General features: G+C 67.8%; 37 protein-coding genes, 1 tRNA gene and 1 rRNA gene (1 of these 39 only partly in view). 22 read left to right on the top strand and 17 right to left on the bottom strand.

Going from position 1 to position 41,102, the window contains the following annotated elements; all coding sequences use genetic code 11:
• The first annotated feature begins 18 nt into the window (after window positions 1-18).
• Window positions 19-135 (top strand): 5S ribosomal RNA (rrf, locus tag BLP88_RS07335).
• Between the two features lie 109 nt (window positions 136-244).
• On the opposite strand, the gene BLP88_RS07330 is transcribed toward rrf, so the two are convergent.
• Complete coding sequence (locus BLP88_RS07330; protein WP_074588088.1) at window positions 245-1,078, bottom strand: alpha/beta fold hydrolase; 834 nt, start codon at window positions 1,076-1,078, stop codon at window positions 245-247.
• Between the two features lie 62 nt (window positions 1,079-1,140).
• Window positions 1,141-1,995 (bottom strand): alpha/beta fold hydrolase, encoded by an 855-nt coding sequence (locus BLP88_RS07325; protein ID WP_074588087.1) that lies wholly within the window; start codon window positions 1,993-1,995, stop codon window positions 1,141-1,143.
• An 82-nt stretch (window positions 1,996-2,077) separates the two neighbouring features.
• Here BLP88_RS07325 and lysS point away from each other — a divergent pair, with 82 nt between their 5' ends.
• The 9 genes from lysS (at window position 2,078) to dhaM (ending at window position 12,407) form a co-directional block, all read left to right on the top strand.
• Window positions 2,078-3,595 (top strand): lysine--tRNA ligase, encoded by a 1,518-nt coding sequence (gene lysS / locus BLP88_RS07320; protein WP_175453511.1) that lies wholly within the window; start codon window positions 2,078-2,080, stop codon window positions 3,593-3,595.
• Between the two features lie 2 nt (window positions 3,596-3,597).
• Window positions 3,598-3,774, top strand: coding sequence for a hypothetical protein (locus BLP88_RS18940; RefSeq protein ID WP_175453510.1), 177 nt, complete (start codon window positions 3,598-3,600; stop codon window positions 3,772-3,774).
• A 125-nt stretch (window positions 3,775-3,899) separates the two neighbouring features.
• Window positions 3,900-4,226, top strand: a complete 327-nt coding sequence (locus BLP88_RS07315) for a histone-like nucleoid-structuring protein Lsr2 (RefSeq protein ID WP_074588084.1) — start codon at window positions 3,900-3,902, stop codon at window positions 4,224-4,226.
• Window positions 4,227-4,527: 301 nt separating this feature from the next.
• Complete coding sequence (locus BLP88_RS07310; protein ID WP_074588083.1) at window positions 4,528-7,020, top strand: ATP-dependent Clp protease ATP-binding subunit; 2,493 nt, start codon at window positions 4,528-4,530, stop codon at window positions 7,018-7,020.
• A gap of 186 nt (window positions 7,021-7,206) precedes the next feature.
• The gene (locus BLP88_RS07305; protein ID WP_139163321.1) at window positions 7,207-9,327 is read left to right on the top strand and encodes a S9 family peptidase; all 2,121 of its coding nucleotides are present in this window, start codon (window positions 7,207-7,209) and stop codon (window positions 9,325-9,327) included.
• A 131-nt stretch (window positions 9,328-9,458) separates the two neighbouring features.
• Window positions 9,459-9,968, top strand: coding sequence for an amino-acid N-acetyltransferase (locus tag BLP88_RS07300; RefSeq protein WP_074588081.1), 510 nt, complete (start codon window positions 9,459-9,461; stop codon window positions 9,966-9,968).
• 62 nt (window positions 9,969-10,030) lie between these two features.
• Window positions 10,031-11,032: a dihydroxyacetone kinase subunit DhaK gene (gene dhaK / locus BLP88_RS07295; protein ID WP_074588079.1), complete on the top strand. Its 1,002-nt coding sequence runs from the start codon at window positions 10,031-10,033 to the stop codon at window positions 11,030-11,032.
• A 2-nt stretch (window positions 11,033-11,034) separates the two neighbouring features.
• Window positions 11,035-11,685 (top strand): dihydroxyacetone kinase subunit DhaL, encoded by a 651-nt coding sequence (gene dhaL, locus BLP88_RS07290; protein ID WP_074588078.1) that lies wholly within the window; start codon window positions 11,035-11,037, stop codon window positions 11,683-11,685.
• Complete coding sequence (dhaM, locus tag BLP88_RS07285) at window positions 11,682-12,407, top strand: dihydroxyacetone kinase phosphoryl donor subunit DhaM (RefSeq protein ID WP_074588077.1); 726 nt, start codon at window positions 11,682-11,684, stop codon at window positions 12,405-12,407. Before dhaL ends, dhaM begins: the two co-directional genes overlap by 4 nt.
• 18 nt (window positions 12,408-12,425) lie before the next feature.
• Here dhaM and BLP88_RS07280 read toward each other — a convergent pair whose 3' ends face one another.
• The 3 genes from BLP88_RS07280 to BLP88_RS07270 form a co-directional block, all read right to left on the bottom strand.
• Window positions 12,426-12,917, bottom strand: coding sequence for a hypothetical protein (locus tag BLP88_RS07280; protein ID WP_074588075.1), 492 nt, complete (start codon window positions 12,915-12,917; stop codon window positions 12,426-12,428).
• 130 nt (window positions 12,918-13,047) lie between these two features.
• Complete coding sequence (locus BLP88_RS07275) at window positions 13,048-13,479, bottom strand: DUF3592 domain-containing protein (protein WP_074588074.1); 432 nt, start codon at window positions 13,477-13,479, stop codon at window positions 13,048-13,050.
• A 41-nt stretch (window positions 13,480-13,520) separates the two neighbouring features.
• Window positions 13,521-14,600: a Fe-S cluster assembly protein HesB gene (locus tag BLP88_RS07270; protein WP_084110906.1), complete on the bottom strand. Its 1,080-nt coding sequence runs from the start codon at window positions 14,598-14,600 to the stop codon at window positions 13,521-13,523.
• 236 nt (window positions 14,601-14,836) lie between these two features.
• Here BLP88_RS07270 and BLP88_RS07265 point away from each other — a divergent pair, with 236 nt between their 5' ends.
• Window positions 14,837-15,592: a hypothetical protein gene (locus tag BLP88_RS07265; RefSeq protein WP_074588073.1), complete on the top strand. Its 756-nt coding sequence runs from the start codon at window positions 14,837-14,839 to the stop codon at window positions 15,590-15,592.
• 118 nt (window positions 15,593-15,710) lie between these two features.
• Here BLP88_RS07265 and disA read toward each other — a convergent pair whose 3' ends face one another.
• The 4 genes from disA to BLP88_RS07245 all read right to left on the bottom strand — a co-directional run bounded on the left by disA (window position 15,711) and on the right by BLP88_RS07245 (window position 20,317).
• Window positions 15,711-16,787 carry a DNA integrity scanning diadenylate cyclase DisA gene (disA, locus tag BLP88_RS07260; RefSeq protein WP_074588071.1) on the bottom strand — a complete coding sequence of 359 codons (1,077 nt, stop codon included), beginning with the start codon at window positions 16,785-16,787 and terminating at the stop codon, window positions 15,711-15,713.
• 234 nt (window positions 16,788-17,021) lie between these two features.
• Window positions 17,022-17,699, bottom strand: a complete 678-nt coding sequence (locus tag BLP88_RS07255; RefSeq protein ID WP_245679791.1) for a Pr6Pr family membrane protein — start codon at window positions 17,697-17,699, stop codon at window positions 17,022-17,024.
• Between the two features lie 79 nt (window positions 17,700-17,778).
• Window positions 17,779-19,152 carry a DNA repair protein RadA gene (gene radA / locus BLP88_RS07250; protein WP_074588070.1) on the bottom strand — a complete coding sequence of 458 codons (1,374 nt, stop codon included), beginning with the start codon at window positions 19,150-19,152 and terminating at the stop codon, window positions 17,779-17,781.
• Window positions 19,153-19,189: 37 nt separating this feature from the next.
• Entirely contained in the window at window positions 19,190-20,317 is a 1,128-nt protein-coding gene (locus tag BLP88_RS07245; protein WP_074588069.1) for an FUSC family protein, read from the bottom strand.
• A 211-nt stretch (window positions 20,318-20,528) separates the two neighbouring features.
• Between BLP88_RS07245 and pstS the strand changes: the two genes are divergently transcribed.
• From pstS to pstB, 4 genes are all read left to right on the top strand, one after another.
• Window positions 20,529-21,647: a phosphate ABC transporter substrate-binding protein PstS gene (gene pstS, locus BLP88_RS07240; protein ID WP_074588067.1), complete on the top strand. Its 1,119-nt coding sequence runs from the start codon at window positions 20,529-20,531 to the stop codon at window positions 21,645-21,647.
• Between the two features lie 137 nt (window positions 21,648-21,784).
• A complete protein-coding gene (pstC, locus tag BLP88_RS07235; RefSeq protein WP_074588131.1) occupies window positions 21,785-22,717 on the top strand; it encodes a phosphate ABC transporter permease subunit PstC in 933 nt (310 codons plus the stop codon).
• Window positions 22,717-23,826, top strand: a complete 1,110-nt coding sequence (gene pstA, locus BLP88_RS07230; RefSeq protein WP_074588066.1) for a phosphate ABC transporter permease PstA — start codon at window positions 22,717-22,719, stop codon at window positions 23,824-23,826. The genes pstC and pstA overlap by 1 nt, the downstream gene beginning before the upstream one ends.
• A gap of 45 nt (window positions 23,827-23,871) precedes the next feature.
• Complete coding sequence (gene pstB, locus BLP88_RS07225) at window positions 23,872-24,651, top strand: phosphate ABC transporter ATP-binding protein PstB (RefSeq protein ID WP_074588065.1); 780 nt, start codon at window positions 23,872-23,874, stop codon at window positions 24,649-24,651.
• A gap of 149 nt (window positions 24,652-24,800) precedes the next feature.
• On the opposite strand, the gene BLP88_RS07220 is transcribed toward pstB, so the two are convergent.
• Genes BLP88_RS07220 through BLP88_RS07210 form a run of 3 tightly spaced genes read right to left on the bottom strand, consistent with a single transcriptional unit; the run spans window position 24,801 to window position 27,857 of the window.
• Complete coding sequence (locus tag BLP88_RS07220) at window positions 24,801-26,330, bottom strand: tripartite tricarboxylate transporter permease (protein WP_074588064.1); 1,530 nt, start codon at window positions 26,328-26,330, stop codon at window positions 24,801-24,803.
• 1 nt (window position 26,331) lies between these two features.
• Window positions 26,332-26,847 (bottom strand): tripartite tricarboxylate transporter TctB family protein, encoded by a 516-nt coding sequence (locus BLP88_RS07215; protein WP_074588062.1) that lies wholly within the window; start codon window positions 26,845-26,847, stop codon window positions 26,332-26,334.
• The gene (locus tag BLP88_RS07210) at window positions 26,844-27,857 is read right to left on the bottom strand and encodes a Bug family tripartite tricarboxylate transporter substrate binding protein (protein ID WP_074588061.1); all 1,014 of its coding nucleotides are present in this window, start codon (window positions 27,855-27,857) and stop codon (window positions 26,844-26,846) included. The genes BLP88_RS07215 and BLP88_RS07210 overlap by 4 nt, the downstream gene beginning before the upstream one ends.
• Before the next feature lie 225 nt (window positions 27,858-28,082).
• Here BLP88_RS07210 and BLP88_RS07205 point away from each other — a divergent pair, with 225 nt between their 5' ends.
• The 4 genes from BLP88_RS07205 to BLP88_RS07190 all read left to right on the top strand — a co-directional run bounded on the left by BLP88_RS07205 (window position 28,083) and on the right by BLP88_RS07190 (window position 32,024).
• Complete coding sequence (locus tag BLP88_RS07205; RefSeq protein WP_074588129.1) at window positions 28,083-29,714, top strand: sensor histidine kinase; 1,632 nt, start codon at window positions 28,083-28,085, stop codon at window positions 29,712-29,714.
• Window positions 29,711-30,415, top strand: a complete 705-nt coding sequence (locus tag BLP88_RS07200; protein WP_074588059.1) for a response regulator — start codon at window positions 29,711-29,713, stop codon at window positions 30,413-30,415. Before BLP88_RS07205 ends, BLP88_RS07200 begins: the two co-directional genes overlap by 4 nt.
• Window positions 30,416-30,499: 84 nt before the next feature.
• Window positions 30,500-31,123, top strand: a complete 624-nt coding sequence (locus tag BLP88_RS07195; protein WP_074588057.1) for a carboxymuconolactone decarboxylase family protein — start codon at window positions 30,500-30,502, stop codon at window positions 31,121-31,123.
• Window positions 31,124-31,133: 10 nt separating this feature from the next.
• Entirely contained in the window at window positions 31,134-32,024 is an 891-nt protein-coding gene (locus BLP88_RS07190; RefSeq protein ID WP_074588127.1) for an RNA polymerase sigma-70 factor, read from the top strand.
• Here BLP88_RS07190 and BLP88_RS07185 read toward each other — a convergent pair.
• The 3 genes from BLP88_RS07185 to BLP88_RS07175 all read right to left on the bottom strand — a co-directional run bounded on the left by BLP88_RS07185 (window position 32,021) and on the right by BLP88_RS07175 (window position 34,648).
• Window positions 32,021-33,037 (bottom strand): inorganic phosphate transporter, encoded by a 1,017-nt coding sequence (locus tag BLP88_RS07185; protein ID WP_074588055.1) that lies wholly within the window; start codon window positions 33,035-33,037, stop codon window positions 32,021-32,023. The genes BLP88_RS07190 and BLP88_RS07185 overlap by 4 nt on opposite strands.
• Before the next feature lies 1 nt (window position 33,038).
• Entirely contained in the window at window positions 33,039-33,656 is a 618-nt protein-coding gene (locus BLP88_RS07180; protein ID WP_074588053.1) for a DUF47 domain-containing protein, read from the bottom strand.
• Between the two features lie 332 nt (window positions 33,657-33,988).
• On the bottom strand, window positions 33,989-34,648 hold the full coding sequence (locus tag BLP88_RS07175) for a hypothetical protein (protein WP_074588052.1): 660 nt from the start codon (window positions 34,646-34,648) through the stop codon (window positions 33,989-33,991).
• 196 nt (window positions 34,649-34,844) lie between these two features.
• On the opposite strand from BLP88_RS07175, the gene BLP88_RS07170 reads away from it, so the two are divergent.
• A tRNA-Lys gene (locus BLP88_RS07170) sits at window positions 34,845-34,917 on the top strand.
• Between the two features lie 60 nt (window positions 34,918-34,977).
• Window positions 34,978-35,457, top strand: coding sequence for a carboxymuconolactone decarboxylase family protein (locus BLP88_RS07165; protein WP_074588050.1), 480 nt, complete (start codon window positions 34,978-34,980; stop codon window positions 35,455-35,457).
• 13 nt (window positions 35,458-35,470) lie between these two features.
• On the opposite strand, the gene BLP88_RS07160 is transcribed toward BLP88_RS07165, so the two are convergent.
• Both BLP88_RS07160 and BLP88_RS07155 read right to left on the bottom strand, forming a co-directional pair.
• Complete coding sequence (locus tag BLP88_RS07160; RefSeq protein WP_074588048.1) at window positions 35,471-36,067, bottom strand: VOC family protein; 597 nt, start codon at window positions 36,065-36,067, stop codon at window positions 35,471-35,473.
• Window positions 36,068-36,119: 52 nt separating this feature from the next.
• The gene (locus BLP88_RS07155) at window positions 36,120-36,761 is read right to left on the bottom strand and encodes a DNA alkylation repair protein (protein WP_084110920.1); all 642 of its coding nucleotides are present in this window, start codon (window positions 36,759-36,761) and stop codon (window positions 36,120-36,122) included.
• A gap of 378 nt (window positions 36,762-37,139) precedes the next feature.
• Here BLP88_RS07155 and BLP88_RS07150 point away from each other — a divergent pair, with 378 nt between their 5' ends.
• Window positions 37,140-41,102, top strand: the beginning of a protein-coding gene (locus BLP88_RS07150) for a Calx-beta domain-containing protein (protein ID WP_139163320.1). 25,167 nt of this gene lie beyond the right edge of the window; the window shows 3,963 of its 29,130 coding nt (coding positions 1-3,963); the start codon lies at window positions 37,140-37,142; its stop codon lies off the right edge, out of view.

Raw genomic sequence — 41,102 nt, 5'->3', positions numbered from 1 at the left:
CGGAACGGGTAACAAGGTTACGGCGGTCATAGCGTGGGGGAAACGCCCGGTCCCATTCCGAACCCGGAAGCTAAGACCCACAGCGCCGATGGTACTGCACCCGGGAGGGTGTGGGAGAGTAGGACACCGCCGGACAACCATTCACGAAGGGCCCTGACCACGACGGTCAGGGCCCTTCGCATTTAACAACACACGGCAAGACGACCCGCCGGCACAGCCGGCCAGGCGGCGCCCCGCAGACGGACTAGCCGGCGAAGAAGGCGGCCAGCTCCGTGATGAGCCGGTCCGGTGCCCGGTTGGCGCCGTCGTGCCCGTATCCGGGGAGGATGGTGTAGCTGGACCCGGACAGGACGTCGTGGATCTGGCCGCAGGCCACACCGAAGTAGGCGGGGCTCTTTTCGCCGACGACGATCAGGGTTTCAAGGGGGAGCTCCAGGAAGGGCTCGGCGGGCATGTCCGCCGCGATGACGGCCTTGATTTCGCGCACCCCGGCCTGCATCAGTTCACGCATCTGTTTGCCCATGTGCGTCCCGGCGGTCAGCTTGTTCGCGAGCGTGAGCATGGACAGCGGCATCCGCGAAAAGGCGCCCTCGGTCTCCACGCCCTTCACCAGCACGGCGAGCCCGCGGTCGAAGTCTCCCGCCGCCGTCGCGCGCTCATATTCGACTGTCCAGTCGGCCTTGACGCTGTGGTTGACCGACACGGCGGGGTCGTACACGGCCAAGCGCTCCACGGGCAGCGTCCGCGCCGCATGCAGCGCCACGGCGCCGCCGAAGCTGTGCCCGAACACGTCCGTGCTTCCCGTGTGCTTCATGACCGCTGCGAGGTCGCGGATGTCGACGTCGAGCGTGTAGTCCGCAGGCTGCGGCGAGGAGCCGCCACGCCCGCGGCGGTTGAAGGTGTGGACGGGCCGGCTGAGCGCCGCGCTGAGTTTCTGCGCGAACTTCGTGTAGTCCGCGGCGGTCACCATCGAAGCCGGCACGACGACGACGCCGTTGCCTTTGGAACCTGCTTCTCCGCCGGTGGTGAAGACCTCAAGGGTCGCGCCGTCGGGGGTGGTGATCTTCTCGCTCGTCATGGCTTGAGCCTAACGGAGCTACCTGAACGTCGACAGTGCGCAACGCTGCCGGCGGTTCCCGCCTACGCCCGGAAGTAGCAGGCGATGTCCGTGACGAGTTCCTTCACCGCGGCCGGTACCGAACCGTGCTCGCATTTGGGTGAGAGTTTGAGCTCGCTTCCAGGGACCGCTGCGTGCAGGCGTTCGGCCGTGACCTTGTAGTACCCGGGACTCTTCGCGCCGACGAGGAAGCAGGTGCCTGCAGGCAGGCCCGTGAATTCGGCGGCCCTAAGCGGGTCCTCCATGGCGGCTTTCAGTTCGCCGACGGCGGTGGGCATGAGTGCGCGGAACAGCCGGTTGGCTGTGGTCCGGGACGTGATGGCCAGGAGCGCTGCCAGCACGGGTTCCGGGATGCGGTCCAGCGCACTGCCCGGTGAAAGCCCCTTCTTGGCCCGGGCCATGGCCAGGCCGGGACGGCCCGCCTCGAGTGCTTCCTCGAAGCCGGAAAGCCAGGCGGTGTCGATGCTTCCCTCAATGTTCACGGCGGCGTCGTACACGGCAAGTTTGGCAGCCTCGTGCCGGCTGCCCGCGAACTCCGCCGCGGCATTGAGCACCACGGATCCGCCCAGGCTGTGCCCGAAGATGCTGCGGCCACCGGTGTTGTCCAGTACGGTGCGGACGTCGGCGATTTCCGTGGCCATCGAGTAGCCCGGGGGCTGTTCGCTGGACTTTCCGCGGCCGCGCCTGTCGTAGACGTCCACAGCCCAGCCATCTCCCAGGCCGGACGCCAGCGCCATCGCAAACGGACGGTAGATCAAGGCCGTGAGGAAGGCTCCGCCGACAACCAGAACCCGGCGCTGCGGAGGTGCCCCGGCGGTGCCATAACTGTAGAGCGCCAGCCGCCCGCCGTCGTGGGTCTCCAGGGTGCGTTCTTCCATTCGTGCCAGTCTAAATGGCCGCCCGGCTCCCTCCCGCCCGCTCCGCAGGGCGCGGCCCGCGGCTCCGCTAGAATTAAGCCTTGTGACTTCAGAAAACACCCCCTCCACAGAGCCCGCAGACGCAAGCGAACAGATGCGCATCCGCATGGAGAAGCGGAACAAGCTGATCGAGCGCGGCGGCGAAGCCTACCCGGTGGGTGTTGAGCGGACGCATTCGCTCGCGGAGGTCCGCGAAAAGTACGGGCACCTCCAGGCGGACGAAACTACCGGCGACACCGTGGGGATCACCGGACGCGTCGTGTTCGTCCGCAACACCGGCAAGCTCTGCTTTGCCACGCTCCAGGAAGGCGGCGCGGACGGCAAGGGCGTCCGGCTCCAGGCGATGCTGAGCCTGGCCAATATCGGCGAGGAGGGCCTGGCCGACTGGAAGGCCCTGGTGGACCTGGGCGACCACGTCTTCATCAGGGGCGAAGTCATCTCCTCGCGCCGCGGCGAGCTTTCGGTCATGGCCGACTCCTGGTCCATGGCCTCCAAGGCGCTGCGCCCGCTGCCGGTGCTGCACGCCGGGCTGAATGAGGAAACCCGGGTGCGCCAGCGCTACGTGGACCTCATCGTCCGCGACGAAGCCCGCGAGATGGTCTACACCCGTGCCGCCATCACCCGCTCCGTCCGCGACACCCTGGACCGCCACGGCTACGTCGAGGTGGAAACCCCTATCCTCCAGTTGGTCCACGGCGGCGCCACCGCCCGCCCGTTCGAGACCCACATGAACGCCTTCGACCAGAAGATGACCCTGCGCATCGCCACGGAACTCTTCCTCAAGCGCGCCGTGGTGGGCGGCATCGACCGTGTCTACGACATGGGCCGGGTGTTCCGCAACGAAGGCGTCGACTCCACGCACAGCCCGGAATTCACCACGCTGGAATGCTACGAAGCCTGGGCCGACCAGTTCGTCATGGCAGAGCGCATGAAGGAAATCGTCCTCAATGTGGCCGATGTGGTGGGCACCCGCACCATCCAGACCGAAGCAGGCGAGATCAACCTCGACGGCGATTGGGCCTGGTTGGGCGTATACCCGGGCCTTTCCGAGGCGGTCGGTGAGGAGATCACCCCGGACACGCCTCTTGAGCGGCTCCTTGAGATCGGTGACGCGCACGGTGTAAAGACTGACGCATTGTGGACGCAGGAGAAGGCGGTGGTGGAGCTGTTCGGCGAGATCGTCGAACCGACCCTGCTGAACCCGACTTTTGTTTACGACTACCCGCCGTCGGCGCAGCCGCTCGCCCGCCCGCACCGTGAGAACGGGCGCCTTATTGAAGCATGGGACTTGATCATTGGCGGCATGGAGCGCGGTACGGCGTTCTCCGAGCTGATCGACCCCGTCATCCAGCGCGAACGGCTCACCGAACAGTCGCGTCTGGCTGCAGAGGGCGACGACGAGGCCATGCAACTCGACGAAGACTTCCTGCGCGCGCTCGAATACGGCGCACCGCCCATGGGCGGCATCGGCTTGGGCATCGACCGTCTGGTGATGCTGTTCACCGGTGCAGGCATCCGAGAAACCATCCTGTTCCCCCTCCTGAAGCCCGAAGGCCACTGACCATGGAATATATTGCCGTCCTCGCGCCATCCGTTGTGGTGGGACTGCTTTTCTGGTTTGCGATGAAGTCCATCTTCAACGCGGACAAACGGGAACGGCAGGCCGAAGCGCGCGCCCAGCATGAGGCCGGGCTCGGGAATTCCGCGTCGACCGACGGCGGTCCGACTCCCGCTAAATAGCCTTTCGGGGCGGGTTCCACGGAAATTGTTTTATGTCATTGACGACCTGCGGCGCGCTGGGCGATAAGCTGGTAATTAGCAGGACATAAAACTGCATCCCCCATCCCCCGAAGAGAGTCTATTCAATGGCACAGAAAGTCAAAATCATCCTTGTTGACGACCTGGACGAGGGCGAAGCCGACGAAACCGTCCGGTTCGCCCTGGACGGCGTGAGCTATGAGATGGACCTGTCCACGGTAAACGCGTCAAAGCTGCGCGATGCCTTGGAGCCTTTTGTTGCGAAAGCCCGTAAAACCTCCACCGGGCGGGCAACCCGCAGCAGGGCTTCCGCAGGAAGGAACCAGGATTCGGCGCAGATCCGTCAATGGGCACGCGATAACGGATACACGGTAAACAGCCGTGGCCGCATCCAGGCTGAAATTCAGGAAGCGTACCAGAAGGCAAATTCCTAGGGAATCCGCAGGATTCGGGTCGTTCCGGGTCCAAGGTTTCCAAAACAGGGTGAATTGCCGGTTTATCCGCCGCATCGAAAACCATGGGGGAATTCGAATTGCGGGCCGGGTGGCCGGCGGGAGGCGCTCCCGGCGGTGCACGGCACCGCTGCGGCGGCTCCCGGATTCCATCCGGTGTGCAGCGCAGGGCGCAGGGAAAACATTCCCTGCGCCCTCCCTGTTTCCCCTGTGGCGAACACGCCCCAAAATCCTTGCCGTGCCACGTAGCATCAAAGTACGTCGTAGCTAGGAGTGTGGCGAAATGTTTGAGAGATTTACGGACCGTGCCCGTCGCGTTGTTGTGCTTGCCCAGGAAGAGGCACGCATGCTCAACCACAACTACATCGGTACCGAGCACATCCTCTTGGGTCTGATCCACGAGGGTGAAGGCGTTGCCGCCAAAGCGCTTGAGTCCCTGAGCATTTCGCTCGACGGTGTCCGGGAGCAGGTCCAGGAGATCATCGGCCAGGGCCAGCAGGCGCCCTCCGGCCACATCCCCTTCACCCCCCGCGCCAAGAAGGTGCTGGAGCTCTCGCTGCGCGAGGCCCTGCAGCTTGGCCACAACTACATCGGCACGGAGCACATCCTCCTCGGCCTCATCCGCGAAGGCGAAGGCGTCGCCGCCCAGGTACTGGTCAAGCTCGGCGCGGACCTGAACCGCGTCCGCCAGCAGGTCATCCAGCTGCTCTCGGGTTATCAGGGCAAGGAAACGGCCGGCACCGGCTCAGGCCAGGGCCAGCAGGAAGGCACCCCGGCCGGTTCGGTGGTGCTTGACCAGTTCGGCCGCAACCTGACGCAGGCTGCCCGCGAGAACAAGCTCGATCCCGTGATCGGCCGCGAGCAGGAGATGGAACGCGTCATGCAGGTCCTCTCCCGCCGCACCAAGAACAACCCCGTGCTGATCGGCGAACCCGGCGTCGGCAAGACCGCAGTCGTCGAGGGCCTCGCCCAGGCGATCGTGCGCGGCGACGTCCCGGAGACCATCAAGGACAAGCAGCTCTACACGCTGGACCTCGGCTCCCTGGTGGCCGGTTCCCGCTACCGCGGTGACTTCGAAGAGCGCCTGAAGAAGGTCCTCAAGGAAATCCGCACCCGCGGCGACATCATCCTGTTCATCGACGAAATCCACACACTCGTCGGTGCGGGCGCTGCCGAGGGCGCCATCGACGCCGCTTCCATCCTCAAGCCGATGCTGGCCCGCGGTGAACTCCAGACCATTGGTGCTACGACGCTGGACGAATACCGCAAGCACATCGAGAAGGACGCCGCGCTGGAGCGCCGCTTCCAGCCGATCCAGGTCAAGGAGCCCTCGGTGGCGCACGCCATCGAGATCCTCAAGGGCCTGCGCGACCGTTACGAGGCACACCACCGTGTGACCATCACCGACGGCGCCCTCGCCTCGGCCGCCCAGCTCGCCGAGCGCTACATCTCGGACCGCTTCCTGCCGGACAAGGCGATCGACCTGATCGATGAAGCCGGCGCCCGCCTGCGCATCCGCCGCATGACCGCTCCGCCGGAGCTCAAGGCCATGGACGAGCGCATCGCCGAGGTGAAGCTCGAGAAGGAATCGGCGATCGACGCCCAGGACTTCGAAGGCGCCGCGTCGCTGCGCGACAAGGAGCAGAAGCTCATCGCCGAGCGTGCCGAGAAGGAACGCAACTGGAAGTCCGGCGGCATGGACGACGTCTCGGAAGTGGACGAAGACCTCATCGCCGAAGTCCTGGCGAACTCCACCGGCATTCCGGTCTTCAAGCTCACCGAAGAAGAGTCCAGCCGTCTGCTCAAGATGGAAGAGGAACTGCACAAGCGTGTGGTCGGCCAGGACGAGGCCATCAAGGCGCTCTCCCAGGCGATCCGCCGCACCCGTGCCGGGCTGAAGGACCCCAAGCGTCCGGGCGGCTCGTTCATCTTCGCCGGCCCCACCGGCGTCGGCAAGACCGAACTGGCCAAGGCACTTGCGGAATTCCTGTTCGGTGAAGAGGATGCCCTCATCACCCTGGACATGTCCGAGTACTCCGAGAAGCACACGGTTTCGCGGCTCTTCGGTGCCCCTCCGGGCTACGTGGGCTACGAAGAAGGCGGGCAGCTGACCGAGAAGGTCCGCCGCCGTCCGTTCTCCGTGGTGCTCTTCGACGAAGTGGAAAAGGCCCACGCGGACCTCTTCAACTCGCTGCTGCAGATCCTGGAAGACGGCCGCCTGACCGACTCCCAGGGCCGCGTGGTGGACTTCAAGAACACCGTGATCATCATGACCACGAACCTTGGTACCCGCGACATCTCCAAGAGCGTTGCCACGGGCTTCCAGTCCGGCACCGACACCCAGACCGGCTACATCCGGATGCGGGCCCGGGTCACCGAAGAGCTCAAGCAGCACTTCCGCCCCGAATTCCTCAACCGTGTTGACGACGTCGTGGTGTTCCCGCAGCTGACCCAGGAAGAGATCATCGAGATCGTGGACCTGTTCGTGACCCGTCTGGAGACGCGTCTGAAGGACAAGGACATGGGCATCGAGCTGACTCCGGCCGCCAAGGTCCTGCTGGCCACCCGCGGCTACGACCCCGCCATGGGCGCCCGGCCGCTGCGCCGGACCATCCAGCGCGAGATCGAGGATCAGCTCTCCGAGAAGATCCTGTTCGGCGAGCTGCACCCGGGCGACATCGTGGTGGTGGACGTGGAAGGCGAAGGCGACGACGCCAAGTTCACGTTCGCCGGCAACGCCAAGCCGCGCATCCCGGAAATCGCGCCGAGCGCCTAGGCTTCGGACAGCCCGGAGTTCCTAGGCTCCGGGTGCCGGACCGGAAGGACCCCCGTTCCACTGACGGGGGTCCTTTCGCGTCTCGGGTGGCACTGGGGACCGGAGCCATGGCTTTTTCTGAAAGTACTGTTTCACTCTTAGAGAACTCCCCTGTGATCGGGGGCACAATCCGTGTTGAATCAGACCATGGACGCGAATCCCACGGAGACCCCGGCCGCACAGCCCGCCCCGGCCGCACAGCCCGACACCCCGTTCCACGATCTGGAGCACTACCTGGCCATCCCGCGCGTGAGCGGACTGGCCCTCAGCCCGGACGGCAGCCGCCTGGTCACCACCGTAGCCACCCTCAACGGCAAGGGCACCGAATACGTGACCGCCCTGTGGGAGCTTGATCCCGCCGGAAAGAAGCATGCCCGCCGAATCACCCGCAGCGCCAAGGGTGAGGCGGGTGCGGCCTTCGCAGCGAACGGCGACCTCTTCTTCACCTCCGCCCGGCCCGATCCGGACAGCCCCGACGCTGAACCCGTGGACGCCCTGTGGCTGCTGCCGGCGGACGGCGGCGAAGCCCGCGTGGTGCACTCGCGGGCCGGCGGGATCAGCGCCGTACTGACCGCGAAGGATGCGGACGCCACTTTCGTGAAGGCCCCGGTGCTCGCGGGCTCAAGCGATGAAAAGGATGACGAGGAGCGCCGCAAGAGCCGCAAGGACAACAAGGTCTCCGCGATCCTGCACAGCGGCTATCCGGTCCGGCATTGGGACGCCGATCTTGGCCCGTCGCAGCCGCGGATATTCGCCGTCGAAACCGGGGAGGACGAGGCCCGGGGCAAGCCCTCAACGGTGGACGCGGTTCCCGGACTGAAACTCCGCAACCTGACTCCGGAGGCCGGAGGCCGGCTCCGGGAAACCGAAGCGGTCGTCAGCCCGGACGGCAGCACAATCTACACCAGCCTCCAGAAGCCGCTCGCGAAGGCGGATTCCCGCTACGTCCTGGCCGCCGTCGACGTCGCCACAGGCAACCTCAAGGTCATCTTGGACCGTGAAGGAGTCAGTTACTTCCCCGGCCCGGTGAGCCCGGACGGCAGGACGCTCGCCGTCGTCGCCGAAAGCGACAGCACCCCCTTGCAGGCGCCCCGGATCACGCTTCACCTGCTCGACGTCGGAAGCGGCGCCGGTGCCGGACTGGAGCCCCTGGTGCCGGAATGGGACCGCTGGGCGACGCCGGCGGCCTGGCTTCCGGACGGGAAGACCCTTCTGGTCACCGCCGACGAGGATGGCGCCGCGCCGGTCTTCCGGATCGACGTCGCGAACGGCAGAGTCTCCCGGGTGACGCCGGACGCCGCGGCGTACACCGACGTCGTCGCCGCGCCGGACGGGACCACCGCGTATGCGCTGCGCAGCTCTTACGGCTTCCCCGCCGAAGCGGTCCGGATCGACCTGGACGGCGGTGGCGTCGAGCGGCTTCCCGCGCCGGCCGAAAGGCCCGCCATCAAGGGCTCGCTTGAGCGGATCGAAACGACGGCGGCCGACGGCACCCGGGTGCCGGCTTACCTGGCGTTGCCCGAGGGTGCTTCGGCGGACAACCCGGCCCCGCTGCTGCTGTGGATCCACGGCGGACCGCTCGGCTCCTGGAATGCCTGGACCTGGCGCTGGAGCCCGTGGCTGCTGGTGGCGAAGGGCTACGCGGTGCTGCTACCCGATCCCGCCCTCTCCACCGGCTACGGGCAGGAGTACATCCAACGCGGCTGGGGAAATTGGGGCAAGGCGCCGTTCACGGACCTGATGGCGGTCACCGACGCGGCAGCGGCCCGCCCGGACATCGACGAAACCCGCACCGCGGCCATGGGCGGATCCTTCGGCGGCTACATGGCGAACTGGGTGGCCGGCCACACGGACCGCTTCAAGGCGGTCGTGACACATGCGAGTCTCTGGGCGCTGGACCAGTTCGGTCCCACCACCGATGCTTCGCAGTACTGGCTGAAGGAAATGACACCGGAGATGGCGCTGGAGAATTCCCCGCACCTGCACCTCGGGAACATTTCCACGCCCATGCTCGTGATACACGGAGACAAGGACTACCGGGTGCCGATCGGTGAAGGGCTGCGGCTCTGGTACGAACTGTTGTCCGGTTCGCAGTTGCCGGCCGGTGAAGACGGGGAGACGCAGCACCGCTTCCTGTACTTCCCGGACGAAAACCACTGGGTACTTCAGCCGCAGCACGCCAAGATCTGGTACGGAGTGGTGGAGCATTTCCTGGCCAGGCAGGTCCTCGGCGAGGACATTCCGCTGCCGGAGGACCTGGGACTCTAAGCGTGCCCCGGTGGCTGTGGGGACGGCAGCCGGGGCATGGCCGGGCGGGGAGGCCCGGCCGACATGGGGAGCCTGGCCGGCGCGGGAAAGCGCCGGCCAGGCAAGGGGGCGGCTGGACATAGGATGGGGCTGTGACTCCAACGTTCAGCATCCGCCCAGCCCGCACCGGCGACGTCGCCGCGATCAAGAAGCTGGTGGCTCCGCTGGCGGATCAACGGATCCTGATGGCCAAGGAAACGGTGGCCTATTACGAGAGCCTGCAGGAATTCAGGATCGCGGAGTCGGCCGATGGCGAGATCGTCGGCTGCGGCGCCCTGCACGTGATGTGGGAGGATCTGGCCGAAGTCCGTACGCTCGCGGCGGCTGCCGAATGGCGCGGCAAGGGAGTGGGGCACGTGCTGGTGCAGCAGCTCCTGGAGGACGCGAAGACGCTGGGGGTTTCCCGGGTGTTCTGCCTGACCTTCGAAGTGGACTTCTTCAAGCGGCACGGTTTCGAGGTCATGGCTGACCAGTCCGCGGTGGACCCCGAGGTCTACTCCGAGCTCCTGCGCTCCCATGACGAAGGCGTGGCCGAGTTCCTGGATCTGGCCCGGGTGAAGCCCAATACCCTCGGCAACACCCGCATGATCAAGGTCCTCTAGCAGGCCTGCCGGACGGGTAGTAGGGTCAAGGCAAACTACCCGAATCGTTCCAGGAGCAAGCCATGAAGAAGCTCATCAACGATCCCCGCGCGGTGGTGGACGAATCCCTTGAAGGCTTCGGCCTTGCCCATGCCGACCTCCTGGACGTCCACGCCAACCCGGCCTACGTCATCCGCAAGGGCGCCCCGGTGGCCGGCAAGGTGGCGCTCGTCTCGGGCGGCGGAAGCGGCCACGAGCCCTTGCACGCCGGTTTCGTCGGGCACGGCATGCTCGACGCCGCGGTGCCCGGCGCCGTGTTCACCTCCCCCACACCCGAGCAGATCATCCCGGCGACCGAAGCTGTGGACTCAGGTGCCGGCGTCGTGCACATAGTCAAGAACTACACCGGCGACGTCCTGAACTTCGAAACCGCCGCCGAACTCTCACAGGCCGAAGGCATCAGCGTCCGCACCGTCCTGGTTGACGATGACGTCGCCGTGCAGGACTCCCTGTACACGGCCGGGCGGCGCGGCGTGGGCGGGACCGTGCTCGTGGAAAAGATCGCCGGCGCCGCCGCCGTCCGCGGGGACATGCTCGACGCCGTCACGGGCGTCGCCGAATCGGTCGCCCGCAATGTGCGCACCATGGGCGTCGCTCTCTCCGGCTGCACGGTGCCCCACTCCGGCGTGCCAAGCTTCGAACTTGCCGACGACGAAATCGAAATCGGCATCGGCATCCACGGCGAACCCGGCCGGCACCGGATCCCCATGGAGGGCGCGGACGGCATCACCTCCAGGCTGCTGGAGCCCGTGGTGGAGGACCTCGGACTCGGCTCGGGGGAGCGGGCGCTGCTTTTCGTCAACGGCATGGGCGGGACCCCGCTTAGCGAGCTCTACATTGTCTACCGCCGGGCAGCACGGCTGCTGGAGGAAAAGGGAATCACCGTGGAGAGGTCCCTGGTGGGCAACTACGTCACGTCCCTGGAAATGCAGGGCTGCTCCATCTCGGTGCTGCGGCTCGACGACGAGCTCGTCGATCTCTGGGACGCACCGGTGCACACCGCCGCCCTGCGCTGGGGGATGTGACAGTGGGGCTGGGAGTCACCTGGGCCATCGACTGGCTGCAGCTTTCCGCGCGGAAAATGGCCGAACACCGCGTGGAACTCATCGAGCTGGACCGGGCAATCGGCGATTCGGACCACGGCGAAAACATGGACCGCGGCTTCCAGGCCGTCCTGGAAAAGCTCACCGAATCGGCCCCGGACACCCCGGGTGCGGCCTTGAAGCTCGCCGCCATGGCCTTGATGTCCAAGGTGGGCGGGGCCGCCGGCCCGCTCTACGGCACCGCCTACCTGCGGGCATCCACGGCGTTGGGACCCCAGGAGGACATCGACGCCGCGGCGCTCGCCGCTGCCCTGGCCGCCGCACGCGACGGGATCGTGGCGAGGGGCAAGGCCGAACCCGGCGACAAGACCATGGTGGACGCCTGGACCCCGGCGGTGGAGGCAGCCAACGAAGCCGTGGCGCTCGGCGCCGACGCCGTCGCCGTGCTGGCCGCGGCCGCGGAAGCCGCTGAAGTGGGAGCCGTGACCACGGATCCGCTGGTGGCCAGGAAGGGGCGCGCCAGTTATCTGGGCGAACGCAGCGCCGGGCACCGCGATCCGGGAGCCGTTTCCACTGCGCTCCTGCTGCGGGCCGCGGCCACCGCCGCAGGTTTCCCCGACGGGGAGCAGGCGTGACGGTTGCCCTGGTGGTGGTTTCGCACAGCGCCAGGATCGCCGAAGGGGCCGTTGAACTTGCCGGGCAGATGGCACCGGATGTCCAGATTTTCGCCGCGGGCGGCACGGAGGATGGCAGGATCGGCACCAGCTTCGAACTCGTCCTGGCCGCGTTCGAATCGGCCTTGGATTCGGCAGCGGGTGCAGGTGTGGTGGTGCTGACGGACCTCGGTTCGGCCGTGATGACGGCGGAAGCCGCGGTGGAGTTCTGCAGCGCCCCGCAGGACGTGCTGCTCGCGGACGCCCCGCTGGTGGAGGGGCTCGTCGCGGCGGGTGTTGCCGCGCAGGGCGGGGCGGATGCGGCTGCTGTGAAGGGGGCGGCCTCGGCGGTGCGGTTCGGCGATGCCGGCGGCAGCACCGGCGTCGTTGGCCCGGACGGTGCAACTCCCGACGGCGGCGCGCAGCGGAGCGCGGCACCCGCGGCGCCGCGGGAAAGCGGCGAGTTCGTGCTGGTCAATGCGGCGGGGATCCATGCAAGGCCCGCTGCCCGGATCGCGGGCGGCCTGGCCGGCCTGGACGCCGAGGTGACGGTCAACGGCGTCGACGGCACCTCGGTGATGGAACTGATGGCCCTGGCGGTGGGCCAGGGCGGCACGCTGACCGTGGAAGCGCGCGGCAAGGACGCAGCCAAAGCGGTGGCCTATGTACGCCGCCTGGTGGAGGAAGGCTTCGGGGAAAAGTAGGCCGTTATCCGGAAGACTTCAGGCGGCCTGTTTGAGTCCGGAGGCGTCCAGCACCAGGTTGGCAGTGATGACCGTTCCGCACTTCTCGCCGAAGGGCTTGAGGATCTTGGGCGTGAAGTCCAGGGTGCGGACCGGAAGCGGGCGGCCGGTGGACGCGGTGCCGGTGACCTTCGCGCTGATCGGGGACGCCGTGAGGACCCCCATGTCCAGGAGGCCGTACATGGTGCCGTCCGGCTGCATCGTTGCCGAGCAGGCACCGTCCGGGCCCGTGCTGCAGGCCTGCGGAATGGACCTGCTGCCGGGCATCAGCTTCAGGTCGGCTTCCTTGCAGGTGCCGTCCTGGCAGGCCCGCAAATGGACGCCCTGGACCGTTGGCACATAGTCCTCCGCGATGGTCAGGCCCACCACGGGTGCCATGGCGATGGCCGGGCACGGCGCGGACTCCGGCTGGCAGCCGGAGCCGAGCAATGCCGTCGTGCCCAATGCGACGGCCGCCCATAACTTGCGCATGCTTCAGCGTAGGACCGGCACTGGCGTGCCGGAACGGCTTCCGGGGAAGCTTGCCGACATCGTTATGGTGCCGCGCAGCCCGGTAACGCGGTCCTCGGCGCGGTGACGCTCAGCCTCGGTGCGGTAACGCTCAGCTGAACGGGAAGATGCTGATAAACCAGAACGAGGCCAGTGCGAAGACGGCGAAGAATGCGATGGCGCAGCCGATGCCCACCTTCTCCTTGGTGGACTGGTGGAACGACTCGTGCGGGTTGGCCGGGTTCACCGCCACTTCGATGTAGGAGCCTGGGGCCGGGACCTCCGCCGATGGCACGTCCGAGGTGCCGTTGAAGACCTGCCCGCCGGGTCCGCTGAACTGGTAGGTGGGGAAGAAGCGGCGCGACGGATCGGAACCGCCCGCGCTGCCGGACCAGCCCGCGGTGCTGCCCGTCACCACCGCATGGACCCTTGGCCAGTCCGCGGTGCGCCGTTCCTGCCGTTTGGCCTTGCGTGCCGTGTGGATGAGTGCGGTGATCGCGCCGATCTGGAACAGGGCCCAGACAAGGTAAATCACGGTCTTCATTGTTCGTCTCCGTTTCCGTGCGGTCCGGCGCCGCGTGGTGGTCAGGCGGGCAGCCGGTAGTCGCCGTCGTGCAGTTCGGCAAGGCCGTCGCGCACCAGCCCGTCCAGTGCGCGCTCAAGCTGTTCCGGTGCGGAGTTGAGCCGGTGCAGCGCGGCCAGGGGAACCGCGGTTCCTTCCGCGGCAAAGCCGAGGTCGGCAGGCGTCCGCTCGAAAAGTTCCCGCGCCACGGGCGCCTCGGCCACCCGGAGTACCGCCATCACGGCGCCCCGGAGCTGCCGGTCAGTTCCGTGCCAGGCCTGGCCCTTGGGAACGTACGACGGCGGCGGCTCGCCTGCCGCGAGCCAAGCGCACTCGGCGCGGACCGGGCAGTCCATACACCTGGGGGAGCGGGCGGTGCACACCAGCGCGCCGAGTTCCATGACCGAGGCGTTCCAGCGCACGGACAGGGCGGGGTCCTCCGGCATGAGGGCCTCGGCCAGGCGCATCTCGGCGGCGGTGAGCGACGGCGCGGGGAGGGCCGTTCCGGACACCAGACGGGCGTGGACGCGGCGGATATTGGTGTCCACCACCGTTTCGCGCTCGCCGAAGGCGAAGGCGGCAACCGCCGCCGCTGTGTAGTCGCCGACGCCGGGAAGGCCCAGCAGGCCCTCGTACGTACCGGGCACCGTGCCACCGTGCTCTTCAACGATCGCAAGCGCGGCTGCGTGCAACCGCAGCGCCCGCCGGGGATAGCCCAGCCGGCCCCAATGACGCACGGCCTCGCCGGAGGCCTCACGGGCGAGGTCGGCCGGCTCCGGCCAGCGCTCCATCCAGTCCAGCCACACCGGAAGCACCCGCACCACGGGAGTCTGCTGCAGCATGATCTCGCTGACCAGCACGCCCCAGGGGCTGCAGCTTGGCTCGCGCCACGGCAGCTCCCGGGCGTTGGCGGCGAACCAGCGGTCCAGCTCCAGGTGCAGGGCATCGAGCTGCGGTGTTTCAAGGCGGTGGGACGGGGCGTGTTGCCTGCGCGCTGATTCGGAATGCGTGCGGCGTGGCGTCCGGGCCTTGGCTGGGGCGGTTTTTGTGGTGGTGCGGGGGCCTTTTGTGCTTTGTGGTTCCGCGGCTGGTGGCGATGACATGGGACCCTTTGTTGCGGCTGCGTTCTTCGCGGCCGCGCGGCCGCCGATTCCTGCCCTCCACTGTAGCCGAGCCCGCGTTCGGCCGGCCGCGGCGCAGGCGACCGTGACCCGCCTGGGGTTGATCCTGCGGAAGTGCCCGACGAAGCGGACCAACATGAGGCAGCTCATACAGCCGGTCCCAGCGGCGGCGGCGTGGTGCGGCGGCAAGCGGGGCGGGCTTTGCCTAGCCTAGATGTATGGTCACCAAGGGCAAGCAACCGTCAAGCGCGCGCGGAACACGCACGTCCGGCGGCAGCGCCCGAAACACGTCGCAGCGCCCGGCGTCGCAGCGCGCCGCTTCCCAACGGCCGGCCGCCCGCTCCGGCTCCCAGCGCAACGGCCGCCGCAGGCCGAGCGCGGCCGTGTACCGCCGTCGTCGCCTGGTGGTCTTCATTTCCCTGCTGATCGTCCTTGGCTTGGTGACCGCCGGCGCCGTGGCAATCGCCTCGTCCCTCACGGGGAAGGCCGGCCCGGCAACCCAGGCCACCAACAGCCCGCAGCCGCAGGACAGCCAGACGGCGGCGCCCGGCGTCTCGGGCACGGCAAGTCCCTCCGCGAAGGCTACGCCGGTTTGCGACCTGAACCTCGTCACGGTTGCCGCCAGCACCGACGCAGGATCCTATGCCGCGGGCAAGAATCCGGTGCTGGGGATGAAGGTCACCAACGGCGGCTCCACGCCGTGCCAGGTCAACGTGGGAACTTCGCAGATGGAGTTCCAAGTGACCAGCGGTGCGGACCGGATCTTCTCCTCCCGGGACTGCCAGGCCACCAGCGAGGACCTGGTGAAGACCATCCTCCCGGGCAAGAGCGAGACCGCGAATTTCGTCTGGCAGCGCAACCGCACCACGGAAGGCTGCAGCGTGGTGAACGCCAAGCCCGGTGCGGGAACCTACGTGTTCACGGCGTCGCTCGGCAACAAGGTAAGCCCGAAGGCAGTCTTCCAACTCCGCTGATTGCGCCGGAGCTTGGCCGAGGCAGCCGCTGACCTTCGGCTGAGTGCTCAGTTGTGGCTGGGTTTACGCGGAAAAACCCGCCATAAGTGAGCACTCAACGGGCTCCTAAGGCAGCCCTTTACAGGAAGCGGTCCAGGAGGCTCGCCTCGGCCATGCGGCTGAGGCCTTCGCGGACGGTCCGGGCGCGCTGGTCGCCGATCCCGTCGACGGTCATGAGGTCGTCGATGGTGGCGGCCATCAGGTTCTGGAGGCCGCCGAAGTGGTCCACCAGGCGGTCGGCCACGGCCTTGGGAACGGACTTGAGCCCCGCTAGGAGGCGGTACCCCTGCGGCTGTACACCGGCGTCGAGCACATCCATGCCGCCGGCAAAGCCGATGATGCTGGAGATCCTGCCCAGGTCGATCAGCTCGGTGGGGCCGAGGTCCATGAGGGCCTGGACCGCGGCGTCGATGTCCTCGGGGGAGGCGGCGTCGCCGGCGTAGTCCCGGATGATGACATCGCTGCCCGGGCCGCGGCCCATGGTGAGCTCCTCCAGCTGGAGGGAGAGGAGGCGGCCGTCCTCGCCAAGTTCGAGCACGTACTGGGCGATTTCCTCGGCGATCCGGCGCACCATCTCCTGGCGCTGAAGGGTGACGGCGACGTCGCGCACCGTGACCATTGCTTCGATTTCCAAGGCCGAGAGGGAGCTGGTGACCTGGTCCAGGCGGGCGCTGTAGCGTTCGAGGGTGGCCAGGGCCTGGTTGGCGCGGGCCAGCACCTTTTCCGAACCTTCCAGCACGTGCCTCAGGCCGTTCACGTAGAGCGCGATGATCTGCATCGACTGGCTGACCGAGATGACGGGCACGCCGGTCTGGATGGCGACGCGTTCGGCGGTGCGGTGGCGGGTGCCGGATTCCTGCGTTTCGATGCTGGAGTCGGGAACCAGTTGCACCGCGGCGCGGACGATGTTGCTGGCGTCCTTGTCACAGACGATGGCGCCGTCCATCTTGGCCAGCTCGCGGAGCCGGGTGGGAGAGAATTCGATGCCGATTTCGAAGCCGCCCGAACAGATCGAATCGATGGTGCGGTCCGAGCCGAGGACGATCAGCGCGCCGGTGCGCCCGCGCAGGATCCGCTCGAGTCCGTCCCGCAGTGCGGTCCCGGGGGCGACTCTAGCCAGGGTCGCCTTGAGCGATTCCTCGGGGCTCCGGGCCATGCGTGTTCCCTTCCACGGTGGACGCCCGCAACCGGGCCCGCATCAGTGCCGGCGATGTTCAGGAAAAGTGCCCCGGCAGTGGCTAGGACAATGATAGATCCTCCCGGACGGCTTAACCGCACGGACAAGCCTCAAAGTGGCCCGTTTCCGGGCTGCGGGAGCGGTCCGGGAAACGGCCCTCCGGGCATCTTCGGGGAGGGCCGTTTGGGCTGGATCAGCCCGCGCGCGTCGGCGTCAGTAATCCGCCTGTCGCTTCAGCTTGTTGCCGAGCTTGAGCATCGCGAGGCTGACGAGGAGGAAGCCGACGGCGATTCCCACGGCGAAGACGGCAACCCCGCCCCAGCCGCCGGCGCGTGCGGGGTCGATGAACCAGTACGGGTACCAGTCCACGAAGGAGCCGCGGATCAGGCTGTAGGCGAGGTACGCGACCGGGTAGACAAGCCAGTACCAAAGGTGCCGGAGCGTCATCGTGGTGCGCGGGGGCTGGAACAGCCAGTCGGCCACCATCACCACCGGAATCAGGTAGTGCACCACGAAGTTCACCCAAGGAACCATCGAGCCGAGGTCCTGGCCGGTGAGCAGCGCCCCAAAGACAATCCCGACGATGGCCATCGCGATGGTGGCCGTGCCGCGGGTGGTTTCATCCAGTTCCGTGGGCTGTTTGCGGACCAGCAGCCGGTACCCGCTGACCAGCAGCACCACGGCAGCGAAAAGGTTGGACAGGTTGGTGAAGTAGCTGAAGAAGTTCCACACGTCGTAGCGCAGGCTGATGTGCACAGCCAGTTGCGTTCCGACCGCGGCAAGGGTCAAGAGGCCGAAAAAGAAGCGTCCCCCGATAAGCACTGTTCTCTTGGCCAAAGCTGTTCCCTTGTCCCGCGGCATTTCCTTGGCCAGTGCCGTTCTTTTCGTCATGGGACCACTCTTGCGCACAGCATGCAGGGCGGCCGCGCGACACCCCGCGCTGTTACCCTGCCGTGCCCGGGACGCACAGTCAGCTGATCAGCAGTTCCAGCGCCTCGGCCACGTGGGCCACCTCCCGCACAGAGAATCCTTCCGGGACCGGCCCCGGCCCGTTGGGGCTGGCGGGAACCACCGCGTGCGTGAAGCCCAGCCGCTGGGCCTCGTGGATGCGCTGGTTGATGCCCGGCACCGGACGTACCTCGCCCGCCAGGCCCACCTCGCCGAACGCGATGAGCCTTTGCGGCAAGGCCTTGCGGGACTTTGCCGAGGCCACGGCCAGGGCGACGGCAAGGTCCGTGGCGGGTTCGCTGAGCTTCACCCCGCCCACTGTGGCCACGTAGGAGTCGTCCTTGTGCAGCACGCAGCCGGCCCGCTGCTGCAGCACCGCCAGCAGCATCGAAACGCGTGAGCTGTCCAGGCCGCTGGTGGCCCGCCGCGGCTGTGAGTTGGCGCTTTCGGCCAGCAGCGACTGCACCTCTGCCAGCAAGGGCCGGCGGCCCTCCATGGTGACGGTGATGCAGGTGCCGGAGACGGGTTCACGGGTGCGGGAGACGAAAAGCCCGCTGGGATCGGCGAGGCCCTCGATCCCGGCCTCGTTCAGGTCGAAGCAGCCGACGTCGTCCGTGGCGCCGTACCGGTTCTTGACGGCGCGCAGCAGGCGGAGCCGGGAATGGCGCTCGCCTTCGAACTGGCACACCACGTCCACCAGGTGCTCCAGCAGGCGCGGGCCGGCGATGGAGCCGTCCTTGGTCACGTGGCCTACAAGGAGGGTGGTCATGTTGCGGCGCTTGGCGGCGCCGATGATCGATGCGGCCACTTCGCGGACCTGGGAAACGCCGCCGGCGCTGCCTTCCACTTCGGCGCTGCTGAGGGTCTGAACGGAGTCCACGATGAGCAGCTTGGGTTCGAGCTTCTCCACCTGCCCCAGCGCCTGGCCGAGGTCCGTTTCCGCCGACAAATAGAGGGTGTCCGCGAGGGCGCTGATGCGTTCGGCCCGCAGCTTCACCTGCGCGGCGGATTCCTCGCCCGTGACGTACAGGACGTCCTGGCCGGTGCGGGCGAACTTCGCCGCAACATCCAGCAGCAGCGTGGACTTCCCGACGCCGGGCTCCCCGGCCAGCAGGATCACCGCGCCCGGGACCAGGCCTCCGCCGAGCACCCTGTCCAGTTCGTCGACGCCGGTCGGCAGGAACGCCGCCGTCGTGCCGTCCACCTCGGCAATCCGGCGGGCGGGCTCCAAAACTGTTGCCGCCGCCGTCGTGCGCGCTACCGTGGCGCCGGATTCCTCAACGGTTCCCCACGCCTGGCACTCGCCGCAGCGGCCCACCCACTTGACGGTGGTCCAGCCGCATTCGGCGCATTTGAACGCGGGGGCCTTGGAGGGGCGGGAGGTCTTGGTAGCCATGCGTACAAGGCTAATTGAGGGGTGTGACAACAAACGCCTACAGCGGCGGCAGGGCGTCCCGGGCCTCGGCGGGCTCCATTCCGGCCGCCTCGAGCAGGTCCACCATGAGCGGGCGGAAAAGCATCACCACGGTTTCGCCCTCGAGTTTCTCCACGCTCAGCAGCTTGGGGTGCAGCCGGATGGCGATGTCCGCGAGGTCCTGCCGGGCGACGCGCATGTGGGCCCGGCGCGCGCCGTCGTGCACTTCCGCCAGGCCGAGGGACAGTTCGTCCACCGCCGCGGCGGTGTCCCGGAGCACGCCCGAGATGTTGTCCGTCGCCTCGTCCGTCAGGGCGGTGTGGTTGATGGCGCTGGTGAGCCGCCGGGCGAACACCCGGCTGTTGCGCAGGGCGAGGTCGATCGAGTCCAGCGAGGCCTCCATCGCGTTCAGTTCGTCGCGGTGCTTCCGGTACGCCGGCGCCAGCGTGGCCACCTCCCCGGCCGCGCGCAGGGACTGGCGCATCCGGTCCACCAGGGGCTGGCAGCTGCGGCCGCGGACAAGCGCGTGCCAGGCGAGCGTGGAGTCGCTGTCGATCATGGCGTCCGCACATTCACGCAGCACCTCCGCCAACTCGTGCAGCAGTTTCCGAACGTCCTGCCGCGGCTCCAGGCGGGGATCCTTCGGCACCAGCACCGTCACCAGCAGCGCGAAGACGCCCCCGACGACGGCGTCCAGGCTGCGGGTGAACGGGCCTCCCGGCGGCGCCGGGAGCAGGACGACCAGCAGCGACTGCAGGCCGAGCTGGGTGGTGAAGATGGTGCCGCTGTCCAGGAAGCGGGCCAGCAGGATCGAGAAAAGCAGGACGACGGCGGCCTGCCACACCCCCGAGCCGAGCCAGTGCACCAGCAGGTCGCCCACCACGATGCCCAGGGTGCAGCCAAGGCCCACCTCCATCACCCGGCGCAGGCGGGGGTCGCGGGAGAAGCCGAGGGCGATCAGGGAGGACGTGGCTGCGAAGAGCGGGCCGGTGTGGCCGAGGATGTGTTCGGCGAAGGCGTAGGCGCCCACGGCGCAGACCGTCATCTGGACGGCGGGAACCATGGATTTCCTGCTCCGCGTGATGCCGGTACGCAGCCTTGTCCGGAGAAATTTCGAAGTGGCTGAGAGTCCAGGCCGGGCATCCATGCCTCAAGTCTATTCAGGAGCAAAGGCGCAAGGGCGGCGCCGCATATGTAAGCGAATGGTCCGCTTCCGTTCACCCTCCGTTCACCTTGGACCGCCGATCCCGTTACCTGAGGCTCTTACCGTCGATCAAGGTACAAAACGAGTACGAATCTCCCAACAGCCGACCCTCCATCGGCACGCATCTGAGAATCCCTGGAAGGGGTACATCAAAGTGAAGGCAACTCGCTTCGGCCGCAACGCGGCAATCGCGGTCATCGCAGCTGGCGCCCTGGCGCTCACCGCTTGTGGTTCCGACAACCCGGCCGGCGCCAACACCGCCGCCCCGTCTGCCGCCGGCGCCAAGGTCACCGGCACCCTGACCGGCATCGGCGCCTCCTCGCAGGGCGCGGCCATGGATGCCTGGAAGACCAACTTCGCTTCCGCGAACCCGGGCGCCACCGTGCAGTACTCCCCGGACGGCTCCGGCGCGGGCCGCAAGGCCATCATCGACGGCTCGGCACAGTTCGCCGGCTCCGACGCCTACCTCAAGGACGAAGAACTCGCCGCTTCCAAGGCCAAGTGCGGCCCCGACGGCGCCATCGACATCCCGGTCTACATCTCCCCGATCGCCGTGGCCTTCAACCTGCCCGACATCACCGAGCTGAAGCTTGACGCCGCCACCGTGGCCAAGATCTTCCGCGGCCAGATCGCCAAGTGGAACGACCCGGCAATCGCCGCCCTGAACCCGGACGCCAAGCTCCCGGACCTCAAGGTCACCCCGGTGAACCGCTCGGACGACTCGGGCACCACCAAGAATTTCACCGAGTACCTCTCCGCCGCAGCCGCTGACGTCTGGACCGACAAGGCCGACGGCGTGTGGCCGGCTTCCCTGAAGGGCGAGAACGCCAAGGGCACCTCCGGCGTCGTCAAGACCGTCACCGACACCCCCGGTGCCGTGACCTACGCCGACGACTCCGCCGTCTCCGGCAAGCTGGGCACCGCCCAGATCAAGGTCGGCAGCGAGTTCGTGAAGATCTCCGCCGAGGCCGCCGCCAAGGCCGTCGAAATCAGCAAGCAGGCCGACGGCCGCGCCGCCACCGACTTCGCCATCAAGCTGGACCGCAAGACCACCGAGGCCGGCGTCTACCCGGTTGTCCTGGTCTCCTACCACGTCGTCTGCACCACCTACGACAAGAAGGAAACCGCGGACCTCGTGAAGGCCTTCGAGAGCTACGTTGTCTCCGAGGAAGGCCAGAAGGCCGCCGCCGACGCCGCCAAGTCCGCTCCGCTGTCCGCGGCGCTGCAGGAGAAGGCCAAGGCCGCCATCGAGTCCATCAAGGCCAAGTCCTAAGGACCCCTTCGGGCCGGCGGCACCAGCCCGGTGCCGCCGGCCCGGAAACCGCAGTTCCCTGTCCCGCCGCAGACGGCATACCGCCCGAGGCGGGGCAGGGAACTTGGCCATTTTCCGCACAGATGCTGAAGGTAGACGTGACCACCAACTCCTTGACCACTTCCCAGGGCGCCGGCCGCGCCGGGGACAAGGTCTTCTCCGGAGCCGCCCTGACCGCGGGATGCCTCATCCTCGCCGTCCTGTTCGGCGTCGCACTTTTCCTGGTTGTCCAGGCCATCCCGGCCTTCGTGGCCCCGGCGGCCGACATCCAAGGCGGCCAGGGCTTCATCGCCTACATCTGGCCGATCGTCCTGGGCACGCTCATCGCGGCCCTGATCGCCCTGGTGATCGCCACCCCCGTGGCTATCGGGGTGGCCCTGTTCATCTCGCACTATGCCCCGCGCCGCCTCGCCTCCGGCCTGGGCTACGTGATCGACCTCCTCGCCGCCATCCCTTCCGTGGTGTACGGCGCCTGGGGTGCCGCCTTCCTGGCCAAGGAAATCGCCCCGGCCTACGACTGGCTGGCGAACAACCTGGGCTGGTTGCCGATCTTCCAGGGGCCGGCCTCCGCCACCGGCAAGACCATCCTGACCGCCGGCATCGTGCTGTCCGTCATGGTGCTGCCGATCATCACCTCCCTGAGCCGCGAAATCTTCCTGCAGACCCCCAAGCTGCATGAGGAAGCCGCGCTCGCCCTCGGCGCCACCCGCTGGGAAATGATCAAGATGGCCGTGCTGCCGTTCGGCCGGCCCGGCATCATCAGTGCCGTCATGCTCGGCCTGGGCCGCGCCCTCGGCGAAACCATGGCCGTGGCCCTGGTGCTCTCCTCCGGCGTCCTGACCGCCAGCCTCATCCAGAGCGGCAACCAGACCATCGCCGCAGAAATCGCGCTCAACTTCCCGGAGGCCAGCGGCCTGAAGGTCAACACCCTGATCGCAGCCGGCCTGGTGTTGTTCGTCATCACCCTGGGCGTGAATATGGTGGCGCGCTGGATCATCACCAAGCACAAAGAATTCTCGGGAGCGAACTAATGACCCTCACAGCCCCCGTAACCCGCAAACGCTCCGCGCTGACCAAGGGCCAGCTGCCGGGGTACGCACCGTACGTGGTGCTCGCCGTCGCGCTGGTGCTCGGTGCCGCCATCCTCGCCCTCATCGGCTTCAACGTCCTCAGCTGGGGCGTGGTTTCCGCGATCCTCTTCACCGTGGGCCTCGTGTCCTGGAGCGGCGCAGTGGAAGGCGCCCGCAAGGCCAAGGACAAGCTGGCCACCTGCCTGGTGGTCGGGGCGTTCCTGGTGGCGCTGCTGCCGCTGGTTTCGGTGATCTGGACTGTGCTGGTCAACGGCATCCCCGGCATCATCACCCCCGGCTTCCTCGGCACCTCCATGAACGGCATCACCGGCACCCTCGACAACAAGAGCGTCGACGAGGGCACCAGGGTGCTTGGCGGCGTCTACCACGCCCTGCTCGGCACCGTGCAGATCACCCTGCTGGCCACCGTCATCTCGGTACCGGTGGGCCTGCTCACCGCGATCTACCTGGTGGAATACGGCAACGACCGCCCCCTGGCCCGTGCCATCACCTTCTTCGTGGACGTCATGACAGGCATCCCGTCGATCGTGGCCGGCCTGTTCGCCGCGGCGTTCTTCTTCGCCCTCGTCGGGCCGGGCACCAAGACCGGTGCGGTCGCCGCCGTCGCGCTCTCCGTCCTGATGATCCCGGTGGTGGTGCGCTCCAGCGAGGAAATGCTCAAGATCGTCCCGAACGAACTGCGCGAGGCCTCCTACGCGCTGGGCGTGCGGAAGTGGCGGACCATCCTGAAGGTGGTCATCCCGACGGCGATCTCCGGCATCGCGTCCGGCGTCACCCTTGCGATCGCCCGAGTGATCGGTGAAACTGCTCCCATCCTGGTCACCGCCGGTTTCGCCACCAGCATCAACAACAACGTCTTCGGCGGCTGGATGGCCTCGCTGCCTACGTTCATTTATACGCAGATCCTCAACCCCACCTCGCCCTCCAACCCCGGTCCCTCGGACCAGCGGGCGTGGGGCGCGGCTCTGGTGCTGATCATCCTGGTGATGCTGCTGAACCTCGCAGCCCGCTTGATCGCACGGATCTTCGCCCCCAAGGCCGGCCGATGAGCGGCCGCCGCCATATTCTTCCCACCACTGCATTGAAGGAACACCATGTCTAAGCGGATCGACGTCAAGGACCTGAACGTCTACTACGGCAATTTCCTGGCCGTCGAGGGCGTCAACATTAACATCGAGGCCAAGTCGGTGACGGCTTTCATCGGTCCGTCCGGCTGCGGCAAGTCCACCTTCCTGCGTACCCTGAACCGCATGCACGAGGTCCTTCCGGGGGCGCGTGTGGAGGGCGAGGTGCTGCTCGACGGCGACAACCTCTACGGCCCGGGCGTGGACCCGGTGACCGTGCGCACCCAGGTGGGCATGGTCTTCCAGCGGCCCAACCCGTTCCCCACCATGTCCATCCGCGACAACGTGCTGGCCGGCGTGAAGCTGAACAACAAGAAGATCTCCAAGGGCGAGGCCGACGCCCTGGTGGAGAAGTCCCTGCGCGGCGCCAACCTCTGGAACGAGGTCAAGGACCGGCTGGAGAAGCCCGGCTCCGGCCTGTCCGGCGGCCAGCAGCAGCGCCTCTGCATCGCCCGCGCCATCGCCGTGGAGCCGCAGGTCATCCTGATGGACGAGCCCTGCTCCGCGCTGGACCCCATCTCCACCTTGGCCGTCGAGGACCTCATCAACGAGCTCAAGGACCAGTACACCGTGGTGATCGTGACCCACAACATGCAGCAGGCTGCCCGCGTCTCGGACAGGACGGCGTTCTTCAACATCGCCGGCACCGGCAAGCCCGGCAAGCTGATCGAGTTCGCGGATACCACAACGATCTTCAATAACCCTGCCCAGAAAGCCACGGAAGACTACGTCTCCGGCCGCTTCGGGTGACCGCCTCCCATCGATTGCTGCGTAGACGTCGTTCTGGTCCCTGATAACGACATCTGCTCAGCAGTCGATGGGCCCCTTAAAGCCCGACGGCGGGCGGCACCTTGGGGGTGCCGCCCGCCGTCGTTCCTTAACCGGGAGCCGGAGGCCGCTTATGCGTGGATCTGGTCCTCCACGTGCATCGCACCGGGTTTCTGCGGCCTGAACTTCCGCCACAGCCGGATGAAAAGCGGCAGGGCCAGCAGGATGACCACGAGGATGTAGACCACCACGCCGACCGGCTCGTTGAAGAGTCCGGAGACGTCCCCGCCGCTGAGTTGCAGCGACTTGCGCAGCTGGCCCTCGATCCGCGGGCCGAGGATGAGGCCGATGATCAGGGGAAGCACCGGCAGGCCATAGCGGCGCATCGCAAAGCCGAGGGCGCCGAGCACCAGCAGCAGGACCAGGTCGAAGGCCTGCATGTTGACCGAGAAGGCACCCAGGGTAGCGAAGAACAGGATCCCCGCGTAAAGGTACGGGCGCGGGATCTGCAGCAACTTGGCCCAGAGCGGTGCCATGGGCAGGTTGATCAGCAGCAACAGCGTATTGCCGATGAAGAGGCTGGCGATCAGGCCCCACACGAGAACCGGCTCGTTCTCGAACAGCAAGGGGCCGGGCTGGATGCCGAACTGCACCAGCGCCGCCAGCATCACCGCCGCCGTCGCGTTGGTGGGCAGGCCGAGGGCCAGCAGCGGGGTCAGGGTGCCCGCGGCCGAGGCGTTGTTCGCCGCTTCCGGTCCGGCCACGCCTTCGATGGCGCCGTGCCCGAATTCCTCGGGGTGCTTGCTGAGCTTCTTCTCTGTCACGTAGGACAGGAAGGTGGGAACCTCGGCGCCGCCCGCCGGCATGGCGCCAAAGGGGAAACCGAAGGCGGTGCCGCGCAGCCACGGTTTCCAGGAACGGCGCCAGTCCTTCTTGCCCATCCATGGCTGGCCCACCGGGATGGTCTCCATTTTGTTCCGCCGCAGGTGGGCGGCGATCCAGAGGGCCTCGCCGACGGCGAAGATGGCCACGGCCACCACCACAATATCGATGCCGTCAGACAGCAGCGGGATGCCGAACACCAGGCGCTGCTGGCCGGTCACGGGGTCCAGGCCCACGAGCCCGATCGCCAGGCCAAGGCCCAGCGAGGCGAAGCCGCGGATCTTGGACGAACCGAGCACCGCGGTGACCGTCAGCAGGCCCAGCACCATGATGGCCAGGTAACTGGACGGGCCAAGGCTCACCGCGAACTTCACCACGAACGGTGCGCAGACGGCCAATAGCGCCGTGCCGATGGTGCCGGCCACGAAGGAGCCGATGGCCGCCGTCGCGAGGGCCTGCGCGGCCCGGCCGGCTTTGGCCATCTTGTGGCCTTCGATTGCGGTGATGACCGTGGAGGATTCGCCCGGCGTGTTGAGCAGGATGGAGGTGGTGGAGCCGCCGTACATGCCGCCGTAATAGATGCCGGCAAACATGATGAGGGCACTGGTGGGGCCGAGGTTGTACGTCACCGGCAGGAGCAGCGCCACAGCCATCGCGGGTCCGATGCCGGGCAGCACGCCCACGGCGGTGCCCAGGAGCACGCCGATGCAGGCGTACAGCAGGTTCATGGGCGTCAGCGCGGTGCTGAAGCCCTGCATGAGGAGATCGAGGGTATCCATGTCAGAGAACTCCTGCCAGGATTCCGGCGGGAAGCTTGATGCCCAGGCCGAAGTAGAAACCGTAGAAAGTGGCCAGCGCCAGGCCCAATGAGATGAGCCCGTCCCGGATGTAGTGGCGGCTGCCCAGGGCCCAGACGCTTCCCCAGAAAAGCACCGTGCCGGAAATGACCCAGCCGGCGGCGTCGATCAGCAGGATGTTCAGCACGAAGGCCCCCACCAGGGGAAGGACGGTCTTCCAGTCCGAGGGGTGGGTCAGGTCCACATCCTCGCCCTCCTCCGCCTGGCCCCGGCCGCCGCGCAGCACATTGACGGCCAGCGCCGCGGCGGAGACCAGCAGCAGGACTCCAATGACGAGCGGCATGGTGCGCGGACCCACTGGATCGGACTGGGAGTACGGTGCGGCAATGCGGGATGCGTCCACGAGGACGACGGCGCCGGCCGCCCCGAGCAGGGCAGCGATGCCAAGCTCGGAGCGGCCTTTGCTTGCCGGAGTTCCGGCGTCAGTTTTTTGGCTCACGCCAGCCCCAGCTTCGAGAGGACGTCGGCGACCCGCGTGTCCTGTTCCTTCAGGAAGGTGCTGAATTCTTCGCCGGTGATGAAGGCGTCGGTCCAGCCGTGGTCCTTCAGGGCGGCCTTCCATTCGTCGGTGCCGTGCATCTTGGTCAGGGCGGCCACGATGCGGTCACGGTCGGCGTCGCTAACACCCGGAGGGGCCACGATGCCGCGCCAGTTGGTGAATTCGAGGTCGATGCCGGATTCCTTGAAGGTGGGGGCGTCGACGCCTTCCAGCCGCTCTGCGCCGCTGGTGGCCAGGACGCGTACGGAACCGGTCTTGATCTGCTGGATGTATTCCCCGGCGCCGGACGCGGCGAAGCCGATCTTGTTGCCGAGGATGGCGGGCAGGAGGTCGCCACCGCCGTCGAAGGAGACGAAGTTGACCTTCTTGGGATCGATGCCCACGGCCTGTGCCAGCTGCATGGGGAGCAGGTGGTCCGGGCCGCCCGGGCTGGAGCCGCCGCCGACGGCCAGCTTGGACGGATCCTTCTTCCACGCGTCAACCAGTTCGCCGATGGTCTTGTACGGAGAATCCTTGGGGACCATGATGGCGCCCGGTTCCTGGATCAGGCGGGCCAGGGGAGTGGTGGCGGTCAGCTTGGCTTCGGACTTGTTGGTGTAGCTCGCGCCCACCACACCCAGGCCCATCAGCATGGTGAGGTCCTTGTTGCCTTTTTCGTTGACGAGGCGGGCCAGGCCCACCGTGCCGCCGGCGCCGGCGAGGTTGAAGACCTCCACGTTGGTGGCGGTCTTGGTGTCGTTCATGACCTTGGCCGCGGTGCGGGCGGTGGTGTCATAGCCGCCGCCTGCGGTGTTGGGGACCATGATTCGCAGCCCGGTGAGCGGGCCCGAATCCGCAGCGCTTCCGCTGGTGGCGGCGGAGCCACCGCCGCTGGTGACGCCGCAGCCGGTGGCCGCGATTGCAAGTCCTGCAGCGACGGCAATGGCGCGCAGTGCGTTCAATCGACGCATCTTGTGTTCCTCTTCTCATCATTGGTGGGAGTTGCATTCACCGTATGACTTGACGTGACGCCGGTCACGCTTGTGTTCTCAAAGATTGTTTTGTTCATTGTGGTCATGGGCCCTTGGCGTCCCGCGGCCGGATAATGAAGGGGAAACCCCAGCCGAAGGAACCCCGTGCCCGAAGACGTGCAGCCCGTGCAGCCCGGCAACCCGCATCCCCGCCGTAGGCACCGCCTGTCCCTCGCCGGCCAGTACCTGGCCTTGCAGTTGCTGATCGTCCTCGCGGTCTTGCTGGGCGTCGTCGCGATTTCCCTGGTGCAGTCCGCCGCGGCCTTTGAGCGGGTGGAGGGCCGCCGGGCGCTTGCGGTGGCGGAATCCCTCGCCGCGAACCCCACCGTCCGTTCGCTGATTCCGACGGCGGAACCCCGGCAGGGGGCCGCCCTGCCGTCGGTTGCCGAGTCCATGCGCACGGTATCCGGCGCCAGCATCGTCATCCTGGCCAAGACGGACGGCACCATCCTGACCTCGCCCGAGGACCCCGCCGCCGTGGGGACCCCGTTGCCGCTGGGCGGCAGCACGGTCCTGCAGGGCCGGGCCTGGACCGGGGCCATGGACGTCGGCGGCAGCCCTTCCCTGATGGCCCACGTCCCGGTGCTCGACGACGCCGGACACACGGTGGGCATCGTCGCCGTCGGGCGCCAATATCCTTCAGTGCTGGAACGCTTCGGCGAGACGGTACCGGACCTGCTGGTGTACCTGGGGGTCTCCCTCGCGCTTGGCGCGGCCGGTTCGCTGCTCCTGTCCCGCCGCGTCAAGCGGCAGACCTTCGGCCTGGAACCGGGGGAGATCGCCGGCCTGGTGGAGCACCGCGAGGCGATCCTGCACGGCGTCAAGGAAGGGGTGATCGCCCTGGACCCGCAGGAGCGGATCACCGTGGCCAACGAGAGCGCCCGCGAGTTCCTGGGCCTGCCGGAGGACTGCGTGGGCCGCAGCCTCGGCGAGCTGGGCGTACAGCGGCAGCTCCGGGAAGACCTCACCACGGAGCAGCCCGAGCCGGACCGCCTGCTCCTGGTGGGGGAGCGGCTGGTGGTCCTTAACCGCAAGCCGGTCACTGCCCGCGGCAGGGTGATCGGCTCCGTGACCACCCTGCGTGACCGCACCGAGCTGTCCTCGCTGGAGAAGGAACTGGGCCGCACGCGCAGCACCACGGACACCCTCCGCGCCCAAACCCACGAGTTCGCCAACCAACTGCACACCATTTCCGGGCTCATCCAGCTGGGCGAGTTCGACGAGGTGGTCAGCTTCGTGGACGGCGTGAGCCTCAGCCGCAACAAGCTCTCGGACGACATCACTTCCCGCATCCACGACCCCGCGCTCGCGGCCCTGCTGATCGCCAAGAGCAGCCTGGCCGGGGAACGGAACGTAGCCCTGCAGCTGGACGCCGCGTCCCGCCTGGGCCGGGTGGACGAGGAATTCTCCCGCGACCTGACCACCGTCGTCGGGAACCTGGTGGACAATGCCATGGACGCCGCCGGCCTGAATGCTGCCGGCGGCGCTGTGACTGCTGCCAGCGGCTCCGCTGACGGCAAAGTCAGCGTCAAGCTTAGCGAGGAGGCAGGAACGGTGACGGTTACCGTGCGGGACTCCGGTCCCGGCGTCGCGCCCGCGGAACGGGAGGATATCTTTCGGCGCGGCTACAGCACCAAGGCGTCCGACGGCGCCGGCGGCCGCGGCTTCGGGCTACCCCTGACGCGTCTGGTGTGCCTGCGCCGTGGCGGCGACGTGGAAGTACACAACGACGGCGGCGCGGTCTTCACCGCGACGCTACGGAAAGCGGATCCGGCGAAAGGAAGCCCCACGGCATGAGCCCCACGGAAACGATCAGGGTCCTGGTGGTCGACGACGACTTCATGGTGGCCAAGGTGCATTCGGGCTTCGTCCGGCAGGTCCCGGGCTTCGAGGTGGTGGGCGCGGCCCATACCGGCGCACAGGCCGTGTCCGAGGCCCGGCGCCTGCAGCCGGACCTGGTGCTCCTGGACATCCACCTGCCGGACATCAACGGACTCGAGCTTCTGCAGCAGCTGCGCGACGTGGTGCCCGAACTGGACGTGCTGGTGATCAGCGCGGCCCGCGAGGTAGAAACCGTGCGGCGGGCGCTGCGTGGCGGGATCGTGCACTACTTGATGAAGCCGTTTTCCGCTGACGACCTGCACGAACGGCTCGAGCATTACCGCCAGAGCTACCAGGCGCTGTCGCCGGGCTCGGCCAGCGGGACGGCCGAGCAGGCCGATGTAAACCGGGTGTTCGGCCTGGGCGATACGGCGCGGCCGCTGCCCAAGGGCTTCAGCACGGAGACCCTGCGGCTGGTGGAGGAGCTGCTGCGCCGCACCTCCGACACTTCCGCCGGCGCCGACCTGTCCGCCACCGAGGCCGCGGACGCGCTGGGCACTTCCCGGGTCAGCGCCCGCCGCTACCTCGAATACCTCGTGGAGGAAGGCCGGGCCGTGGTGCAGCTGCGGTACGGCGGCATCGGCCGGCCGGAGCGCCGTTACAAACGCCAGGGCTAAGCTCCCGGCTCCGGGTTGTCACAGATCGCGCCCGGGCGGTGTCTTCATGTCGCAAGGCAAAGAAACCGACCCGCAGGAGGAATCATGACCACCCGGATCCCCGCAGCAGAGATCACTGGCCTTTACGGTGCCCTCATCAAGAAGTTCAGCACGAAGATGTTCGGCAAGGTGCCGGAGTCCCTGGGCGTTATGTGGCACAACCCGGCCGTGCTTAAGGCGTCCATGGGCATGGGGCAGAAGCTGCAGAAATGGAACAGCTGTGACGAGTCGCTGAAGTCCTACGCGCACATGGCGGTGGCCTCGTTGATCGGCTGCACTTGGTGCCTGGACTTCAACTACTTCATGGCGCACAACCACGGCCTGGACCTGGAGAAGGCGCAGCAGATCCCGCGCTGGCGCGATTCAGGGGTCTTCACGCCGTTGGAGCGGGACGTGCTGGAGTACGCCGAAGCCATGAGCAGCACTCCGGTTACCGTCAGCGACGAACTTGTTGCCCGGCTGCTGGACCAGCTTGGCGCGCCCGCGCTTGTTGAGCTGACCAGCGTGATCGGCTACGCCAACCTCACGACCCGCGGCAACGTCGCCCTCGGCATCGAGTCCGAGGGTTTCGCGGACGCCTGCGGGCTGAAGCCGCTCGCGGCGCCCGGTCTCGCGGCATCCGGTCTCCCGCGGCCCGCTGTCTCGCGGTCCCAGGCGGGCGCACGGTAGCGTGGCCGGCATGACCAGCTCCGGCGCCACCGACCTTTTCGTCACCCACCGCAGCCTGCTTTTTACCGTCGCCTACGAGATGCTCGGCTCCGCCGCCGACGCCGAGGACGTCGTGCAGGAAGCCTGGCTCCGGTGGGCCGATTTGGGCGCCGAAGCCCAAGCGGAGGTGCGCGATCCGCGGGCGTACTGCGTCCGCATCGTCACCCGCCAGGCACTCAACCGCTTGCGCACGCTGAGCCGGCGGCGGGAGGAGTATGTGGGGGAGTGGCTGCCCGAACCCCTGCTCACCGTGCCAGACGTGGCCGAGGATGTGGAGCTGGCCGAGAGCGTCTCGATCGCCATGCTCACGGTGCTCGAGTCGCTTGCCCCGGTGGAGCGGGCGGTCTTCGTGCTGCGCGAGGTCTTCGATGCGCCCTACGACGAGATCGCGGAAGCGGTGGGCAAGTCATCGGCGGCCGTACGCCAGATCGGCAGCCGCGCCCGCTCCCACGTTGCCGCGCGCCGCCCCCGCACGCAGGTGGGACGCACCGAGCAGCAGCTCGTCGTCGAACGCTTCGTGGCCGCGGTGACCACCGGGGATGTGCAGGGCCTCATGGACGTCCTGGCTCCCGACGTGGTCCTCGTGGCCGACGGCGGCGGCTTCGCCAATGCCGTGCGGGTGCCGGTGAACGGCGCGAAGAAGGTCATCAACCTGCTGCGGCCCTTCCCGCAGGTCGCTGTCGGCCCGCGGATCGCCCTGGTCTGGCTCAACGGCGGCCTCGGCGTCCGGATCGACGACGAGGTAGGCGGTCCGACCCTCGTCAGCCTGGAGATCGAGGACGGACGGATCGTGCGCATTTTCGCCATGCGCAACCCGCACAAGCTTGGCGGCGTGGCGACGGAAACCGAACTGGCGCGCTAAAGTTTCGCCAGGGGCGAGAACGCCAGCGCCAGGACAAAAGCCACCGCCGCCGTGACCAGCGGGGTGAGCAGCCAGAAGCCCAGGATCCGCAGCACCATGGGCCGGTGGGTGACGGAGAAGTTCTGGTTGGTCCCGGCGCCCAGCACCGCGGAGCTGAGGGTGTGCGTGGTGGACAGGGGCAGGTGCAGGCCGATCGCCCCGATGAAAAGCATCAGCGAGCTCAGGCTCTGCGCCACGAAACCGCGCAGCGGGTCGATGCGGATCAGTTTGTGGCCCAGGGTGTGCGAAATCCGCCAGCCGCCGAACAGGGTGCCGGCGGTCAGCAGCACCGCGGTCAGCACCACGGGCCACAAAGGCAACTCGCCGCCGTCGTACAGTCCCGCCGCAACACCGGCCAGCAGCAGCACCGAAATGGTGCGCTGGCCGTCCTGCAGGCCGTGGCCGAAGGCGACGGCGGCCGCGGAGACCGCTTCGGCCCGCCGGAAGCGGCTGTGCACCACGTCCGGCTGGGTGAAGCGGGCGGCCCAGGTGGCAGGCCAGACCAGCAGGTAGGCAGCGCCGAAGGCGATGGCGGGGGAGAGCACGAGCGGCAGGACCACCTGGAACAGCAGCGCGTTGTCCACGCCCCCGATCTCGTGCCCGCCCACCAGGATGCCGGCGGCACCGGCACCGGCGAAGCCGCCCACCAAGGCGTGCGTTGAGGACAGCGGGATGCCGCGCCACCACGCATAGATGCCCCACAGGATGGCTGCGGCGAGGGCGGAGGCCAGGATGGCCAGCCCGCTGACCCCGCCGGGCAGGTCGAACAGGGCCTGGCTGGACAGCAGGGCGAAGCCGCCGCTGAGCATGGCGCCGGCAAAGTTGAAGACGGCGGCCAGCAGGACCGCCACCGAGGCGGTCAGCGCCCGGGTCCGGACCGAGAGCGCGACGGCGGTGGAGACGTCGCGGAAGCCGTTGAGGAAGGCGAAGCCACAGGCCAGGGCCACCACCAGGGCGAAAAAGCCGATCGCCACGTCAGGCTTCCTTGACGATGATGCTGCCTACCTGGGTGGCCACCCTGCGCATGTCCTTGGTGACGTCCACCAACTGGTTGGCGATGTCCCGGTGGCGGGCGTACTGCGCGGCCTTCATGTCGCGGTACATCTCGGCCACCCAGGTCCGGTGGCTGCGCTCGGCCCGTTTGGCCAGGCGCAGGATTTCGATCCAGTAGTCTTCGAGCTCGTCCAGGTCGTCCAGGCGGCCCATGGCCTCGACCGTGAGCTCGGCCTGGCGGCTGATGATTTCCAGCTGGTCGGCGGCGCGCTTGGGCAGCCGGTCCAGCTTGTACAAGGCGACGAGTTCGCCCGCGGCGTCCAGTTTCTCCATGGCCTCGTTGAGGAAGCGGGAGAGGGCGTACATGTCTTCGCGGGGGAGCGGGTTGATGAAGCTGGTGCGCATGTGGGTGAGCAGCGCGAAGTGCAGGTCCGTGGACTTCGACTCGTGCCCGTGGAGTTCCTCGACGAGCCTGCCGTGCTCCGTGACGGGGGCTCCCAGGATTTCCGACAGTGTTCCGGTGGCTTCAAGGATCTGGCGCGCCATTTGGGAAAGAAGCTTCAGGCCTGCGGATTCCTGCGGGAAGAGGCGGAGCTTCATTGTGGTGCCCGTTCTGCGGAGCCGGCGGGATGTGCGGCGACGGGGATCGCATGACTTGACGCGGGAACGTTCACAGACACCAACTTTACGGCAGTGCTGCCTGCGTCCCGGACCTGCCCTCAGCCCGGGTCGGCCCCGCCTAACCGCACGATGGGCATAAAAATGGTGCCGAACCGGATACGCCTCTCGGCGGTAGGCCGCTCGAAGCGGCTATAAGTTGAAGCCCGGGGGTTTCGCGGTTCGACACCAGTTTCAGTTTTATACCTCGTCCAGATGAAGTCAACCTTGACAGATCCGCTCCGGAGTGCGTCTGGCGGACGGGACCTGCAGGATTAGTCCAGTTCGCCCAGCCGCCACGCGTTGGCCGCGTGCTCGAGGTCCTCGGCCGTTTTCACGAGCTGGTGCGAGCTCCTGGTGAGCTTGCTGGCGTGGCCTTCATTGGCGTGTTCGGCGCTGTCGGCGATGGTCGCCTGGCCCAACGCCACCACGCGGCAAAACGCGGCGGAACGTTCCAGCGCGACGTCGAAATCGCCGTCGAACGCGCCCGAAAGGATGGCGTCCGCCATCTGCTTCATCTCGTCCGCGCCCGGCGGCTCGGCGGCCCCCGCCACGACGTGCGAAACCTGCGCGGTATCCCTGCCGGCCTTGAAGTACACGGAAATCCGCTCGGAATTCTGCATGGTGGCGGCGCGCAGGGCGTAAAGCCGCCACAGCGCACCCGGGAGGGAGCGGGCCGGGCTCTCGGCCCACATTTCGGCGATGGCGTCCAGGCCCTGTTCGTCGGCCAGCTTGACCAGCCGTTTGGTGACCTTGGGATCGTCGCTGTCGCGGCCCCGCCGTACCAAGGCCTGCGCCGCGAGGTGGGCAGCCTCCGACACCCTCGCCGGGTCCGCGCCGCCCGCGAACGGCTCAAAATCGATCGGCGCGAAGGGCTTCGGCTTGTGATGCCTGGGTGCTCCGCTGGAACCGGTGGAGGCTGCTGGATCGCTCATGCCCCAACGCTACTCCTGTGCTTTCACTCGTGCACTCATGGGATGGCCGGTTTCGGGGCGGGCGCCCCGGTTTGTGCGGTCGGGTGCCTGTGGTTCGGTCTCCCGACGGCGGAGCTTGCCCCTGTGTCATGGCCTCCTTTGGTGTGCGGTAGAGTATTTATCGTCCAGAAATGGACTGGGCCGGCGTTGCCGGCAGGGGCCTTTAGCTCAGTTGGTAGAGCATCGGACTTTTAATCCGTGGGTCGTGGGTTCGAGCCCCACAGGGCCCACCCCTTCTTCTCCAAACCCGGCGGTCAGCGCCGCCCTGCGCTCCCGGCTATCCTCGGGATATGGATACGCGCCCCTTTCTGGACAAAGTCATGCCCGAAGCCTGGGACGCCGCGGAGGCCTACGCGGCCTCGATCAGCAAGGCCGTGCTGCAGCGCGGGCTCACCGCCCAAGAGGTCGAGTTCATCAAGGTGCGGGCCTCCCAGATCAACGGCTGCGCCTTCTGCCTGGACCTGCATTGCAGGCAAGCCCGGCATGCCGGCATACCGCAGCAGAAACTGGACCTGCTGCAGGCCTGGCGGGAGACCGACGTGTTTTCCGAGCGAGAGGCGGCGGTCCTCATGGTCGCCGAAGCGGCCACCAAAATGCCGCTGACCGAGGACAGCCAGGCGGACCTGGCGGCAGCCCGCAACGTCCTGGGCGAGGAGGTGTTCGTCGCCGCCGAGTGGGTGGCCGTCACGATCAACGCCTTCAACCGCATCTCAATCCTCAGCGGGCACCCCGTGCGGCCGCGCGACGCCGCCGGAAAACTGACCCACTGACTAGAAGCTGAAACTATTCCCAGGCGAACCCGTCCGGGTCGGCGAAGGCGCCCGCGTCCCCGTTGATCACCAGCCGGTGCGATCCCGTGCCGTCCGGTGAGACGCCCGCGGTCTTGGCAACCGCGCCACGTTTGTTGAGCGTCAGGGTGATGGGACCGGTGTTGAACTCGACGTATCTGCTTCCGAAGCTCTTCCCCACGGCGAGGCCGTGGTCGAGATAGAACTGCTTGCTGGCGGGCACATCGGCAACGCCCAGCTGGAGCACGACCGAGTCGATCTGCCGGGTGGCCGGACCACTGTCCTTCTTCGACGACGACGCGACCGTCCAGATGGTGCCGTCCGGGGCCTGGACTACGCCGCCGTATCCCCACAGCGACTTCGCGGCCGGTTTGAGTACAGTTGCGCCGGCGTCGAGCGCGCTCCCGATCAGGCCGTTGACGCTGGCCGGCTGGGAGACGACCAGGGACATGGTGAACCCGCGGAATCCGATGGTTGGGGCCTGCGATGCCCGGACCCGCACCCTGTTGCCCAGTCCGAAGGCGGCCGCATGGAAGGCTTCAGCCGCGGCGGTGTCGGCGACCTCGATGGTGACGGATTCGATGGTTCCCATGACGCACATCCTAGTGAGGTACCGGCGGAGCGCCGCCGTAAACTGGCCCGGCTTAGACGCCCTGGCGCCGCACCATCTCCTTGATCCAGACGGGCGCGAACGGGGAGGTGCAGTTCGGCGGCGTCGGATAATCCTTGAGCACTTCCAGGCGCTCGCCGATCCCGATGGCGCGATCGCGGTAGCCGGGGTGCTCGATCCCGATCTGGGCCAGGCAGGTGTTCATGGCCCATTGCAGCCGCTCCGGAGCGTCCTTCATCTGCGCCTCGATGACGTCCAGCAGCCCGGGAAGGTCCAGGACCTCCGGCTTCTTGACGACGCGTTCGCTTGTCAGGGCCCAGCCGGCGCTGGCGACCACCGGATCCGGATCGGCGAACCAGGCCTGGCGCAGTTCCTCGGTATGCGGGCTTTTCTTCACCACGTAGTTCACCAGCCAGTCCTGCACTTTCGGGGTGCGGGCCTGGCGCAGCATGGCGTCGAGCTCATCCCTGCCGAACGCCTTAGGGCGGCAGATCAGCAGCGCCAGCAGTCTGGCGGCGGTGTCTTCCGTGGCCCAGAGTTCCAGGGCGAGGTCCTGCTGGATCTTCAACCGCTTCGCGACCGCGCGCAACTTGCCGAGGTTCACGCCGTGGTCATCGCCGTGCCGTTCGTTCACCTCGCGGGCTTTGGGGTCCTCGAGGGCGGCCAGTTCGGCCATCACTTCGGCAACAATCGTTCCGTTGAGGGTTGCCTCGGCCACGTCAGCCTCCTGTCGTCGGGTCCAGTTTCAAGCGTACCGGCGGCCGGTTTTCGAGCATGAAGTCTTATTTTTTGAAACGAATAACATCGGCGTGTCGCGGCTGCGACGCGCCGAGGGAATTCCTAAAGGGTATTGACTTAAAAATCCGCACAGGAATACTCTCCCGCTTGGGTCGATCAAAACGGCCCGCATCCGGTCCGGACGGAGCCTCTGGGGCGTTCCGGAGAGCGTGAATTGTCGTGGTCTCGCTGGGAGGGGCCGCGCGCGCCGGACACCAGGCCTTGTTGCCTGGATGCAGGCGCATTCTGGGGGTTTACGTCCGCGAGGATGCACGCGATGACATGGACTGTGCTGGGGCCGGCCCTGCGGCGGATAGTCTCCGCTGCGGTGACGCTTTGCATGGTGGTTGCCTTCAACCTTCCGTCTGCCATTCCGGCCGCCGCCGCTTCCGCGGCGGGCCTTTCGCGTGCTTCAGGCCCTGCAGAATTCGTGCTGTTCGAGGGCGAGCACCAGGACGCCGCGTACACCGCTGGCGCCCAGTCCGGCGCCACAATCTCGGCCGCGGACCTCGCCGCAGTGCAGGGTTCCGCGGCGGCCCAGTGGCCTGGCTGGAACGTCGGCGGCGCCTCGGTCTTCCTGCAGGACCTGCCCGGCGACGCACTCGCCATCACCTCCGGGAACAGCATCGCGGTTGACCCGACGGCGGCCGGCTGGGGCTGGTCCGCCACCACCGGTGCACCGGCCCAGGGAACCATGGACCTGCTGACTGTCCTCGCGCACGAGTACGGCCACATCGCCGGATTCGCCGACATCGAAGGCGGAGCCGATCTGATGACCCGGACCCTCAACCCGGGGGAGCGGCGCTTCAACGGCCCAGAGCGGATGTACCGGGCACCGGCCGCTGAGCCCGCGCCCGAACCGGCGCCCGCCGTCGAACCGGCAACCGAACCCGCCGTCGAGCCGGCAACCGTACCCGCCGTCGAGCCGGCGCCCGCAACCGAGCCGGAGACCGCTCCGGCCGCCGAAGCCTCCACCGAACCCACCCCTGCACCGGTTTCCGCGGCCGGAGTCTCCGTGACGGCAGAGTTGCTTTCGGAACCGGCTCCGGCGCCCGGAAGCGAGCCCGCACCCACAAGCGCCCCGGCGCCCACAAGCGCCCCGGCGCCCACAAGCGCCCCGGCGCCCGTAAGCGCCCCCGACACAGCACCCGCTGCCGAACCAGCCCCGGAAGCAGCCACCACCTGGGTCCTGGCCATGACCGGCCCCTCGGCGGCCCTGGTCTTCAACGCGGACGGCACGGCCACCTTCGGCGGAGAAACCCGCAGCCTGGCCGGCATCAGCGCAATCAACGTCACCGGCACCGCGGGCGACGACACCTTCACGGTCGACCGCGGCACGAACAACCCGGGCATCATGGTGACCTTCGACGGCGCCGCCGGCTTCGACACCCTGGTCACGGCCGGCATCACCGCCAGCAGCCGTTCCGTCGCCGCCGATCCGCACTCGGGCACCTTGTGGCTGGATTCCACGGTGGTCAACTACCTCAACATCGAACCCATCGCCTCGGGCGACGCGAGCAACGCCGTCTACGAACTAACCGGCGGCGACGACACCGCCACTCTCACGCTCAACGGCGGCGGCCTGCTGGAACTGAGCGGCGCCACCTTCGAGACCGTGGCCTTCGCCGCCCCCACCACCTCGCTGACCATCAAGGGCGGGGCCGGCAAGGACAAGATCACCATCTCCGGCACCATCGCCCTCGTGGCCGCCTGGCTGCTCATCCAGATGGAACTCATCGAGGTGGCCGACGACGCCGACATCACCACCACCGGCGACGTCACCCTCGAGGCAGCCGACTCGGTGACGGGCGGACCGGTCCTCGGCTGCCTCGTGGCCCTGGCGACGCATTGTGCCGAGGTCGCGGTTACCATCAACGGCGGCAACATCAGCGCCAACAACCTCAACCTCACCGCCGCCTCGAGCATCGTCCCGGACGCCAGCCACTTCGCCGCCTACGCCATCAACGTCGATTCCAAGGCCGCGGTGAACGTCACGGGCAACGCGCATCTGGCAGCAACCGGGGCCGTGGTCATGTCGGCCAGCTCCACGGTTGGCCCGGTGACGCTGAACAAGGACTATGGCGACCTCGCCATCATCTCCTCCGACGCCGCGGTCACGGTGGGCGGAAGCGCAGTGGTCACCGCCGGTTCGAACGTCACCATGACGTCCACCTCAACGGTCGACGCCGGAGCCACCCCGGGTTCGGCCGGCAAGGACGAAGGGGAAGCCGACTCTTCCGGCACCAGCACCTTCGACGCCGCCGTCGCCATTCTCACCGTGACGGCCAAGACCATCACCAAGGTGACCGGCACGGCGCACCTCGAGGTAGTCGGGGACCTCGCCCTCGCCGCCATCAACCACGCGGCGCTCACGGCCACCGGCGACGCGAGCGACGCCAACTCCGGTGCCGGCATCGCCGTCGCGAACCTGGACCAGACCACCACCGCCTTCATCGCCTCCACCAGCGCCACCCCGACCACGGCCGCCAAGCTCAACATCACTGCGGACTCGGAAGGCGCCAACACTTCCTCGACGAAGGCCGGGGTCGAAGGCTCGACGCAGAACGATAAGGACCCCAACTCGGCAGACCGCGGCAACGGCCAGGCCAACACCGCCGACGGCAACATCGGCATCGCCGGCGCACTCTCCGTGAACGTCCTGCACAGCCACACCGCCGCATTCATCTCCGGCTCCCGGGTCACCACCACCGGAGTGCAGCGGATCCACTCCGGCTCCAGCAACGGCGCCACGGCCACCGCGGACGGCAGCACCACCTCCGGCAGTGGACTGGGCGTCGGCGTCGCGGTCGGCATCAACGTGGTCACCCTGCTCACCGAGGCCTACCTGGCCGGCGGCGCCATCCTGAACGCGGGGGGCGTGGTCCTCGAAGCCTTCGGCCCGGCCGCCGCGAAGAACACCTTCTCCGCGGACTCCACCTCCGGCGCCGGCGGGGACGCCACCGTGGGCGTGGCCGGCTCCCTGGCCCTGAACATCATCACCGCCACCACCCTGGCCAACATCCGCGGTGCCGGCGCCAACCTCAACGGCTCGGACCTCACCCAGACGGCCAAGGCCAGCCACGAAAACAAGGCCAAGGCCAAGGCGAAGCAGTCCGGCGGCGGCTCGGTGGGCATCGGCGCCTCCGTGGCCATCAATATCATCAACAACGTCGTGGCGGCCGGGCTTGCCGTCAATGGCGTCCTCACCGCCGCGAAGAAGCTGGCGATGAACGCCACCACCACCGACGCCACCACCACCGAGGCCAGCGGCGGCGCGGCCGGCGGCAGCGCGGCAGTCCTCACCGGCGTCGTCGGCATCACCATCTCGAACGTCTCCACCAGCGCATCCGTCCGGCGGGGCAGCGCCCTCACCACCACCGGAAACATCACCGGCAAGGCCGACCAGACCGCCACCGTGGACAGCAAGGCCCTCGGCGCCACCACCGCCGGAGCCGGAGCCACCCTCGGTGCCGCGATCTCCTTCGCGCTCACTTCCGCCGAGCACCTGGTGGACTCCTCGCTCAACCGGAACACCACCTCCGGCGGCCTGATCAGCATGGAGGCGGACGGCACCTCCACCACCGCCACCGCGGCAACGGCCAGCGCGGCCGGCGCCGAGGGCGGCCAGAGCGCGGGCGGCAAGGACTCCTCCAACAAGGACAGCAAGCAAAAGTCGGACGCCCAGCTCGGCTTCGCCGACTCCAAGTCCACCTCCACCAACTCCAACGGCACCAGCACCCCGGCCGCCAAGAACGAGGACGGGACCACCGTGACCGTCGCCGCCGCGATCGCCCTGAACCTGGTCACCTCGACGACGACGGCGCTCGCCGCCGCCGCGGCCGGCCAACCTGCCATCGTGGTCACCGCCGCCGGGGCCGTCACGTTCAAGGCACTCAACAACACCGACGCGAAGGCCGTGGCCGACGGCTCGGCGAGCAACGGCAGCTCGGTGACCATCGGCGCCGGCCTGGCCATCAACAAGGTGATCCTGCGGAACGAGGCAAGCACCGGCGTCGGGACCGCAGTCACCGCAGGCGGCCTCAACCTCACCGCCGGCACGCGGCCGCTGGGCTCGGACACCGTGCACGCCTTCGAAGCGGACGCCAAGGCCGGGGCCTCGGGCAGCAGCGGCAACCTGGGCATCGCCGGGGCCTTCGCGCTGAACATCGTGGACCAGGACACCCTCGCCACCGTCCACGCCGACCCGACCCCCGCACCGCAGGCACCGGCGGCACCCGGC

Source organism: Arthrobacter cupressi, assembly GCF_900099975.1.
GTDB classification, from domain to species: Bacteria; Actinomycetota; Actinomycetes; order Actinomycetales; family Micrococcaceae; genus Arthrobacter; species Arthrobacter cupressi.
The sequence above is the reverse complement of the archived record's forward strand: the minus strand, read 5'-3'. Positions and strand labels throughout refer to the sequence as shown.

Excerpts from the sequence above, each read along its gene's own strand:
- BLP88_RS07190 (WP_074588127.1), top strand. The coding sequence starts at position 31,134 with ATGACCAGCTCCGGCGCCACCGACCTTTTCGTCACCCACCGCAGCCTG.
- BLP88_RS07175 (WP_074588052.1), bottom strand. The coding sequence starts at position 34,648 with ATGAGCGATCCAGCAGCCTCCACCGGTTCCAGCGGAGCACCCAGGCAT.
- BLP88_RS07200 (WP_074588059.1), top strand. The coding sequence starts at position 29,711 with ATGAGCCCCACGGAAACGATCAGGGTCCTGGTGGTCGACGACGACTTC.
- radA (WP_074588070.1), bottom strand. The coding sequence starts at position 19,152 with ATGGCTACCAAGACCTCCCGCCCCTCCAAGGCCCCCGCGTTCAAATGC.
- BLP88_RS07310 (WP_074588083.1), top strand. The coding sequence starts at position 4,528 with ATGTTTGAGAGATTTACGGACCGTGCCCGTCGCGTTGTTGTGCTTGCC.
- BLP88_RS07155 (WP_084110920.1), bottom strand. The coding sequence starts at position 36,761 with ATGGCCGAACTGGCCGCCCTCGAGGACCCCAAAGCCCGCGAGGTGAAC.
- BLP88_RS07305 (WP_139163321.1), top strand. The coding sequence starts at position 7,207 with ATGGACGCGAATCCCACGGAGACCCCGGCCGCACAGCCCGCCCCGGCC.
- BLP88_RS07160 (WP_074588048.1), bottom strand. The coding sequence starts at position 36,067 with ATGGGAACCATCGAATCCGTCACCATCGAGGTCGCCGACACCGCCGCG.
- pstB (WP_074588065.1), top strand. The coding sequence starts at position 23,872 with ATGTCTAAGCGGATCGACGTCAAGGACCTGAACGTCTACTACGGCAAT.
- BLP88_RS07325 (WP_074588087.1), bottom strand. The coding sequence starts at position 1,995 with ATGGAAGAACGCACCCTGGAGACCCACGACGGCGGGCGGCTGGCGCTC.
- dhaK (WP_074588079.1), top strand. The coding sequence starts at position 10,031 with ATGAAGAAGCTCATCAACGATCCCCGCGCGGTGGTGGACGAATCCCTT.
- BLP88_RS07195 (WP_074588057.1), top strand. The coding sequence starts at position 30,500 with ATGACCACCCGGATCCCCGCAGCAGAGATCACTGGCCTTTACGGTGCC.
- BLP88_RS07265 (WP_074588073.1), top strand. The coding sequence starts at position 14,837 with ATGGTCACCAAGGGCAAGCAACCGTCAAGCGCGCGCGGAACACGCACG.
- BLP88_RS07270 (WP_084110906.1), bottom strand. The coding sequence starts at position 14,600 with ATGTCATCGCCACCAGCCGCGGAACCACAAAGCACAAAAGGCCCCCGC.
- BLP88_RS18940 (WP_175453510.1), top strand. The coding sequence starts at position 3,598 with ATGGAATATATTGCCGTCCTCGCGCCATCCGTTGTGGTGGGACTGCTT.
- disA (WP_074588071.1), bottom strand. The coding sequence starts at position 16,787 with ATGGCCCGGAGCCCCGAGGAATCGCTCAAGGCGACCCTGGCTAGAGTC.
- BLP88_RS07330 (WP_074588088.1), bottom strand. The coding sequence starts at position 1,078 with ATGACGAGCGAGAAGATCACCACCCCCGACGGCGCGACCCTTGAGGTC.
- BLP88_RS07210 (WP_074588061.1), bottom strand. The coding sequence starts at position 27,857 with ATGCGTCGATTGAACGCACTGCGCGCCATTGCCGTCGCTGCAGGACTT.
- BLP88_RS07180 (WP_074588053.1), bottom strand. The coding sequence starts at position 33,656 with ATGAAGCTCCGCCTCTTCCCGCAGGAATCCGCAGGCCTGAAGCTTCTT.
- BLP88_RS07165 (WP_074588050.1), top strand. The coding sequence starts at position 34,978 with ATGGATACGCGCCCCTTTCTGGACAAAGTCATGCCCGAAGCCTGGGAC.
- pstA (WP_074588066.1), top strand. The coding sequence starts at position 22,717 with ATGACCCTCACAGCCCCCGTAACCCGCAAACGCTCCGCGCTGACCAAG.
- BLP88_RS07220 (WP_074588064.1), bottom strand. The coding sequence starts at position 26,330 with ATGGATACCCTCGATCTCCTCATGCAGGGCTTCAGCACCGCGCTGACG.
- BLP88_RS07275 (WP_074588074.1), bottom strand. The coding sequence starts at position 13,479 with ATGAAGACCGTGATTTACCTTGTCTGGGCCCTGTTCCAGATCGGCGCG.
- BLP88_RS07280 (WP_074588075.1), bottom strand. The coding sequence starts at position 12,917 with ATGCGCAAGTTATGGGCGGCCGTCGCATTGGGCACGACGGCATTGCTC.
- BLP88_RS07315 (WP_074588084.1), top strand. The coding sequence starts at position 3,900 with ATGGCACAGAAAGTCAAAATCATCCTTGTTGACGACCTGGACGAGGGC.
- BLP88_RS07255 (WP_245679791.1), bottom strand. The coding sequence starts at position 17,699 with ATGACGAAAAGAACGGCACTGGCCAAGGAAATGCCGCGGGACAAGGGA.
- BLP88_RS07245 (WP_074588069.1), bottom strand. The coding sequence starts at position 20,317 with ATGGATGCCCGGCCTGGACTCTCAGCCACTTCGAAATTTCTCCGGACA.